The organism is Chromohalobacter canadensis (assembly GCF_034479555.1).
GTDB lineage: Bacteria > Pseudomonadota > Gammaproteobacteria > Pseudomonadales > Halomonadaceae > Chromohalobacter > Chromohalobacter canadensis.
In genome coordinates this window covers 1757208-1814878 of sequence record NZ_CP140151.1, presented here as the reverse complement: position 1 = coordinate 1814878, position 57671 = coordinate 1757208, and the positions used below count along the sequence as shown (strand labels likewise).

Genomic DNA, 57671 nt, shown 5'->3' with positions numbered 1-57671 from the left:
TGCTTGACCGAGGATAACTGGGGCAGCATCTCAAGCACCGTCTTGAACGCTACCTGCGTCGCTGCTTCCAGCGGATACCCGAAGGCACCGGTGGAGATCGCCGGGAAGGCGATGGAGCTGAGCTCGTTTTGCTCGGCCAGTTCTAGCGCATTGCGGTAACAGGCCGCCAGCAGTGGCTCGGCGGGCGCGTCCACTCCGTACACCGGGCCCAGGCAATGCACCACCGAGCGATTGGGTAAGTTATGAGCGCCGGTGATCACCGCTTGCCCCGGCTGAATAGGCGCCAGCGGCTGGCATTCCCGCTCCAGTTCCGGCCCGGCGCCCCGATGAATCGCACCCGCCACGCCGCCGCCAATCCGCAACTCCGCATTGGCCGCGTTCACGATGGCGTCCATATCCGGCTGGCGCGCAATATCCCCCTGCACGCACTCGAGTGTGACGCCCTGAAGATTTCGTTTCGTCATGAACTCACCTCCATGGGTATCTGATCCGTTGTCTAAGTGGGGGGCTCGCTATCCTCTTCCAACCCCAACCGTTGGTGCCATTCGGCAAGGCTTTCTTGCGGATACACGGCAAAGCATTGGTCGTTTTCCCGGGCGTCGACCTCCACCCAGTTAGCTTTGCTATCGAGCATCAAGTGGACGCGCTCGGGCGGAATGGGCAGGGGCGTGTCGATGGCAGAGGCAAACGGATGCACCAGACTCGGCCATTGAGGATCGAAGACCCACAGCGCGCTGGCGCAGTGTCGGCAGAAGCGGCGTTCGCCGGTGCTGGTTTCACCATCGATGACAGCGCGGTAGACGTTGATGTGCTCACGCCCCTGCACGTCGAGCGTCTCGGCGCGACCACTCAAGTTGATAGCGTAGCCACCACCGCCAGCGGTCTTGCGGCAGATGGAGCAGTAACAGCGCTGATAGGGATAGGGGTGCGGGGAATCGACACTGAAACGCACTGCGCCGCAATGGCAGGAACCGTCGAGTCGCATGCAGAGAACTCCCAAAGCGAATGTCACATATCAGTCTAGAAGCACAAAGCCTGGGTGCACATGGCGGATCGGCCCGGTAGGACCGATCAGATCGTGCCTAGCGGCACACGGCGGGCAGCTCGCCGCGTTCGCCGGCAGCTTGGCGAATCATGATGCGCTTGAGGGGCATGAGCTTGTCTGTACTGGAGAGCCCGACGTTACGTATCAATCGTAATGCGGGGTGTTGGGTGCCGAACAGCAGGCGGAAGCCGTCCATTAGCGCCAACATGGCGGTGTTGTCGCCACGCCGACGACGGGCGTAACGCGCCAGGGTGCGGGCGTCGCCGAGCGCTACGCCGCGTTGGCGTGCGTGAATGAGTTCTTCCGCCAGTACCGCCGCGTCCAGGAAGCCCAGATTGACGCCCTGGCCGGCCAGCGGGTGAATGCTGTGTGCGGCGTCGCCGATCAGGGCCAGGCCCGGTGCGCTATATTCGCGAGCGTGACGCTGAGTCAGCGGGAAGTGGTGTACCTCGTCGAGCACATCGATCTTACCTAGCCGGCCTTCCATGGCGGCGTTCAGGGCCTCGGCGAATGCCGCGGGGTCCAGCGCCAGCAGCCGCTCGGCGTGCTCAGGGCGTGTCGACCAGACGATCGAGCAATGGTGGTCGTCTGCGTCGACCCGCAGGGGCAGAAAAGCCAACGGCCCGTCTGGCAGGAAGACCTGACGCGCCACGCCGCCATGGCCATGCTCGCAGCGCAGCGTGGTGACCAGCGCCACATGGCCGGTGTCGTGCTCGCGTACCTCGATGCCCGCCAGGCGTCGAAGCGGGGAGCGTGCGCCATCGGCGGCAACCACCAGCGGCGCCGTCCAGCGGCTGCCATCGTCGAGGATCAAGGTTTGCGCTTCGCCTTCGCGCTCGATCCCCGACACTCGCGCGCCGAAACGCTGGGTCACGCTCGGCAGGGCGGCAAGGCGTGCTTCGAGCCCCGCCAGGACGACGTCGTTCTCGACGATATGGCCCAGCTCGCGCAGCCCGATATCCGCCGCCTCGAAGGCGATTTCGCCGTTGCCTTCGCCGTCCCAGACGCGCATGCCCTGATAGGGCGAGACGCGCCGCTCGACCATCCACGGCCAGGCACCGAGATGCGTCAACAAACGTTGCGATACCGGCGTCAAGGCGCTGACCCGGGGGGCGGGCAGGCCGCAACCGACATCGTCGCTAGCCAGCGGCGCCGGACGGGCGTCGAGTACCGTCACCGAGAGGCCGGCCTCGCCGAGCAGCGCCGCCAGCGCGGCACCGACCATGCCGCCGCCGACGACGATCACCTCGTCGTGTGTCGTCTCTTTCATGTTCGTTTCCTCGTCGGCCGTCATCGCTCCAACCCCATGGCGCGGCGCGCCAGGGTGCGTCGCAACGGGCTCACGATATTGAGCCCCACCAGGCCCGCGGCGCGTAGGTGGGAAAACGCGGCATGCTCGATGCCGAACAGGCGAATCAAGCCATCGCTGAAGCGGATGACGTTACGCCGGTCGGCGGCGCGGCGGGCCTCGAAGTCGCCCAGCAGGCTCGCGCCACCGATAGCCTGGCCACGCGCCAGACCGGCTTCCAGCGACGTGACCAAATCCATGACGCCGCGCAAGGCAAGATTGAAGCCTTGCCCGGCGACCGGATGCAACGAGTGGGCCGCGTTGCCCATGATCGCCAGATGCGGGCGCACCGGTTCGTTGGCGGTGATCAGCGACAACGGATAGGCGTCACGATGCCCGATGCGCCGAAAGCGTCCCAGGCGGTCGCCGAAGGCGTTTTGCAAACGTCTCAGGCATTCGGCGTCGCTCCAGCCTAGGGTTTCCTCGCGTGGCGCCTTGGCGTGGGTCCAAACCAGCGCCATGCGGCGTCCGGCCAAAGGCAGCAGTGCCATCGGGCCCTGGCTCGAGAAACGCTCATAGGCCACGCCAGCGTGGTCACGTCCGATTTCGACATTAGCGATCAAGGCATGCTGTTCATAGGACTGCGCTTGACTATCAATGCCCAGACGCTCCTTGAGTCCCGAGCGGCCGCCATCGGCAAGTACCGTCAAGCCGGCCTCAAGACAGGCGCCGTCGCTGAGCGTCAGCCGGTGGCCGTCGGCGATGGGCGCGATGTCGTCGACGCGCGCCGGGCAGTGCCAGGTCAACGGTAACGATTCCAGGCCCGCATGCAGAACACGCCCCATCCAGGCGTTGGGGATCACGTAGCCCAGGGCGTCGAGGTGGAACTCGTCCGCTGTCAGCCGCGTCGCCCCGAAACGCCCGCGTTCGCTGACGTGGATCTGGCGAATCGGCGTGGCGCGCTCGGCCATTGACGCCCATACCCCGAGCCGCTCGAAATGCCGGCGCGAGCCTTGCGCGATGGCGCTGGCGCGGGCATCGAAGCTGGGCTGATACGTCGTAGGCTGCGTCGCGTTCAGCGGCGCTGCCTCGATCACCGCCACGCGCAGCCCGTGACGCTCGATCAGCGGCGCCAAGGCACATGCCAGGCTGGCGCCGACCAAGCCACCTCCCACGATGGCGATATCGACCCGGTTAGACGGCATCGAAAACTCTCCCTGTCGGCTTCGAAGGTCTTGCCATAAGCGATGGCGAGACACGCTGTTTTGTACCACGTTAAGTGCATGGACGGCAGTCGTGCGGGAGCTTACCCATAGGGGCTTTCCTACCACGGCAAGCCGACTTTACGTATTCATAACGTAATTACGTAAACAAATCCCATGCGCTCAAAAAGTGATCACCGATCATGCATGAGTGCCTCAATTTCCGCCACTTCCTTGGGCACGTCTGCCGTTAACACCTCGTGCCCTGTGGCGGTCACCGCGACATCGTCTTCGATACGAATGCCGATGCCGCGATACGCCTCGGGAATGTCCTCGGCGTTGGGGATATAGAGCCCCGGTTCGACGGTCAGCACCATGCCCGGCGTCAGCACACGCGGCTCGCCGTCCAGCCGATAGGTGCCGACGTCGTGCACGTCGAGCCCCAGCCAGTGCGACGTCGCGTGCAGGAAGAAACGCCGGTATCCGTGATCATCGATACGTGCCTCAAGCGGGCCTTCGAGCAGCCCCAGGCGAATGAGGCCAGCGGTCAGGTCGCGCACTACGCCATCGTGAATCGCGCTCAAGGTCGTACCCGGTGCGACGGCAGCCACCGCGCGGCATTGCGCCTTGAGGACGACCTCGTAGAGCTCACGCTGCGCTGGCGTGTAACGGCCGTTGACCGGGAAGGTGCGCGTAATGTCGCCGGCATAAAGTTCGAACTCGCCACCGGCGTCGATCAACACCAGGTCGCCGTCGCGAAGCGCAGCACTGTTCTCGATATAGTGCAGCACACAAGCGTTTTCGCCGCCCCCGACAATCGTGGCATAAGCCGGTTCGCGAGCGCCGTGCCAGACGAACTCGTGCTCGAGCTCTGCTTGTAGCTGGTACTCAAAAAGCCCCGGACACACGTTTTGCATGGCCCGGCGGTGCGCCTGCGCCGAGATACGTGCGGCGTGGCGCATCAGGCCAAGTTCCGCCTCGCTCTTGATCAGGCGTTGTGCGTGGATCAGCGGCACAATATCGGCGAAGGCACGCGGTGTACGTTCGCCGCGCCGGGCCTGGGGCGCCAGTTCGGAACGCAGTGACTCGACCAGGGCCAGCATCTCGCCATTATCGAGGGGCAGGTACAGTGTTTCACGGCCCTCGAGTAGCTCGGGCAGCAGGGCATCTCGGGTGTCGTTCTCGTAGGCTTCATCGACGCCGTAATCCGTTACGGCGGCCTCGGCGCCAATGCGCATCCCGGTCCAGACTTCCTGGGAAGGATCCTTCTCTTGGCAGAACAGTACGGCTTCGCCGGCATCGCGACCGGGCAACAGCACCAGCAGAGCATCCGGCTCGGGAAAACCGCTCAGGTAGTGGAAGTCGCTGTCCTGGCGAAAGGCGTATTCGCTGTCGCGGTTGCGCGTCACTAGCGAGGCCGCCGAGATCAATACGGCACTATGCGCGGGCAAGGCCGCCATCAACACCTGGCGGCGGGCACGGTATTCATCAGAAGAAATCGCCGCCGGACGCGGCAGGGCAGTGCGAGGCATGGGCGCTCCTCGGATGGCGGGAGATGTGGGAGAGAGGCCGGGACAAGCCCGGCCAAGAGATTGATCAGTGTGCCTGTGACGGCGGTGTGGTGGCGTCGTCGCCCTCGGGATTCTCGACGCGCTCGACCTGGGGCTGGCCGGGGTGCTGCTCGGTATAGAGCATCATGGCGGCCATGCGCGCATGCTCGGTCAAGGCGAAAAGGTCGTTCTCGTTCTCGGCGTTGTCCTCGAGCTCGATCTCCAGGTTGACGAGCGAGCCAAGGTCTTCGAGCACTTCGCGCAAAGCCGCCGACCAGTCGTCACTCTGGCCGCCGGCCTCGACGATGGCTTCCAGAAAGCCCTGAGTCCATTCCTGTAGGCCGTGCGCGCGCTCGGCGAGAGAGAACAGGTCATCGGGCAGCAGCGGCTCGAAGTTGAGCTCTGGCGCGGCCAGGGCGTCCAACGCCTGCCGCCGCCAGGCGAGCAGGACTTCGCCGTCTTCACGGCTATTGGGTTGGTCGACACCCAGGGTCGCGCAGACTTCCTCGAGCCAGGTATCGGCGCTGATGTCGGCCAACGCCAAGCGTGCGCACAAGCGACCGTCGAGAAACGCCGGTGACTGCATGCTGCCGTGGGCGAGAAAGGTGTCGGCGACACGTGAAAAATCGAGTTGTTCGTCGATTAGGGACATGATGCGGTCCTGTGCTGCAGGCCACCGGGCCGCGTTGACCGCGACCGGGCGGCTCTTTATAGTGATCAATGGCTTACATGGCGGCGAACGTAGGCTCGCGACGGGCAGGATGCCATGGTCGTCGAGGCTGTTCCCTCCACCGCGCATGACGCGGAAACTTGGTTCCATCTTACCGCATCGGGCCCGACCTTGGCCCGCTCTGGAGCGATCCATGAACGACGCCTCGCGGCAGACGACCGAGATCACGTTGCTGGGACGCCCCTACGTGATCGCTTGCCCGCCCGACCAGGAAGACGAGTTAAAGCGCGCGGCGCGCTATCTGGATCGCGCCATGAACGGCATCCATTCCCAGGGCAAGGTGCAGGGCGCCGAGAAGATCGCCATCATGGCGGCGCTGAATATCACTCATGAACTCCTCGAAGCGCTCGACACCCAGCGCGAAAGCGAGTCCAGTCTGTCGCGCCTTAGCGAGCGTCTGGAACAAGCCCTGGCCGATGCGCCCGTCGCCGATGACAAACCTTCAAGCTGACGTTCGGCCTTGCCCGACAAGCACTTAGGTTCGTTACGCCAGGGCTCTATACAAGAAACGGTGCGATACGAGACAAGAGGCTATACGCGGGAAGGCTCTATACGAAAAGTGCCTGATGCTTTGGCCGCGCCCCAGTCTCTGCTAGGATAGGGGCGTTCCCTGAAGTGTTCGCCAGTCGTTATAGTCCCTCGAGCCTATGCGCATTACTAGGGGGCCAAATGCTAGACGGGTCTGTGTGCATGTCCGTGCGACGGAAAGCCTGATGACTCGTCTGCGGTCACCCACCTTGAACCTTTAGGTTCAGGGCCAGAACGACAGCGGCACTTTGGGGAACCTCACCGAACATGACGCACGAAGCCCCTCTCGAACTATCCGACCGACGCAGCCTACGCCGCGAATTGCGCCGGCGTCGACGCCGACTTTCCGCGTCCCAGCGCCGTCAGGCCGCCTATGCACTATGCCGCCGCCTGCGCCAGTTGCCAGAGGTCAAACGCGCGCGCCGCGTTGCGCTCTATCTACCCAACGACGGCGAGATCGACCCGACACCGCTGATCGCATGGTTCCGACGCCGCGGCGTCCGGGTCTATCTCCCGGTGCTGCGTCCGTTGTCCGACAATCGCCTGTGGTTCGTGCATTACCACGCCAAGACGCCCATGCGCACCAATCGCTTTTCCATCTCGGAACCGAGCACGCGCCATGGCGCGCATCGCGCACGGCGTCTGCCGGCCTGGGCACTGGACCTGGTGCTTATGCCGCTGGTTGGTTTCGATATTCAAGGCAACCGACTGGGCATGGGCGGCGGCTTCTACGACCGCACCTTCGCCTTTCGACGCCTACGCCGTCCGCACCCGTGCCTGATCGGCCTTGCCCACGACTGCCAGTACGTCGAGCGATTGCCCATCGCGGGCTGGGATGTGCCTCTCGATGCCATCGTCAGCGACGCCCGCACCGTGCGCCCGTAACGCAAGCGGCCGACGATGGGGAACCATCGTCGGCCGCTCAGCGGGCCATGCAATCACTCGGGCGTTCAGAGGGGTTTACAAAAGGACTGCGCTCGACAATCCGGCGTTAAAATCGGCCTCAAAATACTCATTTACTCCACGTAAACTCCGTGTTTTCACCCGATTTTGCCTTGTCTTGACTTCGCTCGCCTGTTTTGTACACACCCTCTTCAAGACGACCGGCGAATACGCCCAGATACCGGGGCGTACATCAAGTACCCATCAATGTCTGTGCGTAACCCGTCGCCACTACACCCAAGCCAAACAACATTACTAAAGCCATGACTAGATCAGGCTTGCGTTTCATTTCCTGCTCCGTAAAGGACTGTTTTTTATAGCACCCCAAATAACGCTTACGACTATAGGGCCAGCCGTATGGGTTGACAACTGGCCCCGGGCACAAGAATGAAACGTTTGGTTAACGAACGATGTTCTTATTTGCTATTCGTCATATTAACGATATGAGAACCTATGGAAATATAGGTTCTCATAATCTATAGCTATAAAGGCGTCATAACATGACGCCGGACGGTTCACGCCATGAACAGACGATAGGCGGGGTTGTCGGATTCTTTCCAGTACCGATAACCGATGCGCTCGAAGTGTTCCTCGACATGCGCCCGGGCGCCATCGGGAATCTGCATGCCCACCAGAACCCGGCCATACGCCGCGCCGTGATTGCGATAGTGGAACAACGAGATGTTCCAGTCGGCAGGCAGATGCGTCAGGAAGTTCATCAACGCACCGGGGCGCTCGGGAAACTCGAAGCGATAGACTTCCTCGCTGAAGTGTTCCTTGGGGCGTCCGCCGCCGAGATGGCGAATGTGCAGTTTGGCCAGCTCGTTATCGGTGAGATCCTCCACCGGGTAATCGGCCTCGCGCAGCTTGTCGATCACCGCCTGGCGATCGTCGCCCCCCGGCTTGACCTGCACCCCGACGAAGATATGCGCCTGCTCGGGATCGGCGTAGCGATAGTTGAACTCGGTGACCATGCGCTTGCCGATGGTCTTGCAGAACTTCTTGAAGCTGCCGGGGCGCTCGGGGATCGTCACCGCGAGGATCGCCTCGCGCTGTTCGCCCAGCTCAGTGCGCTCGGCGATGTGCTGCAAGCGGTCGAAATTGGTATTGGCGCCCGAGTTGATGCACAGCAGCGTCTGGCCATCGACGCGCTCTTGCTGGATATACTTCTTGAGCCCGGCCAGTGACAACGCGCCGGAGGTCTCGGCAACAGCGCGCGTGTCCTCGAAGATATCCTTGACTGCCGCGCATATCTCGTCGGTAGTGACCGTGACCACACCGTCGATCCAGTGGCGCAGGATCTCGAACGGTGCCTCGCCAATCTGCGCCACGGCGACGCCCTCGGCGAACACGCCGACCTGGTCGAGGGTAACGCGCTCGTTGGCTTCCATGGCCGCCTTGAGGCAGGCCGAGTCTTCCGCCTCGACCCCGTAAACCTTGATTTCGGGGCGCAGGTACTTGATATAGGCCACCACGCCGGCGAGCAGGCCGCCACCGCCGACGGGGACGAAGATCGCATCCAACTGCCCGCTATGCTGACGCAGGATTTCCATGCCCACCGTGCCCTGGCCGGCGATCACATCGTTGTCATCGAAGGGTGGAATGTAGGTATAGCCATGCGCGTCGATCAGTTCGCGTGCATGCGCCAATGCCTCGCCGAAGGCATCGCCCTTGAGCACGACCTTGGCCCCTCGGGCGCGTACCGCCTGAACCTTGATCTCCGGTGTGATGCGCGGCATGACGATGATCGCCTTGACGCCCATCTGCTTGGCGGCCATGGCCAGGCCCTGGGCGTGATTGCCGGCGGAGGCAGCGATCACGCCCTTGGCCTTTTGCTCTTCGCTGAGCTGGGCCATCTTGTTGTAGGCGCCGCGAATCTTGAAGGAGTAGACCGGCTGCAGGTCCTCACGCTTGATCAAAATCGTGTTGTTGAGACGGCGGGAAAGGAGGGGAGCAGGGGATATCGGTGTTTCCCGGGCCGCTTCGTATACGCGTGCCTGGAGGATTTTCTTGACGGTCTCTTCTAGCATTCTGGTGTGTCCTGCGAAATCGCGCGTCTCATTGTGAAACCGGCGCCATGGGGCGGCCAACCGGTAGCAAACTTCCATTGTTAGCAGAGGGCGCGGTATAGCGTCCAGTCCCGCGCGTGCCGTCATGTCTCTTATGCGGCGCGGATAAGCTCTATAATGGGCACGGATTTCGCCGATACGCTTTTACAAGAGCGTTTATACGAATTTACAAGAGCGTTTCTACGAACGCTGATATGAACGTTTACACAGACGTCTTACGACGCGATACGAACGCCCATACGGACGCACCATGACCCAAGACGAACTCAAGCGCGCGGTGGCTGCCGCCGCCATCGAGGATATCAAGCCCTTGCTCGGCCGCGACACCATCATCGGCGTGGGCACCGGCTCCACCGCCAATTTCTTCGTCGACCTGCTGGCCGAGCACAAGCACGACTTCCAAGGCGCAGTGGCAAGCTCGGACGCCACGGCCGAACGTCTGCGAGGCCACGGCATCGATGTCTTCGAACTCAACCACGTGGGCACGGTGCCGGTTTATGTCGACGGCGCCGACGAGATCGATGCGCACTTCAATATGATCAAGGGCGGCGGCGCGGCGCTGACGCGCGAGAAGATCGTCGCCGCCTGCGCCGAGCGTTTCGTGTGCATCGCCGACGCCTCCAAGCGCGTCGACGTGCTCGGCGGCTTCCCGCTGCCCATCGAGGTGATTCCCATGGCCCGTTCCTATGTGGCGCGGGAGATGGTCAAGCTGGGCATCACACCGGTCTACCGCGACGGTGTGGTCACCGACAACGGCAACCAGATCCTCGATGGTTACGAATGCCTGTTCGAGGACCCCAAGGCCATGGAGCAGCGCCTCAACAATATCGTCGGCGTAGTCACCAACGGGCTCTTCGCCCAGCGCGGCGCCGACGTGCTGCTGTTGGGAACGGAGAATGGCGTCGAGCGCTATACGCCCTGAGCGTGTACATCCGCCGGCAGACGCGCCGCGATGCCTTCCAGCGTCTTTTCCAAGGCGCCGCGATTGGCGGCCACCACCGCTTCGCCGGCGGCGCCTAGCCGACGGCGCTGATCGGGATCGTCGGCTAGGGTCGCCAGGGCGTCGCCCAAGGCCTCGGCGTCGCCGATCTCGCATAGCGCCTGGGCCTCGCGCAGGGTCTCGGCAATGTCCTGAAAGTTCTCCAAATGCGGTCCGGTGAGTACCGGGACGCCGAGCGCGGCGGGCTCGAGCAGGTTGTGTCCTCCGATGGGCACCAGGCTGCCGCCCACGAAGGCGGCGTCCGCTGCGGCGTAAAAGCGCATCAGCTCGCCCATGGTGTCGCCCAGCAGGACGCTCGTCTCGGCGCTGGGCGTTTCACCTTGCGAACGCCGTGCGAGGCACTCGCCGCGTGCCTCGCAGAGTTCGGCCACCGCCGAGAAGCGCTGCGGATGGCGCGGCACCAACACCAGCAAGGCTTGGGGATGCGTGCGTCGCAGGCGGGCATGCGCGGCCAGTACCTGCTCGTCTTCGCCCTCATGGGTCGAGCCGGCCACCCACACGAATCGCGCACCCCACTGGGTATGTAATCGCTCACCCTCATCGCGCAATTCGGCATTGATGGGTAGATCGAACTTGATCGAGCCGACGACGTCGCCACGCTCACCGGCCAATCCCAGTGCCGTAAAACGTTCGAGATCCGCCGGCGACTTGGCCGCCAGCCAGCTCACCGCGCCCAGTGCGCCACGCAGCAATGGCGCCACCTTGCGATAGCCCTGGAAAGCCTTATCCGAGAGCCGAGCGTTGGCGACCACCACGGGCACGTGCTGCCGTTCGCACGCTGCCAGCAGGTTAGGCCACAGCTCGGTCTCGACGATGATCGCCAGGCGCGGTCGCAAGCGCTTCACGAAACGCCGTGCCGCGCCCGGGAAGTCCAGCGGCAGGAAATAATGCGTGAGCGCATAGCGCTCGGCGGGAAACAGTGCCCGTACGCGCTCGGCGCCGGTCGCGGTCATGGTGGTGACCACCAGACGGTGGTCGGCATGACGCAGCGCCAGAGCCTCGATCAAGGGACGTGCGGCCAGCACTTCGCCAACCGAAGCGGCATGCAGCCAGATCGTCGGCGTGCCGTCCGCCGTGTCGGCGATCAGCCCCAACCGTTCCGCACGCTTGTTAGTGAGCGCATGCTCACGCCATACCCGCCACCAGACCAGCGGTGAGAGCAGATACAACAACGCGCTGTAGAGGCCACGTGCGACGCCCGGTGCGATCATGATGCCGCCTTAGCCTTCACGGTCGAGAATGGTGCCGATCATCGCCGTGGTGGAGACGCCATCCTCGAAGTTGAGCACCCGAACCTCGCCGCCATCGGCGATGACCGCTTCACCGCCGGCGATGTCCTCGGGGCGATAGTCGCCGCCCTTGACCAGCACATCGGGCAACACCTCGGCAATCAAGCGTGCCGGGGTCTCCTCGGCGAAAGGTACTACCCAATCCACCGCGCTCAAGCCCGCCAATACCTGCATGCGCCGTTCGAGAGCATTGATCGGCCGCTTGGGGCCCTTGAGACGCGCCACGGAGGCATCGTCGTTGACGGCCACTATCAGCCGGTCCCCCAGCCGCTTGGCCTGCTCGAGATAGGCCACGTGGCCAGCATGCAGGATGTCAAAACAGCCATTGGTCATCACCACCCGTTCACCGCGCAGCTTGGCCGCGCGCACCGCGTCGACCAACGCACTTTCCTCGATGGGGCCGAATTCGGCGAGCTTGTCGCCATGCAGCGCTGTGTAGAGCTCGGCGATGGACAATGTCGCGGTGCCCGGTTTGGCGACTACCAGCCCCGCCGCCAGGTTGGCGAGCATGATCGCTTCCGGGTAGCCTTGACCGGCCGCCAACGCCAGCCCCAGCACGCCGATGACGGTATCCCCGGCGCCGGTGACATCGAAGACCTCGCGCGCATGCGTCGGTAGATGCAGCGGCGCGTGGCCCTCGCGGATCAACGTCATGCCCTTCTCGCTGCGCGTGACCAGCAGCGCCTCGAGCTGCAAGTCGGCGCGTAGCTGCTCGCCCTTCTCGGCGAGCGTGGCATCGTCGGGGCATGGCCCCACCACCGCTTCGAACTCGCCCAGGTTGGGGGTGATGATGCTCGCCCCGCGGTACTTATCGAAAGCATGCCCCTTGGGGTCGACCAGCACGCGCTTACCTGCCTGACGCGCGATGGCGATCAGCGCTTCGACGCGGTTGAGGCTGCCCTTGCCGTAGTCGGAGAGGATCACGACGTCGGCGTCGGGCAGCGCCGCCTCGACGCGCTCGGTCAGGCCCTGGGTGTCGATCTCCCACAGCGATTCCTCGAAGTCGAGACGCAGCAACTGCTGGTTGCGACTCATCACACGTAGCTTGGTGATCGTGGGAATCTCGGGGCTATGATGAAAGTGAGTACTTACATCAGAAGCTTCAAGACTCGCCTTGAGCAAGGCGGCATTGTCATCCTCGCCGACCACGCCCGCCAGCGCGGCATGCGCACCTAACGCGGCGATATTGAGCGCCACGTTAGCGGCGCCGCCGGGGCGGTCTTCCGATTCACCGACCTTGACCACCGGTACCGGCGCTTCTGGCGAGATGCGTGAGGTGCCGCCATGCCAATAGCGGTCGAGCATGACATCGCCCACCACCAGTAGGCGGGCCTGTTCGAGAACGGTCAGATCAAGTTTCATGGTCGGGCTCCGAGCGGGGCGAAGCGGACGGCGCGGCATCCAGCAAGGCATCGAATTGGGCGATGACGTCGTCGGCACGGATAAGGCTCATGGCGTCGGGGTGCCGCACGCGCGTGCCCCACGGGATAGCCTCCGGTGACTTGTGCAGATAACGACGCACGGCATCGGGATAACGGTCGACCACGAAGCGCCGCCAGCAATAGGGCGCCGCGCGATCGGGATTGGTGGTGGCGAAAAGCCCCAGCGTAGGCGTGCGCAGGGCGTTAGCCATGTGCACCGGCCCGGAGTCGGGCGCAATCACCATGCGCGCGCGGTCGAGCATGGCCAGAAGCCCCTTGAGCGAGGTGCCGCCGATGGCATCGATGACCGCCTCTTCCGCGCACAGGACGCGAATGCGCGCGCCCATTTCCTGCTCCTGGGCGCTGCTGCCCCCGGTCATCACCGTGCGCAGGCCGTGCTCTTCCCAGGCATGTGCGATCACCGCCGCATAGCCCTCGGCGGACCAGTTGCGGAAATTGCGCAGGCGCGGATTGGCGCAGGGGCTGATCACCACGTAAGGCGTCTCGCCGGTGACACGCGCGGCTTCTTGGTAGGCGCTGTCGGGGATCGCCAGATCCCAACGCAGAGGCTCGGCATCGACGCGTTCTTCGCCGCCCAGCAGGCGCGCAAAGTCGAGAAACGACTCCAGCACATGCGCACGGTCATGCGGCGCCAGTTGACGATGCGTGAACCAGTTCTGCCAATCCTTGGCCCGCGCCTTGTCGTACCCGATCCGCAGGTCCGCCTTGAGCCCTAGGGAAAGCGCGCTGGCGCGCAGCGCCTGTTGCATGTGCAGCAGCACATCGAAACGCGTGTCGCCGAGCTGACGCCAGATCTCGCGCATGCCGGCCCAGCCCGAGGCTTTGTCATAGACGATGAACTCGACCCCTGACAGGCCGGACAGTAGACTGTGCTCCCCCTTGCCGATGATCCAGGTGATGCGGGCATCGGGCCATAGGCGCTGCAGCACGCGAATGGTGGGGACGAGGTTGCAGACATCGCCCAGCGCGGACAGTCGTAGTACACAAATATGCGCGGGACGGACGGGCAGAGGATGCTTCATGCGGTTGGCAACATTCCAAACGGGACAGGCATTCATTCTATATGATGCCGACATTCTATGTGACGCCGGCCAAGGGCCACAAATCGACTCGCGCTGGCTGACCCCGGACTTCTGGCGCGAGCGCGACGCCGTACTCGGCGAAGCGCCAGGGCGTGGGGCGAGCCTTTTCATCGCCTGCGATGAGGAGCGCTGGGCGCTGCGGCCCTACCGACGAGGCGGCCTGATCGCCCGACTCAGCGATGCACGCTATGTGTGGACCGGGCTCGAGCGAACCCGAGCCTTTCGCGAGATGCGCCTGACCGCCGAACTCAAGCAGCGTGGCCTGCCAGTGCCCGCGCCGGTGGCTGCCGGCGTGTGGCGACACGGCCCGAGCTATACCGCCACGCTGATCACACGGCTAATTCCCGATGTGCAGGCCCTGGCCGAGCGACTGCCGACGGCGACGCCCGCCCTTCTGAAGCGGGTCGGTCATACCGTGCGTCGTTTTCACGACGCCGGACTCGACCATGTCGACCTCAACGCCCGCAACCTGCTCGTCGATGCCGACGACCATATCTGGCTGATCGACTTCGACCGCTGCCGGCTGCGCACACCGGGGCGTTGGCAAGAAGACAACCTGGCGCGCCTCGAGCGCTCGCTGGCCAAGTTCGGCGCCCCCGAGGCCATGGCCTCGGTACGCCTTGGCTATGCGGCATCCGCGTAAATCTCGCACAGTCCGGATACGTGTCGGGCCAGCGTGAAGCGTGCATTGACGAAGCGGCAGGCATTGGCGCCAAGGCGTTCGCGCAGTGCGGGCGCATCGCGTAGCTCGCCGAGGGTCGCCGCCCAGGCCGCCGGGTCTTGCGGGTCAGCAAGCCGCCCGCCTTCACACCCTATCAGCTCGGGAATCGCACCGCTGTCGGCGCCCACCACCGCCTTGCCCGCCGCCATCGCCTCGATCACCGTGAGCCCGAAGGCCTCGTTGCGCGATGGCACGCAGACGATATCCATCACCTCGAAGAGTCGCGGGAGATCCCGCCGAAATCCAGTGAACGTGACACGCTCTTCAAGGCCCTGTTCGCGAACTTGCTGTTGCAGGGAAGCGATGAAGGTGGGGTTGCCGCCCTCGTCCGCCTCCAGCCCCCCGATCAAGACCAGGTGGGATTGCGTATCGCCAGCGTCGCGCAGACGGATAAAGGCATCCAGCAAGAGTTGCTGCCCCTTGCCGGGCGTCAGGCGGCCCGGCAAGGCCATTGCCACCGCCTCACGCGGTATCCCCAACGTATCGCGCAATGCGCATCGTGCGTCGGTGTCGAGCTGGGGGACGAAATCCGCCGTGTCGATCCCCAGATACAACAGGGTAATCCGCGATGCGGGTAGCGGAAAGGCCTGGCGGTTGCGGGTCAACGTTACCTCGCTAATCGACAGCACACGGTCGACATGCCGATAGACCCAGCGATGATAAGGATCGTGTTTGGGCCGCGTGACGCCCATATGATCGGTGAAGACAAGACGCAGTTCGGGGCACAGACACTTGAGCAACGCGCCGAGGCGCAAATCGCTCGATTTGTGACAATGTACGACACCAATGCCTCTGCGGCGCAGCCAGCGCACGAGTACCGGCAGTTGCCAAAACGCGCGCAAGGGTGAGCGCACACTACGCATCTCGGTCGCATCGCAGCCGGCCAACGTCTTGGCTAGACGCGTCCCTTCGAGCGTCAGTACATAGGCGCGCCACCCCTGTCGGGCCAGCTCGGGTATAATTCGCGCAGGATACATTTCCAGCCCGCCCCAACCGCGGGATAAACAGATATGCAAGACCTTGTGCTGCAAGGCAAGCTCCTCGGACAATGGTCGACTCACGCGTCGACGCCACCGGGCACAGGAGACTCGATGACCCAGTCGCGCCCACAGCGCATCCTCGTGGTACGCAACGACAAGCTCGGCGACTTCATGCTCGCCTGGCCGGCCCTGGCCTGCCTGAAGAGTGCCCATCCCGACAACCATGTTGCCGTACTGGTGCCCACCTATACGGCGCCCTTGGCGCATGCCTGCCCGTGGATCGATGAGGTGATTCTCGACCCGGGCGGCGCCGCGCCGCAACGTCAGCAGAAGGACTTGCTCGCGCAACTGCGCGCCGCGAAGTTCGACGCCCTGCTGACGCTGTTCTCCACGCCACGTATCGGGTGGCTGGGGTGGCGGGCCGGCATTTCCCTACGCATGGCGCCCGCCACCAAGTGGGCACAGGTATTTTACAACTTTCGCATTAAACAGCGTAGGTCGCAATCGCAGAAACCCGAGTACGTTTACAATCAGGACCTGGCCAGCTCCCTGCTACACACACTCGGCCAAGACATGCCAACACTGGCACCACCTTACTGGCCGCTGCCCGATGCGACGCGCGATACCCAACGCCAGCGCCTGAGCGACGAACTATCGCTTCCCTCGACACGCCCTTGGTGGTTTCTGCATCCCGGCAGTGGCGGCTCGGCGGTCAACCTCAGTGTGGCCCAATACGTGGACCTTGCGCAGGCTATCAGCGCCAAGCTGTCCACACAGCCGAAGTGGGTGGTTACTTACGGTCCTAGCGAAGAGCCCATTGCCCAGCACTTGGTGGAAACACTCAACGCACGCGAGGTCGATGCAGTGCTCATGCCGCCACGCGCTAGTCTGACCGATTTCGCCGAGACCTTGGCCGTCGCCGATGTCTTCGTCGCCGGGTCGACTGGGCCCTTGCACATCGCCGGGGCACTCAACCGACCCACGATCGGCTTCTACCCTGCCAAGCGCTCGGCCACGCCGCTGCGTTGGCAAACCTGCAATGCCGAGACACGCCGCCTGGCCTTCAGCCCCCCTACCGATGATGCCGCCGCCAGCGATATGTCGCGTATCGACATCGCGGCGGTGGCACGCCAAATTGCCGACACTTGGCCAACGCCAACGGCCCCCGAGGAAACGCCATGCAACCGCTGACCGGAATCGTCATCACCCTCAACGAGCAAGCCAACATCGCCGACTGCGTGCGTTCGCTGTCGCGCGTCTGCGACGAGGTCATCGTCGTCGACTCGCTGAGCACCGACGACACCGTGGCCATCGCCGAGGCCGAGGGCGCTCGGGTGATCGCGCAGGCCTATCTCGGCGACGGACCACAAAAGGCGCATGGCGTGCCGTTTGCCAAGAACGACTGGATCCTGGCCGTGGATGCCGACGAGCGCCTCGACGACGACGCCGTGACCCTGATCGAATCGCTCGCTTTAGACGACCCACAGACTGCCTACAGCTTTCGACGCAAGAACTACGTGGCTCGGCATTGGATTCGCGCCGCCGGCTTCTATCCGGACTCGGTGGTGCGTCTTTACAACCGCACCACTGCCGGTTACCTACCCAAGAAGGCACACTCTTCGGTCGAGGCCCCCAAGGTCGAGGCCACCACGGCACATCTGCGACATTTCACTTACGAGGACATGTCACACTGGATCCGGCGCATCGATGCGCTCTCCAGCCGCGATGCCTGGGCGATGAAAGAACGCGGTGTACGCCCCTCGCGACTGCGCCCGACGCTGCATGCCGTCAACGCGATGCTGCGCAAACTGGTCTTCAAGGGCGGCATGCTCCAGGGAATGGATGGCATGACGGTCGCGCTGACTACCGCATTTCATGCCTACATGAAGTACGCCAAGCTCAACGAGCTCTACGAACTCGAACAAACGCCGCAACGATGAGTCAGATCGGCTTCTTCGCTGTCATACTCTAGTCATAAAGATCTAGTCATAAAGACAAGGACGCGCTCTTATGATGAAGCTGCCCCCCACCGCCCTCCGCTGGAGCGTACTTACTTACCTCGGCTTATGCCTGGGGTATCTCTTCACCACGCTGACCGTCATCAGTCACTGGTTTTTGTTACCCGTCGCAGCGGTTTGGGTCGCCATCGCGTGGTTTTTTCGCTGGGGCCATCCCGCGCAGCGCACGAGCACGCGGCGCGTCTTGCCCTGGTCGTCGATCCCGCTGGCTCTATGGTGGGTTTACCTGTACCTGGACGATAGCTTCGGCAAGGTGGACCTGGGCGCGGTGATCTTCCATTTACAGGCGGGGATGACCGAGCATGGCGGTGAAGGCCGCGTCATCGCCGCGGTGATTTTCACCCTATGCGCCATCGTCATGCTCATGGCCTTCACCTGGCTGGTGCGCACCGATCACCGATGGCGGTTGTGGGAGCGTGTCGGCGCCATCTTTCTGCTGGCCTTCAATCCGCTGCTGTTCGGTCTCTCGCAACGCGGCGCTTCGGTGGTCACCGAAGGGGATTGGTTGCGCGATCACTACCGCGTCCCGAGCATTGAAAGCGAACCGCAAACGCGCCCCAACCTTATCTATCTCTACTTGGAAAGTACCGAGCGGACCTACGCCGACCGCGACACATTCGGCGACGCCTATGAGGACCTCGCCGCGCTCGGCAAACGCGGCACCGTCTTCGAGGGGCTCAAGCAGCTCGACAATACCGGCTGGACGACCGCGGGCATGGTCGCCACCCAGTGCGGCGTGCCACTGATTCCCGCCGGGTTAAAACATGACAACCAGTTCGAGCCACTCGAGGAGGTACTCCCACATACCCAGTGTCTGGGCGACATCCTCAATGCCCAGGGATACGACCTCACCTACATGGGCGGGGCCAGTACGCGCTTTGCAGGCAAAAAGGTGTTCTACGAAGGACACGGCTTCGATCGGGCGCTGGGGCGCGACGAACTGGAAGACCAGGTCACGCCACCGGATTACCTCAACGATTGGGGCCTTTACGACGACACCCTACTCGACATGGCCACCGAGCGTATCCGCAAGCTTGCCGAGAATGATGAACGCCAGCCTTATGCCATGTTCGCCCTGACCCTGGCGGCTCATCCGCCGTTCGGCAACCCGGCTCAGGCATGCCTGGAGAACCAGGGCAAGTTCGACGGCGTCGATATCCTGTACTCGGTGAAATGCACGGGCTGGCTGGTACGCCGCTTCCTTCAGCGCCTCGACGAAGAAGGTCTGCTCGACAATACCCTGGTGGTGATCTCCAGCGACCACCTGAGCATGAAGAACTCTGAGTGGCCGCAGTTGGTCGATGCCGAGCGCGAAAACACCTTCATGATGCTTGGCGAGGGTGTCCCTGCCGGGAAGCGTATCCGGCGCCAGGGGTCGATGGTCGATGTTTACCCGACGGTACTCGAAGCCATGGGCTTCACACTGGACGCACGTGCCGCCGGGCTGGGACGCTCACTATTCGCCAAGGATCCCACGCTGGTCGAAGAATACGGCCTGGAGACCATCAACGGCCACATGGCGGAAGAAGACGCACTGCAAACCTATATGTGGAAAGGGGTCAACTGAGCGCCGCGTGCCGAATCGACGCCAACAGCCGTGCCGGCTCGAGATGACGCAGACAATTAGTGTGCCCCAACGGGCAGTCACGCGCGAAGCACGGCGAACATGACAGGTAGAGGTCGTGGATCTCGGCGTTTTCGGTCAGAGGCGGCGTGTAGGCCGGCGAGGAAGAGCCGTAAATGGCCTGCACGCGCGTGTCCACCGCCGCCGCCACGTGCATCAGCCCCGAGTCGTTGGTGACCACTTGCTGGCAGTCAGCGAGCAGGTCCACCACCTCGGTGAGCTTGGTACGCCCGCACAGGTTATGTACGCCTTCCAGCCCTTGGCTGATCGTCTCACCGGCATCGGCATCCTTGGGGCCACCCATCACCCGCACCTCGAAGCCCTCGACCACCAGGCGCTCCGCCAGGGTACGGAAATGCGCCAGCGGCCACTGCTTGGACGGTCCAAACTCGGCGCCCGGCATCATGCCGATGGCGGGACGCTCCGAGAGTCCCAGCGTCTCGCGCAGGCGGCGCTGTTCGTCGGCATTCACCTCGAGGCGCGGCGCGGGAATCGCAAAATCTCCGGCTTGCGCCTCGTCCTCGGGCAGCCCCAGCGAGACGAAGCGCTTCACGGTTTGATTCAGCACGCTTTTGTCGAGCTGACGGCGCGCATTGAGCACCCCATAGCGTTGCTCGCCCTGGAATCCCAGCCGCTCAGGGATACGGGCAAGGAACGGTACCAGCGCCGATTTCCAGGATCGCGGCAACACGATCGCTCGGTCGAAGCGACCCTTCAGCGTGCGCGCTACGTCACGCCGCGTAGTCCAGCCGAATTCGCCGTGCTTGACGTCCAGTGCGATGGTCTCGTCGACTTCGGGCATGCGCGCCAGAATCGGCAGCGACCAACCCGGGGCCAGCACCCCGAGGTAGGCCTCCGGATAACGCGCCTTGAGCGTCATGAACAGGCTTTGTGCCATGACCATGTCGCCGACCCATGAAGGGCCGACGACGAGCAGGCGTGGGGCGGTGGCGATATCGTCAGCCATTCAACCAATCCAGATAGGCGCTGACACCCTCGCGCACGGTCTTGAATTCCGCCGGGTAGCCCGCCTCACGCAAGAGCGAGATATCGGCGCGGGTGTAGCTTTGGTAGCGCCCCTTGAGCTCCTCGGGAAAGGCGATGTAGTCGATCTTGCCGGTCTGATAATAATCGATCACCGTCTCGGCGATGGTCTTGAACGGTTCGGCACGGCCGGTGCCCAGGTTGAAGATGCCCGACACCTCAGGGTTGTCGAGGCACCACAAATTAACGTCCACCACGTCGCCGACATAGATGAAGTCACGGCTTTGCATGCCGGCTTCATAGCCTTCCCAGGCACCGAACAGCTTGGGATTCTCGCCGCGCTTCACCTGGCTGTGGTGATGATAGGCGACGCTGGCCATCTTGCCTTTGTGCTGCTCGCGCGGGCCATAGACATTGAAGTAGCGGAAGCCCACCACCTGAGCCTCGAACTCCTCCCAGTGAACGCGCACGTACTGGTCGAACAGAAGCTTGGAGTAGCCGTAGACGTTGAGCGGTTTCTCGTGCTCCGGCGATTCCACGAACACCTCGCTGCCGCCATAGGTCGCCGCCGACGACGCGTACAGGAAGGGAATACGCTTGTGCTGGCAGAAGTGCAGCAGCACCTTGGAGTACTCGAAATTGTTGTCGAGCATGAACTTGCCGTCCCACTCGGTAGTATCCGAACAGGCCCCTTCATGGAAGATGGCCTCGATCGGTGGCAAGGTGCTCGGCTCGCCGCGCAGCTCGTCCTTCACGCGCGCCAGGAAGTCATCCTTGTCGAGATAGTCCCCCAGCGTGCAGTCGGCGAGATTGACGAACTTGGTGCCGTCGGAGAGGTCGTCGACCACGAGTACATCCTCGTGGCCACGTGCATTGAGAGCCTTCACTAGATTGGCGCCGATGAAACCGGCACCGCCCGTCACTACGATCATGTCGTCGATTCCTTCAAGTCGTGCACCCACGCGGGAAGCGTGCTTTTCGTCACGGTGCCTATAACCGATTAACCGCTAATTGTATACTTGGCAGTTCGTGAATTCATGGGCCAACGGTACTTCACCAATGACACAGTCGACGCCAGACGTGAAAACCTTCCAGGGCCTGATCCTTGCCCTGCAACAGTACTGGGCCGAACAGGGCTGCGTAATCATGCAACCCCTGGACATGGAAGTCGGAGCCGGCACCTTTCATCCTGCGACCTTCCTGCGCTCCATCGGCCCCGAGACCTGGAATGCCGCCTACGTGCAGCCATCACGTCGTCCCACTGACGGGCGCTACGGCGAGAACCCCAATCGCTTGCAGCACTACTATCAGTTCCAGGTGGTGATGAAGCCCTCTCCCCTGGAGCTACAGGCGCTGTATCTGGGCTCGCTCGAGCGTCTCGGCATCGACCCGCAGGTCCACGACATTCGCTTCGTCGAAGACAACTGGGAGTCTCCTACCCTAGGTGCCTGGGGACTCGGCTGGGAAGTCTGGCTCAACGGCATGGAGGTGACCCAGTTCACCTATTTCCAGCAAGCCGGCGGCATCGAATGTTATCCGGTCACCGGCGAGCTGACCTACGGCCTGGAACGCATCGCCATGTACTTGCAGGACGTCGACAGCGTCTATGACCTAGTGTGGACCTACGCCCCCGATGGTTCATCCGTTACCTACGGCGATGTCTACCTGCAGAACGAACGCGAACAGTCGGCTTACAATTTCGAACACGCCGATGTCGACTATCAGTTCTCCGCCTTCGACCAAAGCGAAGGCGAATGCCAGAAGCTACTCGACGCAGGGTTGCCCCTGCCGGCCTACGAGCATGTGCTCAAGGCATCGCATACTTTCAACCTGCTTGACGCCCGGCACGCTATCTCGGTCACCGAGCGTCAGCGTTACATCCTGCGTGTGCGCACCATGGCCCGTGACGTCGCCCACGCCTACTTTGAATCGCGTAAGGCAGCCGGGTTCCCCATGGCCCCCGAGAGCATCCGCCAGGAACTGCTGAGCCGAGAAAGCAACGAGGGAGACGCGTAAGAATGGCATCCAACACCCTACTGGTCGAACTCGGCGTTGAGGAGCTTCCGCCAGGCGCCATCGTATCTCTCGCCAATGCCCTGCGCGACGGCATCGCGAATGGTCTCGCCGACGCTGAGGTCCCCTTCGAGGCAGCTCACGCCCACGCCACGCCACGCCGCTTGGCGGTCAGCATCGAGGCACTTGGCGACAAGCAGCCGGACCGCGAGATCGAGCGTCGCGGTCCGGCCCTGGCCGCCGCCTTCAAGGACGGCGAGCCCACCAAGGCCGCAGAAGGCTTCGCGCGTTCCTGCGGCGTCGAGGTCGCGGACCTGACCCATCTGGAAACCGACAAGGGCACCTGGCTCGGCTATCGCTATCAGGAATCGGGCGAAGCCACCACGGCGCTGTTGCCGGCCATCCTCAGGCGTGCCGTCAACGCCCTGCCGGTGCCCAAGAACATGCGCTGGGGCGCCTCTCGGCTCGAGTTTTCGCGCCCCGTGCACTGGTTGGTCATGCTCTACGGCCAGGACGTGGTGCCCGCCGAAGTGCTTGGCCTCGAGGCCGACCGCACCACCCGCGGGCATCGTTTTCATGCTCCGCAGGCCATCGAGCTGGCGCACGCCGACGACTACCTGGATGTGCTCGAAAATGCCTTCGTACTGGCCGATAACGACCGCCGACGTGAGCGTATCCGCGAGCAGGTACTGGCCGAAGCCGAGGTCAACGACGCCACGGCCGTCATCGACGACGACCTCCTCGACGAAGTCAACGGCCTGGTCGAATGGCCGGTGGCGCTGACCGGCAGCTTCGACGAGCGCTTCCTCGAGGTGCCCGCCGAGTGCTTGATCTCGTCGATGAAAGCCAATCAGAAGTACTTCCACCTGCTCGACGCCGAGGGCCAACTCAAGCCGGCCTTCATCACCGTCTCCAACATCGAAAGCCGCGATCCGCAGCAGGTCATCGAAGGTAACGAGAAAGTGATCCGCCCGCGCTTGGCCGATGCCGCTTTCTTCTACGATACCGACCGCAAGCAGACATTGGCCTCGCGGCGCGACGCACTGGATAACGTGGTCTTCCAGCAGTCGCTGGGCACGCTGGGTGACAAGGCGCGACGCATGGAGACCATCGGCGCGTTCATCGCCGAACGGATCGGTGGCGACGTCAACCATGCCCAACGTGCCGCACAGCTTGCCAAGTGCGACTTGGTCACCGAGATGGTGCTGGAATTCCCCGAACTCCAGGGCATCATGGGCACCTACTACGCTCGCCAGGACGGCGAACCGGAAGAGGTCGCACAAGCACTTCACGAGCAGTACCTGCCGCGTTTCGCCAGCGACGAGGTGCCCAAGACGCAGACCGGCTTGGCCCTGGCATTGGCTGATCGCCTGGACACGCTTACAGGCATCTTCGGTATCGGCCAGCGCCCCACGGGTACCAAGGACCCCTTCGCCCTGCGCCGCGCCGCCATCGGCGTTCTCAACATCCTGATCAAGGGTGAGCTCGATCTCGACTTGCGCGAACTTCTCGAACTCGCCGCCGCTCAGCATGACGAGCTACCCAAGGCTGACGGCCTGATCGATGATGTGCTGGATTACATGCTCGACCGCTTCCGCGCCTGGACCCAGGACGAAGGCATCGCCGTCGAGGTCTATCTGGCAGTGCGTTCTCGCCCGATCACTCGGCCGCTCGATTTCGCGCGCCGGATTCGGGCCGTACATGCTTTCAGTCAGCGGGAAGAAGCAGCAGCGCTAGCGGCAGCCAATAAGCGCGTCTCGAACATCCTTGCCAAACAGCAGCACGATGGCTCTACCTCGGTGGATACCTCTCTGCTGCAAGCCGAAGCCGAGACGACGCTGAGCGAAGCGCTCGAGCAATGCCATCAAGCGGTACGCCCACTACTCGATGCCGCCCGCTATTCCGAGGCGCTGGATGTACTGGCCCAGCTTCGTGGTCCCGTCGATGCCTTCTTCGACGATGTCATGGTCATGGCTGACGACGAGGCGGTACGCCGCAACCGCCTAGCTTTGTTGGCCAGCCTCCAGGCCCTGTTCCTGGAAGTCGCGGATATCGCCCAACTGCAGCAATAACCCACACACGCGTTGCAACTGAAAAGGGTGGCCTAACCGGCCACCCTTTTTTGTTTCACGTGGAACATAATGGCTACCGGTATGTTGTCTTCTTCACTAGAGACCAGCCAGCCCCTCCCTGCGCACCAAACAGAGATGTTTCACGTGAAACACCGCGACCCAATTCATCGACGCCGCGGGTCTTCTTCCCTCTTCCCTCTTCCCTCTTCCCTCTTCCTCGTAGCTCGTAGCTCGTAGCTCGTAGCTCGTAGCTCGTAGCTCGTAGCTCGTAGCTCGTAGCTCGTAGCTCAAGGATTGTTCCACGTGAAACATCACGCTCAGGAGGGAGGACCGTGATGCGATGGCCGTTGGAACTGAAGCCACGGCGAGACTAGATTGACCGGCGACTATATCCATTATCCTAGCGCTAGATGTAGACGGCAGCGACAAGGATCGCTTGAGCAAAATATCGTACGAAGCGGATGTGTCACGTAAAACAGGGAGGAAGCACATGAAAGCATTGATCGCAGGCGCCAGTGGCATCATCGGTCACGGTGCGCACGATGCACTGAAGAAGCATGGCGCCGAGGTAAAGGGACTGGGTCGACGCTCCATCGAAGGTATCGACACCGTTACGGTGGACCTGACCGACGCCGAAGCAACCAAGAACACGATTCGCGATCAGGCGGCGGATACTACACACCTGTTCTATGCTGCCTTAGCGCCGGATACCGATCTGTCGACCGAAGCGAAACGCAACGCCCAGATGCTGGATAATCTACTCGATGCACTGGAGCAGGCCAATGCCCCACTGACGCGAGTCGTCATCTATCAGGGGTTCAAGATTTACGGCATACATCTCGGCACCCAAGTGCCAACCCCGGCGCGAGAGTCTGATCCCAGCCATATGCCACCGAACATTTATCAGGCCCAAGAAGCAATGCTTGCCAAGCGCGCAAAAAGCGCCGAGTGGGATTACGTCGCCTTGCGCCCCGATGTCGTCGTCAGCGGCAATATCAACGGAAACCCCATGAATATTGCAGCCGTCATCGGCGCCTTCGCGGCTATTTCCCGCGAGCTCGGCGTGCCACTACGTTATCCGGGTAGCGAGGCCGCTTACCATGTACTGATGCAGACTACCGATGCGGCACTGCTGGGAGAGGCCAGCCTCTGGGCCGCCGAAACCGAGGGTATCGGTGGTGAAGCTTTCAATGTCACCAATGGTGACATTTTCCGCTGGGAGCGCCTATGGCAGGATATCGCCGCTTACTTCGACTTGCCCAGCGCTAGTCCTGTCCCGCTTGATCTCGAGCAGCACATGGCCGATAAGCAACCGGTCTGGGAGCACATCGTGGAGAAACACGGTCTCGCGGAAAAACGCCTCGAGCGTGTGGTCCAATGGGGCTTCGGCAACTTCGTGTTCAATACCGAGACCGACGTCATTTCGGATGTTAACAAAATCTACCGTCATGGGTTCACTCGCCGCTGTGATTCCCGTGAATCGCTATTCGCAGCTTTCGATCGATTGCGCGAGAGGAACATTCTTCCGTAAGCGACTCTCCGCCACACCTCCCATGCCCCATTGTCACTAAAAACGACACCCCATGTTTCACGTGAAACATGGGGTGTTTTGCAGCCGGCGTACTTAGCCATGATAATTGGTATCAGTTTTCCTGCTGGCCGAGACTCCATGACTCAACTTGTCATCCTCGATCGAGACGGCGTCATCAACCGAGATTCCGATGACTACGTAAAATCGCTCGATGAATTTCTCCCCTACCCTCAGGCCATCGAGGCCATTGCGCGTCTATCGCAAGCCGGCTGGACAGTGGCGGTTGCCACCAATCAATCGGGCATCGCACGCGGCTATTTCGATGTAGCCACCCTTGAGGCGATGCATGCCAAGATGCAAGAGCTGGTGAATGCCGCTGGGGGTGAAATCGTCTACACCGCCTATTGTCCGCACGGGCCGGACGATGGCTGTTGTTGCCGCAAGCCTTTACCAGGACTGCTGGAGCGCACACGCGATGCACTCGGGTTAGAAACGCTCGAAGGCAGTTGGATGGTGGGCGATAGCCTGCGCGACCTGCAGGCCGGCGACGCTGTGGGATGTCAAAGCGCTCTGGTGCGTACCGGCAAGGGAAGGCGTACCGAGCTAAAAGGCACAGGCCTCGATGACGCATTCATCTTTGACGACCTTGCCGCCTTCACTGATTGGCTTCTCGGCCACAAAGCCGCTTCTTGATACTTGCTTGCCTTGGCACAGCGGCTTACGGTTCGTCATCACACCACAAAAAAGGCTGGCAACGCGATGACGTTACCAGCCTCTTTCTATCGCACTGTAGAGCAGTACTTCACCGCAGATGTTCCACGTGAAACATCCCCTGTCCGTGTGCCCTGCTAGATATCCAGATTGGCGACCAGTGCATTGCGCTCGATGAAGTCACGACGCGGCTCGACTTCGTCACCCATCAAGGTGTTGAACATCATGTCGGATGCCACGGCATCTTCGATGGAAACGCGCAGCATCCGACGAGAATTGGGGTCCATGGTCGTTTCCCATAGCTGATCGGGATTCATCTCGCCCAGGCCCTTATAACGTTGCACACTCAGGCCACGCTGGGCTTCGCTCATCAACCATTCGAGCGCTTCGTAGAAAGTATCCACCGAACGCTGACGCTCACCGCGAGCTACGTAGGAGCCTTCTTCGAGCAGCCCGTCCAGCGTCTCACCCAAGGCGGTCATGGCGCGGTAATCGGCGCTGCGGAAGAAATCGACGCCCCACACGTAGTCAGTCGTCACCCCATGCGCCGTCAATGCTACGCAGGGCAGGTAAACACCACGCTCAGTGTCTTCCTGGAGGTGGAAGGTATAACGCGGACCGCCCTCGTAGGCGATGAGAGCATCCATTTCGCGCTGCAGATGGTCGATCCAATGCTGCATGGTCTCGCGGTCCTTGAGGCTATCGCTCTCAAGCCTTGCAGTATGCACGATCTTACGCAGCACGAGGTTGGGATAAACCCGCGAAAGACGGTCGATACGCCGCATGACATCGCGATATTCATTGACCAGGGTCTCGAGATGCTCGTTGGCAATGCCTGGCGCATCAGCATTGACGTAAAGGCGAGCGCCATCCAGCGCCGTCGTGGTCAAATAATCCGTCAGCGCCTGTTCATCCTTGAGATAGGTTTCCTGCTTGCCGCGCTTGATCTTATAAAGTGGCGGCTGAGCGATGAACACATGGCCACGCTCGATCAGTTCCGGCATCTGCCGGAAGAAGAACGTCAACAACAGCGTGCGGATGTGAGACCCATCAACGTCGGCATCGGTCATGATGATGATCGAGTGGTAGCGCAACTTATCGGGATTGAATTCCTCGCGCCCGATGCCACACCCCAATGCCGTGATCAGCGTACCTACTTCCGCCGAAGACAACATCTTGTCGAAGCGCGCCTTCTCGACGTTCAAGATCTTGCCCTTGAGCGGCAGGATCGCCTGGGTGCGTCGATCGCGCCCTTGCTTGGCGCTGCCGCCGGCCGAGTCACCCTCGACCAGATAAAGCTCCGACAGGCTCGGGTCTTTTTCCTGACAATCAGCCAGTTTGCCCGGTAGCCCGGCGATATCCAATGCGCCCTTACGGCGCGTCATATCACGCGCCTTACGCGCTGCCTCGCGAGCACGCGCAGCGTCGAGCATCTTGTTAACGATGGCCTTGGCCTCGTTCGGCCGCTCCACCAGATAATCGCCCAGCTGACGCCCCATCTCCTGCTCGACCGCTGTCTTGACCTCGGACGACACCAGCTTTTCCTTGGTCTGCGACGAGAACTTGGGATCGGGCACCTTGACCGACACGATCGCCGTCAACCCTTCCCTTGCATCGTCACCAGCCGTGTTGACCTTGGCCTTTTTCAGCAGCCCTTCGGTTTCGATGTAGTGATTGAGCGTACGTGTCAGGGCTGCACGGAAACCGGCCAAGTGCGTGCCGCCATCGCTCTGAGGAATGTTGTTGGTGTAGCAGAAAATATTCTCGGAGAAGGTATCATTCCACTGCAGCGCCATTTCAACGCCGATGCCATCTTCGCGTTGCGTTTCGAAATGGAATACGGGGTTCAACGTCGCCTTGTTGGTGTTCAAGTGATCGACGAAGGCCCGCAGCCCACCTTCATAGTGAAACAGTTCTTCAGCGCCCGAGCGCTCGTCGAGCAAGCGGATCGCGACACCGGAGTTCAGGAACGACAGCTCACGCAAGCGCTTGGCCAGAATATCGTAGTGGAATTCGATATTGGCGAAGGTTTCGGTCGATGGCTTGAAGTTGACCTGGGTACCGCTCTTTTCGGTCTTTCCCACCACGTCCAAGGGTGAGTCGGGCACGCCATGATGATAGATCTGCTCATAAACCTGACCAGCGCGCCACACCGTGAGCTTGAGCTCTTCGGAGAGCGCATTGACGACGGAAACGCCAACACCGTGGAGACCACCCGAGACCTTATAGGAATTGTCATCGAACTTGCCGCCGGCATGCAGGACCGTCATGATGACTTCTGCCGCCGAGACGTTTTCCTCCGAATGCATATCAGTTGGAATGCCACGCCCATTGTCACTGACGGTGACGGACTCATCGGGGTGGATCACCACGCGAATCTCGCTACAGTGTCCCGCGAGCGCTTCGTCGATGGAGTTATCCACCAACTCGAAGACCATATGATGCAGGCCCGTGCCGTCATCGGTATCGCCGATGTACATGCCGGGGCGCTTGCGTACCGCATCCAGGCCCTTGAGAACCTTGATGCTCGATGAGTCGTAAGCTTGTTCGCTCATTGCCTACTCCGTCGTGAAGTCATTCCGTGAGCAGTCGCCCGTGTTCCACGTGAAACATCGCGACATCCGTTTCCGACTGCCATGCATTCTCGAGCGCACCGCGCTCGACTCCGGTAATAAAGACCTGGCAGTTCAAGCGCGCCAGCCAATGACAAAAGATCCGCCGATGCGAAACATCAAGCTCGGCAGCCAGGTCATCGATCAGGTAAACGCAGGTACGCCCCGTCAGTTCTTCCAGCAAGCGCCCTTGGGCTAATTTCAGCGCACTCACTACCAACTTTTGCTGCCCGCGCGATAGTTCTTCCACGGCAGCGCGCTTGCCAATGCGCAAGCGCAAGTCGGCGCGTTGCGGCCCCTGCTGGGTAAAGCCCATTTGCCGATCAGTGTCTCGACCGTTTTCGAGCACATCCAGCAACCCACGTTGTTTATCCCATCCGCGATAATAACGAAGAGACAAGCCGGAAAGCGGCAACAACTCATTCAATGTCGCTTCGAATGTCTTGGCGAATTGCGCCATGTAGTCGCTGCGCAAGAGGTCGAGTTGCTCACTCCAATGCGCCAACTCTTGCTCCCAGACACGCATCGATCTTAAGTCGATTCTATCATGTCTGAGCAGGGCATTCCGATGTTTCAGGGCGCGCCGCACCCGCCGCCATGCCTCGAAGAACTCATGTTTCACGTGAAACACACCCCAGTCCAGGAACTCACGCCGAGCCGCAGGTGCACCTTCCAATAGACGGAAGGCATCGGGGTTGATCAGCTGCAGGGGGAGCGTTTCCGCCAAGCGCGCCACACGGATACCGCGTTCGCCATCGAGACGAATTTCTAGCTCGGCGGCATCGCGTGACCGACGAACGCCCAACGACACCGGCGGATCACCCGCCAGGCGACCGTGCAAGGTGACGGCATCAGCGTCGTGGGTGATCGCGTGTTTGAGCTTCTGGGTGCGGAACGAGCGCGCCATCCCCAGCATGTGCACGCCTTCCAGCAAACTGGTTTTGCCGCTGCCATTGGCACCGGTCACCAGGTTGATCCCCGGCGCGGGTCGCATATCAAGTGCTGCCAGGTTACGCAAACCTAGGAAATTGAGACGTTCGAGGGGCATAAGGGGATCGGAGGCAGCATGCCGCCTCGGGCACAGTTAGCGATGTCGGCGTGAACCGACTACACCCGAGACGTGCATGAGTGAAAGAGCAGCGCAGGCGATCAGAGGCGCATCGGCATGACCACGTACATGGCATCGCCACCACCCGGTTCTTCCAGCAGTGCGCTGCTGTTGGGATCGGAAAGCGTCATTTGTACGCGGTCGGCATCGAGCACGCCGAGCACGTCCACGAGATAGCCGACATTGAACCCCACTTCCAAGGTGTCGCCTTCATACTCGACGGCCACGTTTTCCTCGGCTTCTTCCTGCTCGGGGTTGTTGGCCGTCACACGCAGGTTGTGCTCTTCGAGATTGAGACGGACCCCACGATATTTCTCGTTGGAAAGAATCGCGGTACGCGACAACACCTGACGCAACTCGCCACGCTCGGCGATGACAACCTTATCGCCGCCCCGCGGGACCACTCGCTCGTAATCGGGGAACTTGCCGTCGACCAGCTTGGAAGTAAAGGTGAAATCCCCGGTCTGTGCGCGCAGATGGGTACCCCCGATGGTGAGTTCCACCGGCTCATCGCTGCCGTCCAGCAAACGCGCCAATTCGAGAATGCCCTTGCGCGGTACGATGAGCTTCTGCGACGGCTCCACTTCGACCTCGGCGCTACGCGCGCACACTGCCAAGCGGTGACCGTCGGTCGCCACCGTACGCACCAGGTGATGACCGAACTCGAGCAGCATACCGTTCAAGTAATAACGCACATCCTGCTGCGCCATGGCGAAAGAGGTCGCATCGATCAAGTGCTTGAGAGTGCCGCGCGTCAAGGTCAAGGTCGTATCGCTTTGACTTCCCTCGATATTCGGGAATTCCGCCACCGGCAACGTTGACAAGGTGAAGCGTGAACGCCCGGCACGTAGCACCGCACGCCCCTCTTCGAGCGTAAAGGTGATATCGGTGCGTTCAGGCAACGACTTGCAGATATCCATTAGCTTGCGCGCCGGCACCGTCGCCGAGCCCGGCTCGTCGACCTGATGCGGGGTCGTGCGACCGATCAGCTCGACTTCGAGGTCCGTACCGGTCAGTGCCAGTTGAGTGTCGCGTACCTCGAGCAGCACGTTGGACAGCACCGGCAGGGTCTGGCGACGTTCGACGACGCCGGCAACCAGCGACAGCGGACGCAAAAGGTCTTCGCGGGTGATGGTAAATCTCATGGGCTCCACTCTCGTCCTGGGGTCCAAGGGAATATTCTGGCCGCCATGCTCAACTGGTCAGCAGCCGCAACAGGTTCTTGTAGTCCTCGCGGATATCCGCGCTTTCTTCCTTGAGTGTCTGCACCTTACGGCAGGCATGCAGCACCGTGGTGTGATCGCGCCCCCCGAAAGCATCGCCGATCTCGGGCAGGCTATGATTGGTCAATTCCTTCGCCAAGGCCATGGCAACCTGGCGCGGACGCGCGACCGAACGCGAACGGCGCTTGGAGAGAAGATCCGCTAGCTTGATCTTATAATACTCCGCCACCGTGCGCTGAATGTTGTCGACACCGACCTGCTTGTCCTGCAAGGCCAGCAAGTCCTTGAGCGACTCGCGGATGAAATCCTGGGTGATCGGCTTGCCCATGAAGTGCGAGTCGGCAATGACCTTTTTCAATGCCCCTTCCAGTTCGCGCACGTTGGAGCGAATCTTCTGTGCGATGAAGAACGCTGCATCGTGCGGCAGGTCGACCTTGGCCTGATCGGCTTTTTTCATCAGGATCGCCACGCGGGTTTCCAGTTCGGGCGGCTCGATGGCCACCGTCAGACCCCAACCGAAGCGCGACTTGAGGCGTTCTTCCACCCCGCTGATTTCCTTGGGGTAGCGATCCGAGGTAAGGATCATCTGCTGGCCACCCTCAAGCAACGCATTGAACGTATGGAAGAATTCTTCCTGCGAGCGCTCCTTGCCAGCGAAAAACTGGATATCGTCGATCAGCAGTGCATCCACGCTGCGGTAGAAACGCTTGAAATCGTTGATGGCGTTGAGCTGCAGCGCCTTGACCATGTCAGCCACGAAGCGCTCTGAGTGCAGATAAACCACCTTGGCGTTTTCCCGCTGGCCAGCCAGGTGATTGCCTACCGCATGCATGAGGTGCGTCTTACCCAAGCCGACACCACCGTACAGGAACAGCGGATTGTAGGCACCACCGGGGTTTTCGGACACCTGGCGCGAAGCAGCACGCGCGAGCTGGTTCGATTTACCCTCGACGAAGGTCTCGAAGGTGAAATTGGGATTGAGACCACTCTGGTGCTTGAGGCTCCCTTCCACCTGCACCTGACGCTCACCGCCCCCCCGGCGCGAGGAATCCTCGCGCTCACGCATGCGATCGATTTCCTGCTCATCCGCATAATCGCCCTGGGCTCTCGGTGCATGCACGGCGGGCGGTGTCTCGGGGGGACGCGAGGTATTCATTGCCGCCGCCGATACCGGTGCCCCCAGATCACGCGGCGACGACACGGCCACATTGCGGCGGCTACCCACCGTCAGCTGCACCTTGGGCGGCTTGCCGGATGCAAGCTCCCTAAGCAACTCATTGATACGCTTCAGGTATTTATCATTGACCCAGTCACGCACGAAGCGATTGGGCGCCAGCAGACACAGCTCGTTGGCGTCACCGTCCTCCGCCTGCAAGGGGCGAATCCAGGTGTTGAACTGCTGAGAGCTCAGCTCATCCTGAAGAAAGTTGAGGCATTGCTGCCAGAGAGCGACCGACACACGACCTCACCTAGCGTTGATGAATGGCCGGCTATTGTATCGTTCGACGCCCGGGTTATCCACATGGATGCCGAGTCTCTTTTCCTGTGGAAAACCCCATCCATAACTCAGCGCACAACGTGTCCGTGAAACGTGGAGATGTCGCAGGGTGTGGAGAAATCGCCACTTACCCACAATGCTACCGACAGCTTACCCACCGATTACTCGCCTTTTTCCCACATATTCAGGAACATGGCATATCACTGTTAATAAAGGTAAAAAATAGGTTATCCACAAATAATATCCCCACCATTAATAACAACATCAGTTAGTACAACTTTAATAATGTAATAACTGTATCGGTTCGCTCAGGGTCGAGCCGGCAAGCGGCGAACGTCCAAACGGGCATTCGATCGGTCTGACCGTCTCGACACATGCCGAGCCCTTGCCGCCGTAACAAAACAGGTGTGGATAAAAACGCCGGAAAAATTGCACCTGCCCCAGGGATTCACTAGAATTGCCGGTCTTGAGCCGAATACCGCCTGGTGCAAGCGTACCGGGCTCTTCAGTTTCAAATCGTTTCCAAACAACCACGTGAGAATTCGCAGCTATGAAGCGCACTTTTCAACCGAGCGTCCTAAAGCGCAAGCGCGTGCACGGCTTCCGTGCTCGCATGGCCACCCAGAACGGCCGCCAGGTGCTGGCGCGTCGTCGTGCCAAAGGTCGCAAGCGTCTGAGCGCCTGACTGGACAACGAATGTCCGATCAGGGCTTTCCCCGGCGTCAGCGACTGCTAACTGCCGGGGACTATCAGCACGTCTTCGCTCATGCGTCCTTCAAGGTGCACGGTAAGGGCCTTTTGATGCTTGCGCGCCCCAATGCTCTCGGTGAACCTCGAGTGGGGCTCGTATTCAGCAAGAAGAACGTACGTCGTGCTGTCGACCGTAACCGTCTGAAACGCCTCGTCCGTGAATCCTTTCGTCTCCAGCAACACCGTCTACCCGCCGTGGATATCATCGTTCTCGCTCGGCGTGGGGCTCATGAGCTGGATAACGATACCTTGCATCGCCAATTGCACGGCATGTGGCGACGCTTGGAAAAAGACGTACGCAAGCAGTCGGTCTCGTCCACGCCATCCCCTTGATCGGCATTTCTCCGCCACGTTCCATCGTGGCCGCAGTGCCGGTCGGGACGTGACGTCAGAATGTATCACCGGGCAGAATCCTTATGGACGTAAAACGACTCCTACTCGTCATCCCGCTCGCGGTACTCGCCTATCTACTGGTCATTCAGTGGAACGCGGATTATGGGCAAAACAGCGCCGAACAACGCGCACCTGAAAGCGTTACCCAGGATACGTCCGATAGTGACGCCGACAGCCTCTCGGTCCCCACGTCCAACAACGGTAACAGTGCCTCATCGCAAGAGGCCGCCGATATGCCTGGTGCGGACGGGCAAACCGATTCGGACGGCTTGATCGAGGTACGCACCGACGCGCTGGATATTCGCATCGATCCGCGTGGCGGCGATGTCGTTTATGCCGCGCTACCCAAGCACAAAGAGTCCTTGAATAGCGAGCAACCCTTCGTTCTCCTCAGCGACAACAACGTGCGCAGCTACGTTGCCAAGTCGGGGCTGCAATTGGAGGGCCATGATGGGCGCATCGATTTCTCTTCCGAGCAAATGCAATATTCGCTCGGCGATGATCAAGACAGCCTAAGCGTCGACCTCACAGCCGAGGTCAATGGCGTGGACATCATCAAGCGTTTTACCTTCGATCGCGACAGTTACGCGGTCAATGTCGAGTACCGACTCGACAACCAGAGCGAAACGCCCATCTCCGCGCGTTTCGTTGGCCAGCTTGCTCGCGACAATAGCGCTGACCCCAGTCAGGGCGGCGGCCCCATGAGCATGAAGTCGTTCCTCGGCGCGACCTTCTCCACGCAAGAAAGCAATTACGAGAAGATCGACTTCGATGACATTCGTGAAGGCAACTTCAAGAATGTCAATTCCGAGGGCGGCTGGGTCGCCATGATTCAGCACTACTTCACGTCGGCGTGGGTCCCGGTGCAGAGCCAAGAGAATCTTTATTACGCTAATATCGATTCCCGTGATCGCAATGTCGCCGCATTTGCCGGCCCTTCTCAGCAACTCCAGCCCGGCAGTGAAACCACTCTGGCCGCGACGCTCTACATGGGCCCCAAGATCCAGGACCGCCTGGAATCTATCGCGCCGCACCTGGAACTGACCGTCGACTTCGGGTGGTTATGGTTCATCGCCAATCCGCTGTTCTGGCTGCTGGCGAAGATCCATGGCCTGATCGGCAACTGGGGCTGGTCGATCGTGTTGCTCACGGTCGTCGTGAAACTCGTGCTCTTCCCGCTCTCCGCCAAGGCGTACAAGTCGATGGCGAAGATGCGCAAGATGGGCCCGGAGATGAAGCGCATCAAGGAGCAGTACGGCGACGATCGACAGAAGATGTCGCAGGAGATGATGAAGTTCTACCAGAAGGAGAAGATCAATCCTCTGGGGGGCTGTCTGCCCATCGTCGTGCAGATGCCGGTCTTCATCGCCTTGTACTGGATGTTGCTGGAATCCGTGGAACTGCGTCATGCACCCTTCATGTTGTGGATAAATGATCTCTCGGCCCAGGATCCCTACTTCATCCTGCCGATCATCATGGGCGCCTCGATGTTCGTTCAGCAGTTGCTGAATCCGACACCGCCGGATCCCATGCAGGCCAAGATCATGAAGATGCTGCCTGTGGTCTTCACGTTCTTCTTCCTGTGGTTCCCGGCCGGCCTGGTGATCTACTGGATCTGCAACAACGTCATTTCGATCCTTCAGCAGTGGGTTATCACGCGCAAGATCGACAGTGACGGCGAAACGGGAAAAGCCAGTAAAGCCAAGAGCTGACGGCGCTTTCCGCTTTCCACCCGATCAGACCCCCGCCTCGGCGGGGGTCTGGCGTTTTGGGCCTGCCACCGGGACAATACCGGTAACGAGTCGGAGAAAAACATGACCGCCACGCCTCTCTATCGCCAGGACACCATCGCTGCCATCGCTACGCCCCCCGGACGTGGCGGGGTCGGCATCGTACGCATCTCGGGTCCCGCCAGCCGCACCCTGGCCGAGGGTATCCTCGGCCATTGCCCGACGCCGCGTCACGCGTATTACGGCCCCTTCCGCAACGCCAACGGCGATGTCATCGACGAAGGGATCGCGATCTTCTTCCCCGGCCCTCACTCCTTTACCGGTGAGGATGTGCTCGAACTGCAAGGGCATGGTGGACCGGTGATCATGGATCTGCTCCTTGAGCGCTGTGTCACGCTAGGCGCCCGCCTGGCGCGCCCCGGCGAGTTCTCCGAACGCGCTTTCCTCAACGACAAGCTCGACCTGGCCCAAGCCGAGGCCATCGCCGATCTGATCGATGCCAGTTCCCGCGCCGCCGCCGAGAACGCCCTGCGCTCGCTACAGGGGGAATTCTCGACGCGCGTCGCAGCGCTCGTCGATAAACTGATCGAATTGCGCATGTTCGTCGAAGCCGCCATCGACTTTCCCGAGGAGGAGATCGACTTCCTCGCCGATGGCAAGGTAGCGGCGATGCTCGACGAAGTGCACCTGACACTTGGCGAGGTGCGTGCCGCCGCCGGTCAGGGGGCGCTGATGCGCGAAGGCATGAACGTGGTCATCGCCGGACGCCCTAACGCCGGCAAGTCGAGCCTGCTCAACGCGCTGACCGAACGTGATAGCGCCATCGTCACCGACATCGAAGGCACCACCCGCGACGTACTGCGCGAATACATTCATCTGGATGGGATGCCGTTACACATCATCGACACCGCCGGGTTGCGCGACACGCCGGATGCCATCGAAAAAATCGGCGTCGCCCGTGCCTGGGAAGAGATCGAGAAGGCCGACCGCGTACTGCTATTGGTCGACGCGGCGACCACGACTCAAACCGATCCCATGCAACTCTGGCCCGAATTCGTCGCACGCCTCCCCCACCCCGAGCGCCTGACGCTGGTGCGCAACAAGATCGACGAAAGCGGTGAGGATGCCGTAAGTGATTTATCCACAACCCCACCGTTGGTGCGCATGTCCGCCATTACCGGAGTGGGTGTGGATAACTTGAAGGACCATCTCAAGACAGTGATGGGCTTCGATGCCACCACAGAAGGACGCTTCTCGGCTCGCAGACGCCATCTCGACGCCCTCGACCGCGCCGGTCAGGCACTCGACAACGGCATCGCCCAACTAAAGGGGCACGGCGCCGGTGAACTCCTCGCCGAGGATCTTCGTGAAGCGCAGCATGCGCTCGCCGAAATCACCGGCGAATTCACCGCCGACGATCTCCTCGGTGAAATCTTCGGCAGCTTCTGTATCGGGAAATAGTCAAGATTCCCATCACGAAATCAGAGTAAGTATTCACTTACTCCTCGACCCACCACTGCGAGGTATGCGTGGCCGCATCGCCCAGACAGCGTACGACGTGCGACAGGCTGTCATCGAGCTGCGTATCCACGCCCCAGGGCGGGTTGAAGATCAGCATGCCACTACCGTACATGCCATGCGTGACATCGCCGGGCGGATGCTGCAGCAGCTCGCTGCGCCAGACCTTGCGCACTCCGCTACGCCGCACGGCATCGAGCAGGTCGTGATGGCGCCCGCTGGGCAATAACGGATACCAGATCAAGACGATGGCGTGACGCACCTTGGCGGACACGGCCTGCAATGTCGTCGCGACGTCGACATATTCCTGCTTGATCTCGTAACTGGGGTCGATGAGCACACAAAGGCGGGGCGTCGCAGGCGGCAAAGAGGCACGCAGGCCGGACAGCCCGTCCGCGTGGAAGCGGCGTGCCTGATCGGGCAATGCTTGGGTCTCGAGATGGCTCACCTCACTCGGATGAAGCTCGTACAGGTCGAGTCGATCCTGCGCCCGACATGCCTGGGACAACCACCAGGGCGAGCCCGGATAATGGCTGAGCCGGGGCGATGCTTGCACCGCACCGAGACGCTCGCACCATGGGCCCAGCAGCGGGTCGTCGGCAAGGCGCTCACGCGCCGCCCAGAGACTCGCCACACCGTGGCGATACTCCTTGAGCCGCTGCGTTTCCTCGGCATCGAGGGGATACAGTCCGCGCCCGGCATGCGTATCCACATACGTAACAGGAGAAGGTTTACGTAATAGATGGCGCAGAACGGCGAACAGGGAGAGATGTTTGTGAACGTCGGCGAAATTGCCGGCGTGGTAGGCGTGCTGATAAGCGAGCATGAAAGGTTCCGAAACGACGTGAAGCGCAGAGGAAGCCCACGTCAGGGGCGTTGATGAACCTGGCAGGCCAGGCCGGCGTGAACCGGCCTGGCGCGATACCGTGGTCGCTTAGCTCTGCTCAGTGACGGGTGTCAGCGTAATTTCGACACGCCGATTCTGGGCGCGGCCGCTTTCAGTATCATTGCTGGCGACGGGTTGGCTTTCCCCGTAGCCGGCCGTGGCGACACGATTGCTGGCGATACCACCTTCACCGAGATAATCGGCCACGGACTGCGCGCGACGCTCAGACAAGCGCTGGTTATAGTCGGCGCTCCCGGTGCTGTCAGTATAGCCTGCCACGTTAATCCGCGTCTTGGGGTACTCGCGCATGACGGCAGTGGCATCGTTGAGTGCCTGCCGCGCGGGCGTCCGCAGCTCGCTGGAGTCCACATCGAAGGTCACGCTGCTGGGCATGTTGAGGACGATATTGTCGCCCTGACGGTCGACCCCGATACCGGTCCCGTCGAGATCCTTGCGCAGCTTTTCTTCTTGAGCATCCATGTAGGCGCCCACACCGCCGCCGATGGCTGCCCCGGCAGTCGCCCCGATCAACGCACGGTCACGGGTGCTGCTGCTGCCGTCCCCGGTCAGCGCCCCGGCAATTGCGCCCACTGCGGCACCGATGCCCGCACCACCGAAGGTATTGCCGTGGTCACTCTGTTGTTGGCCGCCGGTTTGTGCATCGTTGCTTGCACAACCCGTAACACCAATCGCCAGAGCCAGCGGAATCGCCATCCATATCGAGCGTTGCATGCGTCCTTTCTCCTTAGCTGTAAATACGCTTCGACAAACGTCCTGACGTTCTTGCTATCGAAGCATTTGTCACTGCTCATCACAAAGCGCGAGCAGGTCATTCAAGAATAACAGCCCGTGAGGCGATGCTTGTAGGCGCTGTGCCGGATCGCACAGCAATCCTTTGGCCTGAGCCTCTTCCAGTCGGGCGTCGAGCAGTGTATCAGGCAGGCCGCTCCGCTCGCGCCAATAATGTCGCGGAACGCCCTCGGTGAGACGCAGGGCGTTCATCAAAAACTCCAGCGGCAGCTCCTGCGTCTCGAGAGCGCGACGCCCGGCGACGAAACCGCGCGGATCCTGTGCACGCCGCAAATAGGCTTCCGGCTGACGCACCTTCCAACGTCTTTCGATGGCCAGGCTGCCGTCGGGCTGCCAAGCACTCAACTTGCCGTGCGCCCCGGCCCCGATGCCAAGATAATCGCCGAACGTCCAGTAATTGAGGTTATGGCGCGCCTGGCGATCAGGACGCGTGTAGGCGGAAATCTCGTAGCGGTCATAGCCCGCGGCCTCGAGCCGCGCGTGTCCAGCTTCCTGGATATCGCACAGGACATCTTCATCGGGCAAACGCGGAGGCTGTGAGTAGAACTCGGTATTGGGCTCGAGCGTGAGCTGATACCAGGAGATATGCTCGGGCGCCAATGCCAGCGCCTGATCGATATCCGCCAAGGCATCTTCCACGCCCTGCTCGGGAAGACCGTGCATCAGATCGAGGTTGATATTATCAAACCCCGCCGCACGCGCGTTACGCAACGCCTGGGCGGCTTCGTCGCCGTCATGAATGCGCCCCAGGCGCTCGAGCTGGCGAGACTGGAAACTCTGCACCCCCAGCGACAGGCGGTTGATACCCGCCTCGCGATACGCCGCAAAGCGGTCGTGTTCCACGGCCCCGGGATTGGCTTCGAGGGTGATCTCGATATCCGAGGCGAACGGCAAGCGTGTCTCTATCGCCTGCAACAGACGCCGATACGCCGCGCCGCTCAGCAAACTGGGCGTGCCGCCGCCGATGAAGATGCTCACCAGCTCGCGGCCGCTGGCCAACGCCAAATCCGCCTCCAGATCGTCAAGCAGAGCGTCGACATAGGCGCGTTCGGGAAGCGTTCGGTCATGCCCCACGCCATGCGAGTTAAAATCGCAATATGGGCATTTGCGCACGCACCAGGGCACGTGAACATAGAGTGACAAGGGAGGCAGGGTCGTCATGAGTCGGCGGACAACTGGGCGAGCAACGCGGTCATGGCACGGCCCCGATGGCTGAGCCGGTTCTTGTCCTCGGCGGGAAGCTCTGCGGCGCTCATGCCACGTTCCGGCACCCAAAAGAGGGAATCGTAGCCGAAGCCGCCCTCACCCCGTGGGTGCGCCAGGATTTCCCCTTCCCAGGCGCACTGCACGATATGCGGCACCGGGTCCTCGGCATGACGCAAGTACACCAGTACACACCAGAACCGCGCGGTGCGTTGCCCCTCCGGCACTGCATCGAGCGCTTCCAGGAGTTTGCGATTGTTGGCGCCATCATCCTTGGGCTCGCCTGCGAAACGCGCCGAGTAGATCCCCGGGGCGCCATGCAAGGCATCGACCTCCAGCCCCGAATCATCGGCGAGAGCGGGACATCCGCTGACCCGCGAGGCTTCGCGAGCCTTGAGCAGGGCGTTCTCGACGAAGGTCAGGCCGGTTTCCTCGACCTCGGCTACGGCGAAGTCGTGCTGGGGGCGCACCTCAAGGCCCAAGGGACCCAGCAAGTGTTGGAACTCACGCAACTTGCCGATATTGCCACTGGCTAGCACCAGGGTCTTTCGATCCGCCATCATGCTTCCTCCTTATCGCTCGGCCACTCATTCTACGGACCGCTCTACGGTCGGGAAACCACCCGAACCATTAATTATTATACCTTTAAAAACAGCATGTTAATTGCATAAATTAAATTCCTCATACTTTTAAGCCAACATTTGGCTAATATTAATTAGCGGCATGCCTGAAATTTCTCTTCCTCCACCCACGCCGCACTCATCGAGAGAACTGCGAGACTCGCCCAACCACCTGACGCGACTATAAAATTTAAAAAAGGTATAAAAAATAAAGATTATATTCGTTTAAGTTTTAAGCTGCTGGGGTTACTGTCTATTTACAAAGGACGTATCTCGGACAAGGCTTGAGGGCAATTCGGCATGAAACCGGCCATGAGAAAGTCGGGAGATGCCACTGATAATGTCTCACACAACACCGGGATGAAACGCATGAGCATGGAAAACACAAGGGTCCTGATGGTCACCGACTGCAATCCGCAGTCGCAGCTGTTCATCGATTACATTCGCCAGCAACTCGATTGCGAGGTCTCGGCTCTGAGCACTCAGGAAAGCTTCGAGCCGCCCACGGATGGCAAGGTCGTGGTATTGCTGGATGCCGACCATGTCGACGAAAACTGCATGCATCTATGGAACAGCCGTGCCAGCGAAAGCCCGGAAATGATCCTCGCAGCCTTCAACCTGCGTGACGATGAGCATGCGGCGGAGCTGCTGATCAGCCTGCATCTACAGGGCGTCTTCTATCGCCAGGACAACCTGCTGCTGATCTGCAAGGGTATCGCCAAGCTGCTCGAAGGCGATCTGTGGATGTCGCGCAACCTCATGACACGTCTGATCGACTTCTATCGCCGCCAACAACTCAATGCGTATCGTCCGGTCTGTGGATTGACCCACCGCGAGCTTGAGATCATCGGCCTACTGGGCACCGGGGCTTCCAACACCGAAATCGCCGACCAACTTTTCGTCAGTGAACATACCGTCAAGTCGCATCTCTATAATATCTTCCGCAAGATCAAGGTTCACAACCGCATTCAGGCCATGAATTGGGCACGTCAGAATCTCGGTGCCCCCCCCATGGTCTCGCTGCGCAGCCCCCGCAAGGCACGCACGTCATGACCCCGGCGGTACCGACCAAAAAAAGCGCCGCTCCCAAAGGAGCGGCGCAATGTCACGAGATTCACATTGCCCACACGCCATGCGGCAACGTGACGACCCTAACCACTCCTTTAACATAAAGGGGAGACATGACAGGCGCATGACGCAGCCGCGACGTGACGATGACGGCGCCTCAATTTCAATTGAGTTGGATACGCTCCTGAATCATCGACACGAGGGTACGATTGGCATCCGGTGCCGTAGTATCGAGATGGACTAGATGGCTCAGTTCATCGTCGGCGAAAGGTTCGAAACGCGCCAACTGGCGTTCAAGTACCTCGAGCCCAGCCTCAGAGGGATCTCCACCCCGCTGGGCACGCCTTTCGATGCGCGCGCGCAGGGTCGCTTCATCCGCTTCGAAACTCACCAGCAGCACCGGCAGCCCACGACGTTCGGCTTCGAAGCATAGTTGCGTGCGCTGGGCGCGCGTCAGACAAGTGGCATCGACACAGGCCGGCAGCCCTGATTCCAGCAAGATACCCGACAGTTCAGCGAGACGATCATAGGTACTTGCAGTGGCCTGGGACGTATAGATATCGGCACCATCGGCGGTACTGGCCTGGGCCTCGAAGCCGTACAGTCGCTTGCGCTCGATGTCGGAACGCACCCGCACGCCGCCCAGCCGCTGCACCATGTCGCCGGTAAAACGGCTCTTGCCACTGCCCGAGACACCCACGCCGACGATCAGGTACGGGAAGCGAAACTCACTGTACCGCTCGGCCAGGGCAATGTAGTGCTGGTACTCAGCGTACACTTCCTGGCGTTCGTCAGGCGTCAATTGTGGTTGATGGTAATGCAGCATCGCCACCTTGGCCCGCACCAGCGCCCGATAAAGCTTGTAATAGGCGAGCAGGCGCACCAGCTCGTAATCGCCGGAGAGTTCCAGGTAGCGATTGAGCACATGGTTGGCGAAGGCCTGTTCGCCGCGCGCCTCAAGATCCATCAACAAGAACGCCAGCTCGCAGCCGACATCGTTCCAGCGCAGTTCGGCGTTGAACTCCAGGCCGTCGAAGAGCAGCGCGCGGCCCTCGAAATGCACCGCATTGCCAAGATGAATGTCGCCATGGGTTTCGCGCACGAAGCCTTCGCGCCAGCGTCGCTCGAACTCATGCTCGAGCCGCGCGAAGCTGTCCAGGCTCCAGGTCTCGAGTCGCGAGAGACGTTCGCGTGCCTGGGTGTCGTCGAGCCGTGCCTCGATCAAGCGAAACTCGCGGTCCAGCGTACGACGCACGGTGTCTGGCGATCCCAGTGGGCTATCGCCGCTGATACGCGGCGCGTCTTCGTGAAATGCCACCAGCTGATCGACAAGATCGTCGAGCAGTTCCACCGAGAGTTCGCCGCTGGTCTGCAAGGTGCTGAACAGATGACGGTTACTGAACTGGCGCATCTTGACGGCATATTCAAACGGCGTGCCACTTCCATTCAGCTGTGGCACCTCAGGCGTGCCGGTAATCGCGACCATGTCGAGGTACAACGCCGGGGCAAGGCGACGGTTGAGACGCACCTCCTGCTCGCAGAGCCGACGCCGTTTTTCCAGCGTAGAAAAGTCTAGAAAACTGCCGAAATCCAGCGGTTTCTTGATCTTGTAGGCATAATCCCCCGTGAGGATGACCCATGAAACATGCGTCTCGTACACCTCGATCCGGCTCACCGGATGGTCGAATCCCCGGCCCTGGCGCAATGCCTCGATCAATGCCTGGCTCACTGAGCGTTCCCCCGCGTCCCGTCGTTCCATCGCCCGTTCATCCGCCACCTCAGGCGTTCTCGAGCGTTGCCAATACCTGCTCGGCGGCATCCAGTGTGGCCTGGATATCGTCGGGCGTGTGTGCACTGGACATGAAGCCCGCCTCGAACGGTGACGGCGCAAGATAGACGCCGTGTTCGAGCATGCCGAGGAAGAAACGCCGGAACATATCGGCGTTGCAGGCCGTCGCTTGCGCGAAATTATCGACACGCCGCTGGGCCGTGAAGAAGACCCCGAACATGCCGCCCGCGCGCTGGGTGATCAAATCCACGCCGGCCGCTTCCGCGCGGGCTTCCAGGCCATCGCACAGCGTCGCCACACGTTCGCCGAGCGCATCGTGGAAGCCCGGTTCGCGAATCTTCTCGAGCAGCGCGATGCCCGCGGCCATGGCCAGCGGATTGCCGGCCAGCGTACCCGCCTGGTAGATCGGCCCCAGCGGCGAGAGCTGCTCCATGATCTCGCGCGTGCCGCCGAAGGCGCCCACCGGCATACCACCGCCGACGATCTTGCCCAGGCAAGTCAGATCCGGGGTGACACCAAAATGCGCCTGAGCGCCGCCCAGCGCCACGCGAAAGCCGGTCATCACCTCGTCGAAGATCAACACGCTACCATGGGCATCGCAGATCTCGCGCAGGCCCTTGAGGAAATCGGGCTGCGGCGGGATGCAGTTCATATTGCCCGCTACCGGCTCGACGATGATGCCGGCGATCTCGTCCCCTAACTCGGCGAAACACGCGCGTACCGCGTCCAGATCGTTGTAGGGCAGCGTCACGGTATGTTCGGCCAGGGACGCAGGCACGCCGGGTGAACTCGGCTCGCCATGAGTCAACGCGCCGGACCCGGCCTTGACCAACAACGAATCGGAATGCCCGTGGTAATTGCCCTCGAACTTGACGATCTTGTCGCGCCCGGTATGGCCACGTGCCAGGCGAATCGCCGACATGGTGGCCTCGGTGCCCGAGTTGACCATGCGCACCATGTCGATGGACGGCATGATCTCGCAGATTAGCTCCGCCATGCGCGTTTCGATGGCGGTCGGGGTGCCGAAGGACAACCCGTCGTCGAGTCGCGCGCGTACCGCGCCCAGCACGTCGGGATCGGCGTGACCAGTGATCAACGGCCCCCAGGAGCCGACATAATCGATGTAGCGCTGCCCTTCGACATCATAGAGGTAGGCGCCTTGGGCGCGCTCCACGAACACCGGCGCGCGTTCCATGCCCTTGAAGGCACGCACGGGGGAATTCACACCGCCGGGGATGTGACGGCAAGCCTGCTCGAAGAGTTGTGCGGACGTGGTCATGACTTCCTCTGGCTGTGTGTGGCTAAAATAGCGTGTGGTTAAAAGAAAGTGTGGATAACTCTCTGGACAGGTCGAACAACTCGCCGCTCGAACCTGTGGATAATTCAGTGTCGCGCCGCATCGCCGAGACTCGCTTGCAAGCCCCTGACGGCAACGGCGGGATCGTCGGCGCCGAAGACGGCATGCACCGTGGCCAGCAAATCCGCGCCGGCCTCGTGAGCTAGACGCATAGTGTGGACGTCGAGCCCCCCGATCGCCACACGCGGCAGGCCGAAACGCGCTGCCTCGCCAAGCAGCGTCAAGGGCGCCGGCGGTGCCTCGGGCTTGGTGCGCGAGGTGAAGAAACGCCCAAAGGCCAGGTAGTTGGCACCTTCGGCCACTGCGCGTTCGGCCAGGTCGAGACGCGCATGACAGGTCGCACCGATGATCGCCGAGGGTCCCAGCGCCTCGCGCGCGGCGTCCAACGCGCCATCCTGCTGCCCCAGGTGCACGCCGATGGTGGAACCAAAACGCGCACCCAGCCGCACCGCCAGGGCGATATCGTCATTCACGATCAACGGTACCCCGGTATCGTGGCAATACCCAGCCAGGGTCACGGCCTGGCGCCAGCGTTTGTCGGCATCCGTCGACTTGTCACGGTACTGCAGCAGCGCCGGACCGGCGCTCAAGGCGCGCTCGCAAGCCGCGAACAGGCGCTCATCATCCGGCAGCAGCGTCGCATCGGTAATGGCGTAAATGCCTCGCGTCCAATCCCCCGTCATGTCGCCTCGCGCTCGAAGGGCGGCAATCGCCACAGGCGATCGGGTAACGCCTGGCCGTGCCCGGGACGTTGCGCATGCACCAAGCTATCCCACGCTACTCGCTGGGCCTGGCTGCATGCTTCGATCAAGGATTCACCACACGCCAGGCGCGCGGCAAGCGAAGCCGCCAGGGTACATCCCGACCCATGGTAGTCACCCACCAGCCGCGGCCAGCGCCATTGGCGACTATTGTCGGGGGTATGCAGGGTGTGGACAACCTCATCGCTCACGGACGTCTCGTCTTCCCAGGCATCGGCACCGGTGACCAGAATCGCCCGCGCGCCCAGCGACATCAGTTCCACTACTCGATCCACCTCGCTGCCGGAAACCCCACTCAGACGCGCCAGTTCCTGGCGGTTGGGCGTCAAGATATCCACTAGCGGGAGCAGGCGTTCGCGGAACATCGGCACGCCGTCGTCGGGCGCCAGTTCACTGCCGCCACCGGCACGCATCACCGGGTCGACGATCAACGGTAAATGGGGATGCGCGCTCACCACGGCGATGACCGCCTCGAGGGATGCACGATCGGCGATCAACCCCACCTTGATGGCGCTGATCTCGATATCCGCGAACAAGGCCTCGCAAGCGCTTTCGATGTTCTCGCGCGAACACGGCATGACGCGCTGTACGTCACGCGTGGTCTGCACCGTCAGCGCAGTAGGCACGGTCAACGGCCAGCCACCGCAGGCGCGGATGGCTTCGGCATCAGCGGTCAGCCCCGCCCCACCAGTGGGATCGTGTCCAGCAAGCACCAGCACCGCAGGCAATCTTGGCGTCGCCATCAAAACGGCTGAAACACGACGAGCAGGATGATGGCAAACAGCAGCAGAATGGGAATGCCATTGAAGACACGCAGAAATTTCAAACTCTTCTGGCAACGTCCCGCCGCGAACTGCTTGAGATAGGCCAGACACACATGATGGTAGCCGATCAAGAATGCGACCAGCAGCAGCTTGAAATGAAACGAGCCATTACTCATGACGCTCGGCACTTGATAGATCAGCAGCCCACCAAAAACGATCACCGCGATCATCGCCGGCAGCATGATGCCCTTGTAGAGACGCCGTTCCATGAGCTGGAAGTAGCCCATCGCCTGTTCATCACCATGATCACGCGCCTGGGCATGATAGACGAACAATCGGGGGATAAATAAAAGAGCCGCGAACCAGGTCATGACGGCAACCAGATGCAGCGATAAAATCCAATGATACATGACGCTTCCTTAATGCTAGTCCTACGTTCTTTCAGAAAGTGCCCCGGAGCCGTGCCGGAGTCATTTGTTACGGTAGTAGTTCTCGATGGCGTCGCGGGTGATGATACCCGAAATCTTGCGGATCAGCGGGGCCGTGGTGTGTTCGACGTAGAGCGCATCGACGCCATACTTGTTGAGCTGCTCGAAGGCCTCCGAGAGCGTTGCCTGCAAGGAAATGGGCGCCAGATCGACACGCTGACCGGGGATTTCCAGCAGGTCGAAGCGGGGTTCGTCCTGCCATTGCTCGTCGAGCATGAGCCGTGCCAGCCCGGCGGCCTTGAGCCCCACCGGGGGTTTGTCGTTTTCGCGCGAGACCACCAGCCAGGTAGGTTTGCCGGCCAGCAGTTCCTGAGCCTGAGCCCGCGACAACACCCGCGGTGCCCGCGCCACGCTACGTTCCATGACGGCGGGTACCGCGACCCGTGACAAGGCTTGCATCAGGGGCCGCTGCAAAGGATGCAGGCCCTGACTATCGAGCGTGGAGATGAAGAACCCCGAGCAGTGATACCCCTGACGCGCCACCAGGACCGCAATGACCACCGCCAGCATGCCCGGCAGCAGGATGCTCGAATTGTGGGTCAATTCCAGCAACGCCATCAACGCCGCCAGGGGCGCCTGCAGCACGGCACCCATCATGGCCGCCATGCCCAGCAACGAAAAGACCACCGGCGACGAAGCCAGCTCCGGCATCAGCGTGGCCCACAACAGTCCGCACAACGTGCCCAGGGCCGCTCCCGACACAAGAATCGGCCCAATGATGCTCACCGGGACCCCAAAGGCAATAGCCAGTGCCGTCAGCGCCAGCTTGCCGAGCGCCACGGCAATCAGCACATCCAGCGCCGGCTGGCCGATGAGCATGCGCTCCAGCGAGTCGTAGCCCATGCCCTGGACTTGGGGGTACCACCAGGCCAGTGCCGCCACCGCAACGCCCACCGCCAGGAATCGACCCCACATGGGCAGGCGCTTCTGCCACACTGCAGGCCTGGCAAGACGCACGAAGCCGCCGGCCACCAGCCCGATCAACAAGGCCGTAACGGCGATCCAGGGCAGGTCGAACAACGAAGCCAACTGCACGCTGGGCACCGAGAAGGCGGGCTGAGAACCGTAGACCAACTGCGAGACAACGGCACCGGTGGTCGAGGCCAGAATGACCGGCATGAAACCGGTGATGGTGTACTCCATCATCACCACTTCCATGGCGAAGATGACGCCGGCAATCGGCGTATTGAACGACGCGGCGATGCCCGCCGCGGTACCGCACCCCACCAACACTCGCAGGCTGTTGTGGGGCAGCCGCATGGTCTGGCCGATCCAGCTCGACGCCGCCGCACCGAGGTGAATCGCGGGTCCCTCGCGACCTGCGGAAAGACCGCCCAGCAGAGCCACGAGCCCTACCCACCACTGGGTGATCCAGTTACGCAGCGGCATCTTGCCCTGATGATAGGTCAACCGTTCGATGACATGGCCGATGCCTATCTTGCCGGCGCTCATCGGCATACGCCATAGCCACAGGCCGATCAACGCCACGGCGATCAACGGCAACACCACGCGAAGGGGGGCTGCGAGTCGCTCGAAGGCCTCGGGGTCGCCATCGGGCATGAAGGCCAACGCCCCAAACTCCAGTGCGCCGCGAAACACGACCATTAGACCGCCGGTCAGAAGCCCCGAGAGGACGCCCAGCACACATAACTGCGGTAACGCATCGACACTTGCCAAGCGGCGACGAAAAGCGTCCATACTGGGCCGCTTGAGCGGTGGTCGAAACCGACGCGAAGGCACACCGTATCTCCCTATGAACGGTTGATTCCACCGAGGTCATGACGCGCGGCATGGCCACGCCCCGGCGTCGCCATGGCAATCTGGCATAGCGTATTTCCTATCATACACCTTAGCGAAGGACGGTAGGCATCACTCCAGAGCAATACAAAGTTGACCGTTTTGCTTGGTTTTCACGATAATGGTAAGCCATATGCCACACGATGGATTAAGGAGGTCACCCATGAGCGGGGCTGAATCGTTCGTCCCGGTGCCCATGTACTTGACCGATGCCGCCGCCCAGCGTCTGGGCGTATTGGTCGAGGAAGAGGGCAAGCCGGGTCTCAAACTGCGTGTCTACGTCACCGGTGGAGGCTGCTCAGGCTTCCAGTACGGTTTCGATTTCGCCGAAAACGTCGGAGACGAGGATACCGTCATAGAACATGCCGGCGCCTCGATGATCATTGACGCACTCTCGTATCAATACTTGGTCGGCTCTACGGTAGATTTCGAGGAAGGTCTCGCCGGAGCGCGCTTCATCATCAAGAATCCCAACGCCACGTCCACCTGCGGCTGCGGTGCCTCGTTCGCCGTCTGAGCGGTCATGCAGCGCCTCGGGCGTCCGCCACGCGGATGCCCCTTCTCTCCTTTCGCGTTCCCCCTCCCTCCACTTGACGCTCCCACCGGGACTCGTCAATGTAGAAGCGGTTCCATCAACAACAGCAAACGGGGAACACTATGAAACACTTGCCACTACGTCTTTCCGCCCTGGCTCTGGCACTTGGTACCAGCGGCGCCGCCCTCGCCCAGGAGACGCCCACGCTCGCCGTGGCCACCGACCCCAGCTTCGTGCCTTTCGAGATGATGGACGAGGATAGCGGCGAAATGGTCGGTTTCGACATCGACATCATCAACACCATCGCCGATCGTGCCGGCTTCGAAGTCGATCTCAACACCATGGACTTCAACGGCATCATCCCCGCCGTGCAGACCGGCAATGTCGATATCGCCATCGCGGGCATCACCATTACCGACGAACGCGGCGAGATCGTCGATTTCTCCGATCCGTACTACGACAGCGGTCTGCGCATCCTGGTCCCCACCAGCAACGATGACGTCGAGGAACTCGACGACCTCGAAGGCATGCGTATCGGCACCAAGATCGGTTCCACGAGCTATGACTACCTTCAGGAAGAGCTCGGTGACGACGCCGAAATCACCCCGTATCCCGGCAGTTCCGACATGTACATGGCCCTCATGGGCGGCAGCGTCGATGCCGTTTTCTACGATGCGCCCAACGTTGGCTACTTCGCCGAGACCAAAGGCGAGGGCAAGGCCAAGGTAGTCGGGCCACTCTATGAAGGTCAGCAATACGGGATCGCCTTCGCCAAGGGCAGCGAATGGGTAGAACCCGCCAACGAAGCGCTCAGCGAGATGCGTGAAGACGGCACCTACGACGATATCTACGAAAAGTGGTTCGGCAAGGCGCCTGACGACGAATAAGTACGACGATCCTTCAGGGGCCGGGTGCATAATCACCCGGCCCCTTTTCATGGCTCATCATCCACCGTAAGCGTCGTCGCCTCAGCGCGCACGTACGCCGAGGCACGACCCTGGAGACACCTTCGTGGACGTCACTTTCCAGTTCGACTGGCAGGCGGCCATCGCCTCCATCCCGCACTTGCTCACCGGTATCCCCTGGACCTTGCTGATCTCGTTCGGCGGCCTCGCCATCGGCTTTCTGATCGGCATCATCTTTGGCCTTCTACGCATCAGCCCGTTGCGCTTGCTTCGTTGGCCAGCCACTGTCTACATCGAGATCTTCCGCGGCACGCCGGTACTCGTGCAGGTACTGTTCATCTTCTATGGCTTGCCGCAACTCCTCGGCGGTCCGATCAACGCCGTCGTCGCCGGTATCGCCGCCATCGCCCTCAACGCAGGTGCCTATATTTCGGAAATCGTGCGTGGCGGTGTGCAATCCATCGAAAAGGGTCAACGCGAAGCCGGCTTGTCGCTGGGCCTGTCGCGGACCGATACCTTCCGCTACATCATCTGGCCCCAGGCGCTACGCCGCATGATCCCGGCGCTCGGCAATCAGGGCATCGTCAGCATCAAGGACACCTCGCTGTTCTCGGTCATCGGCGTGGGCGAGCTGGTGCGTCAGGGCCAGGTCTATATCGCGACCACCTTCACCGCGCTCGAGGTCTACTTGATGGTCGCTTTGCTCTATCTGGCGATCACCCTGAGTCTCTCTTTCGCCTTGCGCCTGCTCGAGCGCAAGGGCCTGGTCGGACAATGAGGCGCCTATCATGAATGACAGTCAGCAAGATTCGACCACTCCGATCGTCACGTTGGAGAAGGTCAACAAGTATTTCGGCAGCCTGCACGTGATGCAGGATATCGATCTCGAGATCGCCGCCGGCGAGGTGGTCGTCATCGTCGGTGCCAGCGGCTCCGGTAAATCGACGCTCATTCGCTGCGTCAACGGCCTCGAGGAGTTCCAGTCAGGACGCATCGTCGTCGATGGCAACGAGCTCACACCGCACGGCAAGGGCGGGAAATCGTTGCAGACCATCCGCACCGAAGTCGGCATGGTCTTCCAACAATTCAATCTGTTTCCCCACTTGTCGGTGCATGCCAACGTAACCCTGGCTCCGGAGAAAGTACGCGGGCTCAACAACGCCAGGGCCCGGGAAATCGCCGATCGACTGCTCGAACGCGTGGGTATCACCGATCAAGCCGACAAGTATCCCAGTCAGCTCTCCGGGGGCCAGCAGCAACGTGTCGCCTTGGCACGCGCATTGGCGATGGAACCGCGCCTGATGCTGTTCGACGAGCCCACCTCGGCGCTCGATCCGGAAATGATCGGCGAAGTCCTCGACGCCATGCGGGAACTGGCCAACGAAGGCATGACGATGATGATCGTGACCCACGAGATGGGCTTTGCACGCGAGGTCGCCGACCGCGTCATATTCGTGCACGACGGTCGCATCGTCGAACAAGGCTCGCCACAAGAGGTTTTCGATCGTCCCCAACACGAACGCACCCAAGCTTTCCTCTCCCGCGTTCTCAAGCACTAGCTCTTTGTTCTCCAATACCAGATAGCGCTCCCACCTCACGATTACGCGGCGATCTCCAAGGGTCGCCGCGCTTCATTTCTGTCTTCACAGGGCGATTTTTTGCCTGTGCATAACTTTGATGTCATAACCCGCTCATTCTCGCTACTGACCCCGTCATACGGGGGTTAAGAGGCAATGCCGCCAAATGTTGACCACTATGGGCGGGACCCTGGTATGCGCCTGGGGACAAGTGGTGCACGATCTAGCCTGTGCATAAACCCCCTTTTCATCCACAGGCCGTCCCCCGCTCCCGCGCAGGCTATTTGCTCTTTTTCCGATCAGGGATGAACAGCGTAAAGACCCGGTAACACTTGGTTTTTTCCACTTATCCCCAGATTTCGTCGATACCAGTAATAACAACAACAACAGAACTTCTTTTAAATTCTATATTGTTATTAATAGAAGACCCGATGACGGACCAATCCACATGGAAATCCATGTGTGGAAAACCCTGACGGTTACTCACAAGGGGTTTATACTGTCCGGCTATTTGCCAAGCTTCATCGCCTTACGATGAGACTTGCCGACATGCACGACCGCAGCCATACGCTGCGATTCGAGGTGTAACGTGGATTACCCAGACCGCTTTGATGTCATCGTCATCGGCGGGGGCCATGCGGGAACCGAAGCCGCACTGGCTGCCGCTCGCATGGGCTGTCAGACGCTATTGCTGACGCATAACATCGAGACTCTCGGCCAGATGTCTTGCAATCCCGCCATCGGCGGGATCGGCAAGAGCCACCTGGTCAAGGAAATCGATGCCTTAGGCGGCGCCATGGCGCATGCCACCGATCTCGGCGGCATTCAGTTCCGTGTACTCAATGCCCGCAAGGGGCCCGCCGTGCGGGCCACTCGGGCTCAAGCCGATCGCGTCCGTTACAAGGCCGCGATCCGCAGCCAACTGGAAAACCAGTCTCATTTGACGCTTTTCCAACAGGCCGCCGACGACCTGATCGTCGACGGCGACACGGTGCGCGGCGTCGTCACACAGACAGGTATCCGGGTCTATGGCGAAAGCGTGGTGCTGTGCACCGGGACCTTCCTCGGTGGAGTTATCCACATCGGGTTGGACAATCACTCCGGCGGGCGTGCCGGGGATCCGTCCTCCAACGCCTTGGCGCAACGCCTGCGTGCTCTGCCGTTCAACGTCGATCGGCTCAAGACCGGTACGCCGCCGCGGCTGGACGCCAAAAGCGTGGATTTCTCGGTACTCGAGACCCAACCGGGCGATACGCCGACCCCGGTGATGTCATATCTCGGCAACCGCGAGCAGCATCCGCGTCAGATGAACTGCCATATTGCGCATACCAATGCCCGTACCCACGAGATCATCCACGCCAATCTCGATCGCTCGCCGATGTATTCCGGCGTCATCGGGGGAGTCGGACCGCGCTATTGCCCGTCCATCGAAGACAAGGTGAACCGCTTCGCGGACAAGTCGAGTCACCAGATTTTCGTCGAGCCCGAAGGCCTCGATACCCACGAGCTTTATCCCAACGGGATTTCGACCTCGCTGCCCTTTGACGTGCAGTTCCAGGTGGTACGTTCGATCAAGGGCTTCGAGAATGCGCACATCACGCGTCCCGGGTATGCCATCGAGTATGATTTCTTCGATCCGCGCGATCTGCGTCACTCGCTGGAAACTAAATTTATCCACAACCTGTTCTTCGCCGGTCAGATCAACGGCACCACCGGCTACGAGGAAGCTGCCGCTCAGGGCTTGCTGGCCGGGCTCAACGCCGCACGGCGCGCCCAAGGGCAGGATGCCTGGTCACCGCGTCGCGACGAGGCCTATCTCGGGGTGCTGGTCGATGACCTGATCACCATGGGCACCCAGGAGCCGTACCGCATGTTCACTTCGCGGGCCGAGCATCGCTTGTTGCTGCGCGAGGACAACGCCGACTTGCGTCTCACCGAGATCGGTCGAGAGCTCGGGCTCGTCGACGATGAGCGCTGGCAGCGTTTTTCCACCAAGCGTGAGGCCATCGCTCGCGAATCCGAACGCTTGCGTGATACCTGGGTACAACCCCAAAGCGAGCTTGCCAAGCGTCTCGCCAGCAAGCTCGATAAGCCCTTGGCCCGCGAATATCGTCTTGCGGATCTACTCAAGCGGCCCGAATTGACGCATGCCGACCTCGACGACGAGGCGCCTGCGCTCGATCCCAGCGTCGCCGACCAGGTGCAGATCCAGGCCAAGTACCAGGGATACATCGCGCGCCAGCAGGACGAGATCGATCGTCTCCGCCGCCATGAGACACTGCGTCTGCCCGAGGAACTGGACTACGCACGCATCGATGGCCTGTCCCACGAGATCCGTCAGAAGCTCGAAGCCGCGCGCCCTGAGACGCTAGCGCAGGCTGGACGCATTTCAGGCGTCACCCCGGCGGCTGTGTCGCTGCTGCTGGTGCATCTCAAGAAGCGTCGTCTGCTCGATGAACAGGACCCGCAGGCGGCCAACGCATGACGCCAGGATGTGAAACGCGTCTCGATACCGGACTCGCAGCGCTTGGCGTCGAAGTCGATGCCACTGCCCGTGAGCGCCTGCTGGCGTTGCTCGCGTTGTTGCACAAGTGGAACCGCGCCTATAACCTCACCGCGGTACGCGATCCTGAGCAGATGGTCACCCGCCATCTGCTCGATAGCGCCAGCATCGCGGCCGCCGTGCGCGGTCCGACGTTGCTCGATGTCGGCGCGGGCGCCGGGTTGCCTGGTCTGGTATTGGCGATACTCGATCCTCGCCTGGCGGTGACCATGCTTGACGGCAATGGCAAAAAAGTACGCTTCCAGCGCCAGGCCGTTCTAGAGTTGGGGCTGGATAACGTCACGCCGGTGCAAGCGCGGATCGAAACCTTCGAGCATGATGGTTTCGATCAGATCGTATCGCGGGCCTTCGCCGATCTGGCGACCTTCCTCACGCTGACGGGCCCCTTGTTGGCCGAGGGGGGCGAATGGTTGGCGATGAAGGGCCGTGATGTGGAAACGGAGCTTGCCGCCTTGCCGAGCGAAGTGACGCTCGTCGAAAACCGCCGACTGACGGTGCCGGGCGATGAGGCGCAACGGGTACTCGTTCGCCTGCGACGAAGTTGAATGCCACCAGCGCTGCCGTTTTCGGGCGTTGTCGATAATGGGAGTCGATCGTGACCAAGATAATCGCCTTGACCAACCAAAAGGGCGGCGTTGGCAAGACCACCACCGCGGTCAATCTTGCGGCCTGTCTCGCCGCGCTGGACAGGCGGGTCCTATTGGTCGACCTCGATCCCCAGGGACATGCCACCATGGGCAGTGGCGTCGACAAGCATGAGCTCGAGGGCAGCGTGCTCGAGGTGCTGCTCGACGGACGCCGCGCCAGTGAGGTGATTCTCGATTGCCCCGATGCCGGCTATGCTCTACTACCCGGCAATGGCGACCTGACCGCTGCCGAAGTCGATCTCCTCGATCGTGACGGACGCGAGCGCTGCCTGGGCGATGCTTTGGGAAGCGTGGCCGCAAGTTACGACGTGGTGATCATCGACTGTCCGCCTTCGCTCAACATGCTGACCGTCAATGCCCTGACCGCCGCGGACGGGGTATTGATTCCCCTGCAATGCGAATTCTATGCGCTGGAAGGGCTCTCGGCGCTTCTGGATACCGTCGAGCAGATCCAGGCCAACGTTAATCCCGATCTGAGCATTTTCGGCATCGTGCGAACCATGTACGACGCGCGCAATAGCCTGACGCGCGATGTCAGCAAACAGTTGAGCCAATATTTCGGTGACACCCTGCTCAAGACGACCATTCCGCGCAACGTGCGCGTCGCCGAGGCACCCAGTCACGGCGTACCGGTAACCAAGTATGCGCGTCTGTCGCGGGGGAGCCAGGCACATCGGGTGTTGGCCAAGGAACTGATCCGCCGCCTGGCGCTATGACGCGTCCCGGGCGAGTGGGAGACGAATCGAGGGAATACTTATGACGCGCAAACGCGCACTGGGACGCGGCCTGGATGCCTTGATCGGTGCAGGCGCGCGTCAACGCGAGACACTCGGCGATGACGCCATCGACGGCGATGTCGTGCTGGAACCTGCTCAGGCCCCGGCTGCCAGCGAGGAGCAGGAGCGCTTGATGCGCTTGCCGCTGGGACAACTGAGTCGGGGCAAGTATCAACCACGGCGCGATATTCAGCCCGAGTCGCTCGAGGAACTGGCCGATTCGATCCGTGCCCAGGGCGTCATGCAACCCATCGTGGTTCGACCGATGGGCGAGTCTCGCTACGAGATCATCGCCGGCGAACGACGCTGGCGGGCGGCTCAATTGGCGGAACTCGACGTCATCCCCGCTGTGGTGCGCGAGGTCAGCGACGAGGCCGCCCTCGCCCTGGCGCTGATCGAGAATATTCAGCGCGAAAATCTCAACCCGGTGGAAGAAGCCATGGCGCTGAAGCGTCTGCTCGACGACTTCGAGCTCACGCAACAGCAGGTGGCCGATGCGGTGGGCAAATCGCGCGCGCAAGTGGCGAACCTGCTGCGCCTGTTGAGCCTCGATGAGGAAGTGCAGACGTTGCTAGAGCGCGGCGATCTGGACATGGGGCATGCGCGTGCTCTGTTGACCTTGCCCGCCGCGCGCCAGCGCAGCATTGCGCGTGACGTCGTCGAACGCGATCTGACCGTGCGTCAGACCGAGGCGCTGGCCAAGCAGAACGCCAGCGGCAAGGAGACCACCAAGTCCACGCCAAGCGCATCGAGCAATCCCGATGTGGCGCGGCTCGAAACGCGTCTCGCCGAACTTCTGGGCGCGCCGGTCAAGATTCAGCATGGGGCCTCGGGCAAGGGGCGTGTCACCATTCGCTACACCAGCCTCGACGAACTGGACGGCATCCTGGGGCATATTCAATGATGGGATTCAGCCGCGCGATATATGGTTAGTGTGACAAAATGCCGCAGCAAACGTTTAGCGCGTTAACGTTATTTATCGTCTTTTCGTGCCCCTTTAGTGGTAAAGGACTGCCAGATCGCGCTAAATAGGCTCATGTTCTGTTGAAGGCCACTAGGCCCTCCCCTATAATCCGCCAAGATTTGTCCGGGTGACGACACCAGCAATAAGAGGACGGCAAGACCGACGCCATGCAAAAAACGGCACCGGCCAGGCTCAAGGGCCCACGACTGCTTCCCTTGCTGATGTTGCAGTTGTGCATGGCACTGGTAATGACGGCACCCACGTTGATCTGGCATACGCCTGAAGCGGCGTTATCGACATTGTTGGGCGGCCTGGTTGCCTGGTTGCCCAACGTCTTCTTTGCCTGGCAGACCTTTCGTCATCAGGGAGCGTCACAAGCGCGCAACATCGTAAACAGTTTCTACCGAGCCGAGGCCGGTAAGCTCGGTTTGACGGCGGCATTGTTCATAGCGGTATTCGTAGCCGTGCCTCCCTCAAACCCCGCTTTCTTCTTTGGCGCTTACGTGGT

The 57671-nt window shown here is 61.3% G+C and carries 52 protein-coding genes and 1 other RNA gene (2 of these 53 cut by a window edge); 26 read left to right on the top strand and 27 right to left on the bottom strand.

The features are described 5' to 3' along the window. The 6 genes from SR908_RS08645 to SR908_RS08620 all read right to left on the bottom strand — a co-directional run. Window positions 1-464: the 5' portion of a macro domain-containing protein gene (locus SR908_RS08645; RefSeq protein WP_246923164.1), read on the bottom strand. It extends 73 nt beyond the left edge of the window; 464 of the gene's 537 nt are visible here — the first part of the coding sequence; the start codon lies at window positions 462-464; the stop codon falls past the left edge of the window. A 32-nt stretch (window positions 465-496) separates the two neighbouring features. After that, window positions 497-985, bottom strand: coding sequence for a GFA family protein (locus SR908_RS08640; protein ID WP_246923167.1), 489 nt, complete (start codon window positions 983-985; stop codon window positions 497-499). A 97-nt stretch (window positions 986-1082) separates the two neighbouring features. After that, entirely contained in the window at window positions 1083-2339 is a 1257-nt protein-coding gene (locus tag SR908_RS08635) for a UbiH/UbiF/VisC/COQ6 family ubiquinone biosynthesis hydroxylase (protein WP_378075985.1), read from the bottom strand. After that, entirely contained in the window at window positions 2336-3538 is a 1203-nt protein-coding gene (gene ubiH, locus SR908_RS08630; RefSeq protein ID WP_246923172.1) for a 2-octaprenyl-6-methoxyphenyl hydroxylase, read from the bottom strand. The genes SR908_RS08635 and ubiH overlap by 4 nt, the downstream gene beginning before the upstream one ends. A gap of 191 nt (window positions 3539-3729) precedes the next feature. Next, a complete protein-coding gene (pepP, locus tag SR908_RS08625; protein ID WP_246923175.1) occupies window positions 3730-5067 on the bottom strand; it encodes a Xaa-Pro aminopeptidase in 1338 nt (445 codons plus the stop codon). A 64-nt stretch (window positions 5068-5131) separates the two neighbouring features. Continuing rightward, a complete protein-coding gene (locus SR908_RS08620; protein ID WP_246923177.1) occupies window positions 5132-5737 on the bottom strand; it encodes a UPF0149 family protein in 606 nt (201 codons plus the stop codon). Window positions 5738-5948: 211 nt separating this feature from the next. On the opposite strand from SR908_RS08620, the gene SR908_RS08615 reads away from it, so the two are divergent. The 3 genes from SR908_RS08615 to SR908_RS08605 all read left to right on the top strand — a co-directional run bounded on the left by SR908_RS08615 (window position 5949) and on the right by SR908_RS08605 (window position 7228). Further along, window positions 5949-6266: a cell division protein ZapA gene (locus tag SR908_RS08615; RefSeq protein WP_246894710.1), complete on the top strand. Its 318-nt coding sequence runs from the start codon at window positions 5949-5951 to the stop codon at window positions 6264-6266. 153 nt (window positions 6267-6419) lie between these two features. Then, a non-coding RNA gene (ssrS, locus tag SR908_RS08610) (6S RNA) lies at window positions 6420-6602 on the top strand. Between the two features lie 8 nt (window positions 6603-6610). After that, complete coding sequence (locus SR908_RS08605; protein WP_246923180.1) at window positions 6611-7228, top strand: 5-formyltetrahydrofolate cyclo-ligase; 618 nt, start codon at window positions 6611-6613, stop codon at window positions 7226-7228. A 572-nt stretch (window positions 7229-7800) separates the two neighbouring features. Here the strand turns inward: SR908_RS08605 and ilvA are convergent. Further along, the gene (ilvA, locus tag SR908_RS08600) at window positions 7801-9393 is read right to left on the bottom strand and encodes a threonine ammonia-lyase, biosynthetic (RefSeq protein WP_281504970.1); all 1593 of its coding nucleotides are present in this window, start codon (window positions 9391-9393) and stop codon (window positions 7801-7803) included. A 211-nt stretch (window positions 9394-9604) separates the two neighbouring features. Here ilvA and rpiA point away from each other — a divergent pair, with 211 nt between their 5' ends. Further along, complete coding sequence (gene rpiA / locus SR908_RS08595) at window positions 9605-10276, top strand: ribose-5-phosphate isomerase RpiA (RefSeq protein WP_246923184.1); 672 nt, start codon at window positions 9605-9607, stop codon at window positions 10274-10276. Here rpiA and waaA read toward each other — a convergent pair. The 3 genes from waaA to SR908_RS08580 are packed head-to-tail and all read right to left on the bottom strand — an operon-like array spanning window position 10264 to window position 14107. After that, on the bottom strand, window positions 10264-11565 hold the full coding sequence (waaA, locus tag SR908_RS08590; protein ID WP_246923185.1) for a lipid IV(A) 3-deoxy-D-manno-octulosonic acid transferase: 1302 nt from the start codon (window positions 11563-11565) through the stop codon (window positions 10264-10266). The two genes, rpiA and waaA, sit on opposite strands and share 13 nt — an antisense overlap. Window positions 11566-11574: 9 nt before the next feature. Continuing rightward, the gene (gene hldE / locus SR908_RS08585) at window positions 11575-13005 is read right to left on the bottom strand and encodes a bifunctional D-glycero-beta-D-manno-heptose-7-phosphate kinase/D-glycero-beta-D-manno-heptose 1-phosphate adenylyltransferase HldE (protein WP_246923187.1); all 1431 of its coding nucleotides are present in this window, start codon (window positions 13003-13005) and stop codon (window positions 11575-11577) included. After that, the gene (locus tag SR908_RS08580; protein ID WP_246923189.1) at window positions 12995-14107 is read right to left on the bottom strand and encodes a glycosyltransferase family 9 protein; all 1113 of its coding nucleotides are present in this window, start codon (window positions 14105-14107) and stop codon (window positions 12995-12997) included. Before SR908_RS08580 ends, hldE begins: the two co-directional genes overlap by 11 nt. On the opposite strand from SR908_RS08580, the gene SR908_RS08575 reads away from it, so the two are divergent. Then, entirely contained in the window at window positions 14106-14810 is a 705-nt protein-coding gene (locus SR908_RS08575; protein WP_246923192.1) for a 3-deoxy-D-manno-octulosonic acid kinase, read from the top strand. The genes SR908_RS08580 and SR908_RS08575 overlap by 2 nt on opposite strands. Here the strand turns inward: SR908_RS08575 and SR908_RS08570 are convergent. Further along, window positions 14792-15949, bottom strand: a complete 1158-nt coding sequence (locus SR908_RS08570) for a glycosyltransferase family 4 protein (protein ID WP_246923194.1) — start codon at window positions 15947-15949, stop codon at window positions 14792-14794. The genes SR908_RS08575 and SR908_RS08570 overlap by 19 nt on opposite strands. 30 nt (window positions 15950-15979) lie before the next feature. Here SR908_RS08570 and SR908_RS08565 point away from each other — a divergent pair, with 30 nt between their 5' ends. The 3 genes from SR908_RS08565 (at window position 15980) to SR908_RS08555 (ending at window position 19453) form a co-directional block, all read left to right on the top strand. Further along, on the top strand, window positions 15980-17059 hold the full coding sequence (locus tag SR908_RS08565; RefSeq protein ID WP_246923197.1) for a glycosyltransferase family 9 protein: 1080 nt from the start codon (window positions 15980-15982) through the stop codon (window positions 17057-17059). Next, a complete protein-coding gene (locus tag SR908_RS08560) occupies window positions 17047-17808 on the top strand; it encodes a glycosyltransferase family 2 protein (RefSeq protein ID WP_040240183.1) in 762 nt (253 codons plus the stop codon). Before SR908_RS08565 ends, SR908_RS08560 begins: the two co-directional genes overlap by 13 nt. 70 nt (window positions 17809-17878) lie before the next feature. Beyond that, window positions 17879-19453, top strand: a complete 1575-nt coding sequence (locus SR908_RS08555; protein ID WP_246923199.1) for a sulfatase-like hydrolase/transferase — start codon at window positions 17879-17881, stop codon at window positions 19451-19453. Here SR908_RS08555 and waaF read toward each other — a convergent pair. Both waaF and rfaD read right to left on the bottom strand, forming a co-directional pair. Continuing rightward, complete coding sequence (waaF, locus tag SR908_RS08550; protein WP_246923202.1) at window positions 19446-20477, bottom strand: lipopolysaccharide heptosyltransferase II; 1032 nt, start codon at window positions 20475-20477, stop codon at window positions 19446-19448. The genes SR908_RS08555 and waaF overlap by 8 nt on opposite strands. Then, window positions 20470-21426, bottom strand: a complete 957-nt coding sequence (gene rfaD / locus SR908_RS08545) for an ADP-glyceromanno-heptose 6-epimerase (protein ID WP_246923205.1) — start codon at window positions 21424-21426, stop codon at window positions 20470-20472. Before rfaD ends, waaF begins: the two co-directional genes overlap by 8 nt. Window positions 21427-21553: 127 nt before the next feature. On the opposite strand from rfaD, the gene glyQ reads away from it, so the two are divergent. The 4 genes from glyQ (at window position 21554) to gmhB (ending at window position 26803) form a co-directional block, all read left to right on the top strand. Beyond that, on the top strand, window positions 21554-22510 hold the full coding sequence (gene glyQ / locus SR908_RS08540) for a glycine--tRNA ligase subunit alpha (RefSeq protein WP_246923207.1): 957 nt from the start codon (window positions 21554-21556) through the stop codon (window positions 22508-22510). A gap of 2 nt (window positions 22511-22512) precedes the next feature. Next, complete coding sequence (gene glyS / locus SR908_RS08535) at window positions 22513-24579, top strand: glycine--tRNA ligase subunit beta (RefSeq protein WP_246923210.1); 2067 nt, start codon at window positions 22513-22515, stop codon at window positions 24577-24579. Between the two features lie 490 nt (window positions 24580-25069). After that, on the top strand, window positions 25070-26110 hold the full coding sequence (locus tag SR908_RS08530; protein WP_246923212.1) for an SDR family oxidoreductase: 1041 nt from the start codon (window positions 25070-25072) through the stop codon (window positions 26108-26110). Between the two features lie 138 nt (window positions 26111-26248). Then, window positions 26249-26803, top strand: coding sequence for a D-glycero-beta-D-manno-heptose 1,7-bisphosphate 7-phosphatase (gene gmhB / locus SR908_RS08525; protein ID WP_246923225.1), 555 nt, complete (start codon window positions 26249-26251; stop codon window positions 26801-26803). A 155-nt stretch (window positions 26804-26958) separates the two neighbouring features. Here the strand turns inward: gmhB and gyrB are convergent, their stop codons facing one another. From gyrB to dnaA, 4 genes are all read right to left on the bottom strand, one after another. Further along, window positions 26959-29376, bottom strand: coding sequence for a DNA topoisomerase (ATP-hydrolyzing) subunit B (gene gyrB, locus SR908_RS08520; RefSeq protein WP_246923228.1), 2418 nt, complete (start codon window positions 29374-29376; stop codon window positions 26959-26961). Between the two features lie 19 nt (window positions 29377-29395). Then, window positions 29396-30481: a DNA replication/repair protein RecF gene (gene recF / locus SR908_RS08515; RefSeq protein WP_097021517.1), complete on the bottom strand. Its 1086-nt coding sequence runs from the start codon at window positions 30479-30481 to the stop codon at window positions 29396-29398. 101 nt (window positions 30482-30582) lie between these two features. Beyond that, window positions 30583-31686, bottom strand: a complete 1104-nt coding sequence (gene dnaN / locus SR908_RS08510) for a DNA polymerase III subunit beta (RefSeq protein ID WP_097021516.1) — start codon at window positions 31684-31686, stop codon at window positions 30583-30585. A 49-nt stretch (window positions 31687-31735) separates the two neighbouring features. Next, the gene (gene dnaA, locus SR908_RS08505; RefSeq protein WP_097021515.1) at window positions 31736-33223 is read right to left on the bottom strand and encodes a chromosomal replication initiator protein DnaA; all 1488 of its coding nucleotides are present in this window, start codon (window positions 33221-33223) and stop codon (window positions 31736-31738) included. Between the two features lie 589 nt (window positions 33224-33812). Between dnaA and rpmH the strand changes: the two genes are divergently transcribed. The 4 genes from rpmH (at window position 33813) to mnmE (ending at window position 37596) form a co-directional block, all read left to right on the top strand. Next, complete coding sequence (rpmH, locus tag SR908_RS08500) at window positions 33813-33947, top strand: 50S ribosomal protein L34 (RefSeq protein WP_040240205.1); 135 nt, start codon at window positions 33813-33815, stop codon at window positions 33945-33947. Window positions 33948-33958: 11 nt separating this feature from the next. Continuing rightward, on the top strand, window positions 33959-34345 hold the full coding sequence (rnpA, locus tag SR908_RS08495) for a ribonuclease P protein component (protein WP_097021514.1): 387 nt from the start codon (window positions 33959-33961) through the stop codon (window positions 34343-34345). Between the two features lie 83 nt (window positions 34346-34428). Next, window positions 34429-36117: a membrane protein insertase YidC gene (gene yidC / locus SR908_RS08490; RefSeq protein WP_097021513.1), complete on the top strand. Its 1689-nt coding sequence runs from the start codon at window positions 34429-34431 to the stop codon at window positions 36115-36117. A gap of 102 nt (window positions 36118-36219) precedes the next feature. Continuing rightward, window positions 36220-37596 carry a tRNA uridine-5-carboxymethylaminomethyl(34) synthesis GTPase MnmE gene (gene mnmE, locus SR908_RS08485; protein ID WP_246923231.1) on the top strand — a complete coding sequence of 459 codons (1377 nt, stop codon included), beginning with the start codon at window positions 36220-36222 and terminating at the stop codon, window positions 37594-37596. A gap of 37 nt (window positions 37597-37633) precedes the next feature. On the opposite strand, the gene SR908_RS08480 is transcribed toward mnmE, so the two are convergent. The 4 genes from SR908_RS08480 to rdgB form a co-directional block, all read right to left on the bottom strand. Continuing rightward, complete coding sequence (locus SR908_RS08480; RefSeq protein WP_097021511.1) at window positions 37634-38479, bottom strand: 23S rRNA (adenine(2030)-N(6))-methyltransferase RlmJ; 846 nt, start codon at window positions 38477-38479, stop codon at window positions 37634-37636. Between the two features lie 108 nt (window positions 38480-38587). Then, on the bottom strand, window positions 38588-39271 hold the full coding sequence (locus SR908_RS08475; protein ID WP_097021510.1) for an OmpA family protein: 684 nt from the start codon (window positions 39269-39271) through the stop codon (window positions 38588-38590). 69 nt (window positions 39272-39340) lie between these two features. Further along, window positions 39341-40510, bottom strand: a complete 1170-nt coding sequence (hemW, locus tag SR908_RS08470) for a radical SAM family heme chaperone HemW (RefSeq protein WP_246923234.1) — start codon at window positions 40508-40510, stop codon at window positions 39341-39343. Continuing rightward, window positions 40507-41112: an RdgB/HAM1 family non-canonical purine NTP pyrophosphatase gene (rdgB, locus tag SR908_RS08465; protein WP_246923337.1), complete on the bottom strand. Its 606-nt coding sequence runs from the start codon at window positions 41110-41112 to the stop codon at window positions 40507-40509. The genes hemW and rdgB overlap by 4 nt, the downstream gene beginning before the upstream one ends. A 429-nt stretch (window positions 41113-41541) precedes the next feature. On the opposite strand from rdgB, the gene SR908_RS08460 reads away from it, so the two are divergent. After that, complete coding sequence (locus SR908_RS08460; protein WP_097021809.1) at window positions 41542-42225, top strand: LuxR C-terminal-related transcriptional regulator; 684 nt, start codon at window positions 41542-41544, stop codon at window positions 42223-42225. 178 nt (window positions 42226-42403) lie between these two features. On the opposite strand, the gene SR908_RS08455 is transcribed toward SR908_RS08460, so the two are convergent. From SR908_RS08455 to SR908_RS08430, 6 genes are all read right to left on the bottom strand, one after another. Further along, window positions 42404-43999: a bifunctional aminoglycoside phosphotransferase/ATP-binding protein gene (locus tag SR908_RS08455; protein WP_246923237.1), complete on the bottom strand. Its 1596-nt coding sequence runs from the start codon at window positions 43997-43999 to the stop codon at window positions 42404-42406. A gap of 19 nt (window positions 44000-44018) precedes the next feature. Next, a complete protein-coding gene (gene hemL / locus SR908_RS08450; protein ID WP_246923240.1) occupies window positions 44019-45308 on the bottom strand; it encodes a glutamate-1-semialdehyde 2,1-aminomutase in 1290 nt (429 codons plus the stop codon). A gap of 104 nt (window positions 45309-45412) precedes the next feature. Beyond that, window positions 45413-46069 carry a thiamine phosphate synthase gene (gene thiE / locus SR908_RS08445; protein ID WP_246923244.1) on the bottom strand — a complete coding sequence of 219 codons (657 nt, stop codon included), beginning with the start codon at window positions 46067-46069 and terminating at the stop codon, window positions 45413-45415. Next, complete coding sequence (gene thiD / locus SR908_RS08440; RefSeq protein WP_246923247.1) at window positions 46066-46890, bottom strand: bifunctional hydroxymethylpyrimidine kinase/phosphomethylpyrimidine kinase; 825 nt, start codon at window positions 46888-46890, stop codon at window positions 46066-46068. Before thiD ends, thiE begins: the two co-directional genes overlap by 4 nt. After that, window positions 46890-47321: a CopD family protein gene (locus SR908_RS08435; RefSeq protein ID WP_246923250.1), complete on the bottom strand. Its 432-nt coding sequence runs from the start codon at window positions 47319-47321 to the stop codon at window positions 46890-46892. The genes thiD and SR908_RS08435 overlap by 1 nt, the downstream gene beginning before the upstream one ends. A gap of 60 nt (window positions 47322-47381) precedes the next feature. After that, window positions 47382-49097, bottom strand: coding sequence for a chloride channel protein (locus SR908_RS08430; protein ID WP_246923253.1), 1716 nt, complete (start codon window positions 49095-49097; stop codon window positions 47382-47384). Between the two features lie 262 nt (window positions 49098-49359). Between SR908_RS08430 and erpA the strand changes: the two genes are divergently transcribed. From erpA to SR908_RS08385, 9 genes are all read left to right on the top strand, one after another. Continuing rightward, complete coding sequence (erpA, locus tag SR908_RS08425; RefSeq protein ID WP_097021502.1) at window positions 49360-49713, top strand: iron-sulfur cluster insertion protein ErpA; 354 nt, start codon at window positions 49360-49362, stop codon at window positions 49711-49713. A 140-nt stretch (window positions 49714-49853) separates the two neighbouring features. After that, window positions 49854-50618 (top strand): transporter substrate-binding domain-containing protein, encoded by a 765-nt coding sequence (locus SR908_RS08420; protein WP_246923256.1) that lies wholly within the window; start codon window positions 49854-49856, stop codon window positions 50616-50618. Window positions 50619-50742: 124 nt separating this feature from the next. Continuing rightward, window positions 50743-51414 (top strand): amino acid ABC transporter permease, encoded by a 672-nt coding sequence (locus tag SR908_RS08415; protein ID WP_097021500.1) that lies wholly within the window; start codon window positions 50743-50745, stop codon window positions 51412-51414. A 10-nt stretch (window positions 51415-51424) separates the two neighbouring features. Then, window positions 51425-52195 carry an amino acid ABC transporter ATP-binding protein gene (locus tag SR908_RS08410; protein WP_272884743.1) on the top strand — a complete coding sequence of 257 codons (771 nt, stop codon included), beginning with the start codon at window positions 51425-51427 and terminating at the stop codon, window positions 52193-52195. A 607-nt stretch (window positions 52196-52802) separates the two neighbouring features. Then, window positions 52803-54698, top strand: a complete 1896-nt coding sequence (gene mnmG / locus SR908_RS08405; RefSeq protein WP_097021498.1) for a tRNA uridine-5-carboxymethylaminomethyl(34) synthesis enzyme MnmG — start codon at window positions 52803-52805, stop codon at window positions 54696-54698. After that, window positions 54695-55321 (top strand): 16S rRNA (guanine(527)-N(7))-methyltransferase RsmG, encoded by a 627-nt coding sequence (gene rsmG / locus SR908_RS08400; protein WP_246923258.1) that lies wholly within the window; start codon window positions 54695-54697, stop codon window positions 55319-55321. Before mnmG ends, rsmG begins: the two co-directional genes overlap by 4 nt. 50 nt (window positions 55322-55371) lie before the next feature. Next, entirely contained in the window at window positions 55372-56139 is a 768-nt protein-coding gene (locus tag SR908_RS08395) for a ParA family protein (RefSeq protein WP_040240256.1), read from the top strand. Between the two features lie 40 nt (window positions 56140-56179). Then, the gene (locus tag SR908_RS08390; protein ID WP_097021496.1) at window positions 56180-57103 is read left to right on the top strand and encodes a ParB/RepB/Spo0J family partition protein; all 924 of its coding nucleotides are present in this window, start codon (window positions 56180-56182) and stop codon (window positions 57101-57103) included. A gap of 227 nt (window positions 57104-57330) precedes the next feature. Further along, window positions 57331-57671, top strand: partial view of an ATP synthase subunit I gene (locus tag SR908_RS08385; RefSeq protein ID WP_246923261.1) — the 5' portion only. It continues 58 nt past the right edge of the window; the window shows 341 of its 399 coding nt (coding positions 1-341); the start codon lies at window positions 57331-57333; its stop codon lies beyond the right edge, outside the window.

Bases quoted from the DNA above. Each gene is read 5' to 3' on its own strand.
- SR908_RS08640 (WP_246923167.1), bottom strand. From the start codon at position 985: ATGCGACTCGACGGTTCCTGCCATTGCGGCGCAGTGCGTTTCAGTGTC.
- SR908_RS08635 (WP_378075985.1), bottom strand. From the start codon at position 2,339: ATGACGGCCGACGAGGAAACGAACATGAAAGAGACGACACACGACGAG.
- ubiH (WP_246923172.1), bottom strand. From the start codon at position 3,538: ATGCCGTCTAACCGGGTCGATATCGCCATCGTGGGAGGTGGCTTGGTC.
- pepP (WP_246923175.1), bottom strand. From the start codon at position 5,067: ATGCCTCGCACTGCCCTGCCGCGTCCGGCGGCGATTTCTTCTGATGAA.
- SR908_RS08620 (WP_246923177.1), bottom strand. From the start codon at position 5,737: ATGTCCCTAATCGACGAACAACTCGATTTTTCACGTGTCGCCGACACC.
- SR908_RS08615 (WP_246894710.1), top strand. From the start codon at position 5,949: ATGAACGACGCCTCGCGGCAGACGACCGAGATCACGTTGCTGGGACGC.
- SR908_RS08605 (WP_246923180.1), top strand. From the start codon at position 6,611: ATGACGCACGAAGCCCCTCTCGAACTATCCGACCGACGCAGCCTACGC.
- ilvA (WP_281504970.1), bottom strand. From the start codon at position 9,393: ATGGAAGTTTGCTACCGGTTGGCCGCCCCATGGCGCCGGTTTCACAAT.
- rpiA (WP_246923184.1), top strand. From the start codon at position 9,605: ATGACCCAAGACGAACTCAAGCGCGCGGTGGCTGCCGCCGCCATCGAG.
- waaA (WP_246923185.1), bottom strand. From the start codon at position 11,565: ATGATCGCACCGGGCGTCGCACGTGGCCTCTACAGCGCGTTGTTGTAT.
- hldE (WP_246923187.1), bottom strand. From the start codon at position 13,005: ATGAAACTTGATCTGACCGTTCTCGAACAGGCCCGCCTACTGGTGGTG.
- SR908_RS08575 (WP_246923192.1), top strand. From the start codon at position 14,106: ATGCGGTTGGCAACATTCCAAACGGGACAGGCATTCATTCTATATGAT.
- SR908_RS08580 (WP_246923189.1), bottom strand. From the start codon at position 14,107: ATGAAGCATCCTCTGCCCGTCCGTCCCGCGCATATTTGTGTACTACGA.
- SR908_RS08565 (WP_246923197.1), top strand. From the start codon at position 15,980: ATGACCCAGTCGCGCCCACAGCGCATCCTCGTGGTACGCAACGACAAG.
- SR908_RS08560 (WP_040240183.1), top strand. From the start codon at position 17,047: ATGCAACCGCTGACCGGAATCGTCATCACCCTCAACGAGCAAGCCAAC.
- SR908_RS08555 (WP_246923199.1), top strand. From the start codon at position 17,879: ATGATGAAGCTGCCCCCCACCGCCCTCCGCTGGAGCGTACTTACTTAC.
- waaF (WP_246923202.1), bottom strand. From the start codon at position 20,477: ATGGCTGACGATATCGCCACCGCCCCACGCCTGCTCGTCGTCGGCCCT.
- rfaD (WP_246923205.1), bottom strand. From the start codon at position 21,426: ATGATCGTAGTGACGGGCGGTGCCGGTTTCATCGGCGCCAATCTAGTG.
- glyQ (WP_246923207.1), top strand. From the start codon at position 21,554: ATGACACAGTCGACGCCAGACGTGAAAACCTTCCAGGGCCTGATCCTT.
- glyS (WP_246923210.1), top strand. From the start codon at position 22,513: ATGGCATCCAACACCCTACTGGTCGAACTCGGCGTTGAGGAGCTTCCG.
- SR908_RS08530 (WP_246923212.1), top strand. From the start codon at position 25,070: ATGAAAGCATTGATCGCAGGCGCCAGTGGCATCATCGGTCACGGTGCG.
- gmhB (WP_246923225.1), top strand. From the start codon at position 26,249: ATGACTCAACTTGTCATCCTCGATCGAGACGGCGTCATCAACCGAGAT.
- gyrB (WP_246923228.1), bottom strand. From the start codon at position 29,376: ATGAGCGAACAAGCTTACGACTCATCGAGCATCAAGGTTCTCAAGGGC.
- recF (WP_097021517.1), bottom strand. From the start codon at position 30,481: ATGCCCCTCGAACGTCTCAATTTCCTAGGTTTGCGTAACCTGGCAGCA.
- dnaN (WP_097021516.1), bottom strand. From the start codon at position 31,686: ATGAGATTTACCATCACCCGCGAAGACCTTTTGCGTCCGCTGTCGCTG.
- rpmH (WP_040240205.1), top strand. From the start codon at position 33,813: ATGAAGCGCACTTTTCAACCGAGCGTCCTAAAGCGCAAGCGCGTGCAC.
- rnpA (WP_097021514.1), top strand. From the start codon at position 33,959: ATGTCCGATCAGGGCTTTCCCCGGCGTCAGCGACTGCTAACTGCCGGG.
- yidC (WP_097021513.1), top strand. From the start codon at position 34,429: ATGGACGTAAAACGACTCCTACTCGTCATCCCGCTCGCGGTACTCGCC.
- mnmE (WP_246923231.1), top strand. From the start codon at position 36,220: ATGACCGCCACGCCTCTCTATCGCCAGGACACCATCGCTGCCATCGCT.
- SR908_RS08480 (WP_097021511.1), bottom strand. From the start codon at position 38,479: ATGCTCGCTTATCAGCACGCCTACCACGCCGGCAATTTCGCCGACGTT.
- SR908_RS08475 (WP_097021510.1), bottom strand. From the start codon at position 39,271: ATGCAACGCTCGATATGGATGGCGATTCCGCTGGCTCTGGCGATTGGT.
- hemW (WP_246923234.1), bottom strand. From the start codon at position 40,510: ATGACGACCCTGCCTCCCTTGTCACTCTATGTTCACGTGCCCTGGTGC.
- rdgB (WP_246923337.1), bottom strand. From the start codon at position 41,112: ATGGCGGATCGAAAGACCCTGGTGCTAGCCAGTGGCAATATCGGCAAG.
- SR908_RS08460 (WP_097021809.1), top strand. From the start codon at position 41,542: ATGAGCATGGAAAACACAAGGGTCCTGATGGTCACCGACTGCAATCCG.
- SR908_RS08455 (WP_246923237.1), bottom strand. From the start codon at position 43,999: ATGGAACGACGGGACGCGGGGGAACGCTCAGTGAGCCAGGCATTGATC.
- hemL (WP_246923240.1), bottom strand. From the start codon at position 45,308: ATGACCACGTCCGCACAACTCTTCGAGCAGGCTTGCCGTCACATCCCC.
- thiE (WP_246923244.1), bottom strand. From the start codon at position 46,069: ATGACGGGGGATTGGACGCGAGGCATTTACGCCATTACCGATGCGACG.
- thiD (WP_246923247.1), bottom strand. From the start codon at position 46,890: ATGGCGACGCCAAGATTGCCTGCGGTGCTGGTGCTTGCTGGACACGAT.
- SR908_RS08435 (WP_246923250.1), bottom strand. From the start codon at position 47,321: ATGTATCATTGGATTTTATCGCTGCATCTGGTTGCCGTCATGACCTGG.
- SR908_RS08430 (WP_246923253.1), bottom strand. From the start codon at position 49,097: ATGGACGCTTTTCGTCGCCGCTTGGCAAGTGTCGATGCGTTACCGCAG.
- erpA (WP_097021502.1), top strand. From the start codon at position 49,360: ATGAGCGGGGCTGAATCGTTCGTCCCGGTGCCCATGTACTTGACCGAT.
- SR908_RS08420 (WP_246923256.1), top strand. From the start codon at position 49,854: ATGAAACACTTGCCACTACGTCTTTCCGCCCTGGCTCTGGCACTTGGT.
- SR908_RS08410 (WP_272884743.1), top strand. From the start codon at position 51,425: ATGAATGACAGTCAGCAAGATTCGACCACTCCGATCGTCACGTTGGAG.
- rsmG (WP_246923258.1), top strand. From the start codon at position 54,695: ATGACGCCAGGATGTGAAACGCGTCTCGATACCGGACTCGCAGCGCTT.
- SR908_RS08390 (WP_097021496.1), top strand. From the start codon at position 56,180: ATGACGCGCAAACGCGCACTGGGACGCGGCCTGGATGCCTTGATCGGT.